Source organism: Stenotrophomonas sp. STEN147 (assembly GCF_056757995.1).
The window spans coordinates 115,344-169,157 of the sequence record NZ_JBRRCG010000008.1 but is presented as its reverse complement, the minus strand read 5'-3'; the positions used below and the strand labels follow the sequence as shown (position 1 = coordinate 169,157).

General features: G+C 66.2%; 44 protein-coding genes, 1 tRNA gene and 1 pseudogene. 15 read left to right on the top strand and 31 right to left on the bottom strand.

Features of this window, described 5'->3' with window-relative positions:
* Positions 1-141: 141 nt before the first annotated feature.
* The 3 genes from ACVOKU_RS10585 to ACVOKU_RS10575 all read right to left on the bottom strand — a co-directional run bounded on the left by ACVOKU_RS10585 (position 142) and on the right by ACVOKU_RS10575 (position 3,340).
* Positions 142-1,860, bottom strand: coding sequence for a thiamine pyrophosphate-dependent enzyme (locus ACVOKU_RS10585; protein WP_128988421.1), 1,719 nt, complete (start codon positions 1,858-1,860; stop codon positions 142-144).
* Between the two features lie 109 nt (positions 1,861-1,969).
* The gene (locus tag ACVOKU_RS10580) at positions 1,970-2,821 is read right to left on the bottom strand and encodes an XAC2610-related protein (RefSeq protein WP_481559875.1); all 852 of its coding nucleotides are present in this window, start codon (positions 2,819-2,821) and stop codon (positions 1,970-1,972) included.
* Between the two features lie 36 nt (positions 2,822-2,857).
* Positions 2,858-3,340, bottom strand: a complete 483-nt coding sequence (locus ACVOKU_RS10575; RefSeq protein ID WP_053517005.1) for a DUF3574 domain-containing protein — start codon at positions 3,338-3,340, stop codon at positions 2,858-2,860.
* 215 nt (positions 3,341-3,555) lie between these two features.
* Between ACVOKU_RS10575 and ACVOKU_RS10570 the strand changes: the two genes are divergently transcribed.
* The 5 genes from ACVOKU_RS10570 to ACVOKU_RS10550 all read left to right on the top strand — a co-directional run bounded on the left by ACVOKU_RS10570 (position 3,556) and on the right by ACVOKU_RS10550 (position 11,721).
* Complete coding sequence (locus tag ACVOKU_RS10570; protein ID WP_164150962.1) at positions 3,556-5,988, top strand: TonB-dependent receptor plug domain-containing protein; 2,433 nt, start codon at positions 3,556-3,558, stop codon at positions 5,986-5,988.
* A 158-nt stretch (positions 5,989-6,146) separates the two neighbouring features.
* On the top strand, positions 6,147-6,905 hold the full coding sequence (otsB, locus tag ACVOKU_RS10565; RefSeq protein WP_053517008.1) for a trehalose-phosphatase: 759 nt from the start codon (positions 6,147-6,149) through the stop codon (positions 6,903-6,905).
* Positions 6,906-6,945: 40 nt separating this feature from the next.
* On the top strand, positions 6,946-8,727 hold the full coding sequence (locus tag ACVOKU_RS10560) for a glycoside hydrolase family 15 protein (RefSeq protein WP_053517094.1): 1,782 nt from the start codon (positions 6,946-6,948) through the stop codon (positions 8,725-8,727).
* Positions 8,724-10,088, top strand: coding sequence for an alpha,alpha-trehalose-phosphate synthase (UDP-forming) (gene otsA, locus ACVOKU_RS10555; protein ID WP_053517011.1), 1,365 nt, complete (start codon positions 8,724-8,726; stop codon positions 10,086-10,088). The genes ACVOKU_RS10560 and otsA overlap by 4 nt, the downstream gene beginning before the upstream one ends.
* Positions 10,089-10,410: 322 nt before the next feature.
* Positions 10,411-11,721 (top strand): OmpA family protein, encoded by a 1,311-nt coding sequence (locus ACVOKU_RS10550; RefSeq protein ID WP_481559874.1) that lies wholly within the window; start codon positions 10,411-10,413, stop codon positions 11,719-11,721.
* Positions 11,722-11,746: 25 nt separating this feature from the next.
* Here the strand turns inward: ACVOKU_RS10550 and ACVOKU_RS10545 are convergent, their stop codons facing one another.
* The 4 genes from ACVOKU_RS10545 to rluD are packed head-to-tail and all read right to left on the bottom strand — an operon-like array spanning position 11,747 to position 14,424.
* Positions 11,747-12,163 carry a thiol-disulfide oxidoreductase DCC family protein gene (locus tag ACVOKU_RS10545; protein ID WP_322523394.1) on the bottom strand — a complete coding sequence of 139 codons (417 nt, stop codon included), beginning with the start codon at positions 12,161-12,163 and terminating at the stop codon, positions 11,747-11,749.
* Entirely contained in the window at positions 12,138-12,644 is a 507-nt protein-coding gene (locus ACVOKU_RS10540) for a DUF4166 domain-containing protein (RefSeq protein ID WP_481559877.1), read from the bottom strand. The genes ACVOKU_RS10545 and ACVOKU_RS10540 overlap by 26 nt, the downstream gene beginning before the upstream one ends.
* Before the next feature lie 20 nt (positions 12,645-12,664).
* Complete coding sequence (gene pgeF / locus ACVOKU_RS10535; protein ID WP_481559873.1) at positions 12,665-13,435, bottom strand: peptidoglycan editing factor PgeF; 771 nt, start codon at positions 13,433-13,435, stop codon at positions 12,665-12,667.
* Positions 13,435-14,424 carry a 23S rRNA pseudouridine(1911/1915/1917) synthase RluD gene (gene rluD / locus ACVOKU_RS10530; RefSeq protein ID WP_481559872.1) on the bottom strand — a complete coding sequence of 330 codons (990 nt, stop codon included), beginning with the start codon at positions 14,422-14,424 and terminating at the stop codon, positions 13,435-13,437. Before rluD ends, pgeF begins: the two co-directional genes overlap by 1 nt.
* Before the next feature lie 113 nt (positions 14,425-14,537).
* Here rluD and ACVOKU_RS10525 point away from each other — a divergent pair, with 113 nt between their 5' ends.
* A complete protein-coding gene (locus tag ACVOKU_RS10525) occupies positions 14,538-15,425 on the top strand; it encodes an outer membrane protein assembly factor BamD (protein ID WP_053517021.1) in 888 nt (295 codons plus the stop codon).
* Between the two features lie 72 nt (positions 15,426-15,497).
* Here ACVOKU_RS10525 and ACVOKU_RS10520 read toward each other — a convergent pair whose 3' ends face one another.
* The 3 genes from ACVOKU_RS10520 to sucC all read right to left on the bottom strand — a co-directional run bounded on the left by ACVOKU_RS10520 (position 15,498) and on the right by sucC (position 19,411).
* The gene (locus ACVOKU_RS10520) at positions 15,498-17,132 is read right to left on the bottom strand and encodes an NAD+ synthase (protein WP_053517022.1); all 1,635 of its coding nucleotides are present in this window, start codon (positions 17,130-17,132) and stop codon (positions 15,498-15,500) included.
* A 209-nt stretch (positions 17,133-17,341) separates the two neighbouring features.
* Positions 17,342-18,217: a succinate--CoA ligase subunit alpha gene (gene sucD / locus ACVOKU_RS10515; RefSeq protein WP_481559871.1), complete on the bottom strand. Its 876-nt coding sequence runs from the start codon at positions 18,215-18,217 to the stop codon at positions 17,342-17,344.
* A gap of 24 nt (positions 18,218-18,241) precedes the next feature.
* Positions 18,242-19,411, bottom strand: coding sequence for an ADP-forming succinate--CoA ligase subunit beta (sucC, locus tag ACVOKU_RS10510; RefSeq protein WP_005418614.1), 1,170 nt, complete (start codon positions 19,409-19,411; stop codon positions 18,242-18,244).
* 330 nt (positions 19,412-19,741) lie between these two features.
* Between sucC and ACVOKU_RS10505 the strand changes: the two genes are divergently transcribed.
* Together ACVOKU_RS10505 and ACVOKU_RS10500 are read left to right on the top strand one after the other, a co-directional pair.
* The gene (locus ACVOKU_RS10505; protein WP_053517024.1) at positions 19,742-21,361 is read left to right on the top strand and encodes a sensor histidine kinase; all 1,620 of its coding nucleotides are present in this window, start codon (positions 19,742-19,744) and stop codon (positions 21,359-21,361) included.
* A gap of 54 nt (positions 21,362-21,415) precedes the next feature.
* Positions 21,416-22,789, top strand: a complete 1,374-nt coding sequence (locus ACVOKU_RS10500; protein WP_481559870.1) for a sigma-54-dependent transcriptional regulator — start codon at positions 21,416-21,418, stop codon at positions 22,787-22,789.
* A 69-nt stretch (positions 22,790-22,858) separates the two neighbouring features.
* Here the strand turns inward: ACVOKU_RS10500 and pilB are convergent, their stop codons facing one another.
* The 3 genes from pilB to ACVOKU_RS10485 all read right to left on the bottom strand — a co-directional run bounded on the left by pilB (position 22,859) and on the right by ACVOKU_RS10485 (position 28,260).
* Positions 22,859-24,586, bottom strand: coding sequence for a type IV-A pilus assembly ATPase PilB (pilB, locus tag ACVOKU_RS10495; protein ID WP_481559869.1), 1,728 nt, complete (start codon positions 24,584-24,586; stop codon positions 22,859-22,861).
* A gap of 11 nt (positions 24,587-24,597) precedes the next feature.
* Positions 24,598-27,645, bottom strand: coding sequence for a fused MFS/spermidine synthase (locus ACVOKU_RS10490; protein ID WP_481559868.1), 3,048 nt, complete (start codon positions 27,643-27,645; stop codon positions 24,598-24,600).
* A 159-nt stretch (positions 27,646-27,804) separates the two neighbouring features.
* Positions 27,805-28,260, bottom strand: a complete 456-nt coding sequence (locus ACVOKU_RS10485) for a pilin (RefSeq protein ID WP_481559867.1) — start codon at positions 28,258-28,260, stop codon at positions 27,805-27,807.
* Positions 28,261-28,622: 362 nt separating this feature from the next.
* Between ACVOKU_RS10485 and ACVOKU_RS10480 the strand changes: the two genes are divergently transcribed.
* From ACVOKU_RS10480 to coaE, 3 genes are read left to right on the top strand one after another with little or no spacing between them, the layout of a single operon-like run.
* Positions 28,623-29,882, top strand: coding sequence for a type II secretion system F family protein (locus tag ACVOKU_RS10480; RefSeq protein ID WP_481559866.1), 1,260 nt, complete (start codon positions 28,623-28,625; stop codon positions 29,880-29,882).
* 6 nt (positions 29,883-29,888) lie between these two features.
* The gene (locus ACVOKU_RS10475) at positions 29,889-30,752 is read left to right on the top strand and encodes a prepilin peptidase (protein ID WP_053517036.1); all 864 of its coding nucleotides are present in this window, start codon (positions 29,889-29,891) and stop codon (positions 30,750-30,752) included.
* Between the two features lie 10 nt (positions 30,753-30,762).
* Complete coding sequence (coaE, locus tag ACVOKU_RS10470) at positions 30,763-31,374, top strand: dephospho-CoA kinase (RefSeq protein WP_481559865.1); 612 nt, start codon at positions 30,763-30,765, stop codon at positions 31,372-31,374.
* Positions 31,375-31,459: 85 nt separating this feature from the next.
* On the opposite strand, the gene ACVOKU_RS10465 is transcribed toward coaE, so the two are convergent.
* The 17 genes and pseudogenes from ACVOKU_RS10465 to ACVOKU_RS10385 form a co-directional block, all read right to left on the bottom strand.
* The gene (locus ACVOKU_RS10465; RefSeq protein WP_065181646.1) at positions 31,460-31,846 is read right to left on the bottom strand and encodes a hypothetical protein; all 387 of its coding nucleotides are present in this window, start codon (positions 31,844-31,846) and stop codon (positions 31,460-31,462) included.
* Between the two features lie 468 nt (positions 31,847-32,314).
* A complete protein-coding gene (locus ACVOKU_RS10460) occupies positions 32,315-34,480 on the bottom strand; it encodes a T6SS phospholipase effector Tle1-like catalytic domain-containing protein (protein WP_481559864.1) in 2,166 nt (721 codons plus the stop codon).
* Entirely contained in the window at positions 34,477-35,103 is a 627-nt protein-coding gene (locus tag ACVOKU_RS10455; RefSeq protein WP_481559863.1) for a DUF3304 domain-containing protein, read from the bottom strand. Before ACVOKU_RS10455 ends, ACVOKU_RS10460 begins: the two co-directional genes overlap by 4 nt.
* Positions 35,104-35,258: 155 nt before the next feature.
* Complete coding sequence (locus ACVOKU_RS10450) at positions 35,259-36,071, bottom strand: DUF4123 domain-containing protein (protein WP_481559862.1); 813 nt, start codon at positions 36,069-36,071, stop codon at positions 35,259-35,261.
* A complete protein-coding gene (locus ACVOKU_RS10445) occupies positions 36,064-38,676 on the bottom strand; it encodes a type VI secretion system Vgr family protein (RefSeq protein WP_481559861.1) in 2,613 nt (870 codons plus the stop codon). The genes ACVOKU_RS10450 and ACVOKU_RS10445 overlap by 8 nt, the downstream gene beginning before the upstream one ends.
* A gap of 120 nt (positions 38,677-38,796) precedes the next feature.
* A complete protein-coding gene (locus ACVOKU_RS10440) occupies positions 38,797-39,180 on the bottom strand; it encodes a hypothetical protein (RefSeq protein ID WP_481559860.1) in 384 nt (127 codons plus the stop codon).
* Between the two features lie 259 nt (positions 39,181-39,439).
* A complete protein-coding gene (locus ACVOKU_RS10435; protein ID WP_065181651.1) occupies positions 39,440-40,807 on the bottom strand; it encodes a sensor histidine kinase in 1,368 nt (455 codons plus the stop codon).
* Positions 40,770-41,447 (bottom strand): response regulator transcription factor, encoded by a 678-nt coding sequence (locus tag ACVOKU_RS10430; protein WP_053517044.1) that lies wholly within the window; start codon positions 41,445-41,447, stop codon positions 40,770-40,772. The genes ACVOKU_RS10435 and ACVOKU_RS10430 overlap by 38 nt, the downstream gene beginning before the upstream one ends.
* A gap of 8 nt (positions 41,448-41,455) precedes the next feature.
* On the bottom strand, positions 41,456-41,929 hold the full coding sequence (locus tag ACVOKU_RS10425; RefSeq protein WP_481559859.1) for a hypothetical protein: 474 nt from the start codon (positions 41,927-41,929) through the stop codon (positions 41,456-41,458).
* Between the two features lie 89 nt (positions 41,930-42,018).
* Complete coding sequence (locus ACVOKU_RS10420) at positions 42,019-42,495, bottom strand: hypothetical protein (RefSeq protein ID WP_481559858.1); 477 nt, start codon at positions 42,493-42,495, stop codon at positions 42,019-42,021.
* Positions 42,496-42,748: 253 nt separating this feature from the next.
* Entirely contained in the window at positions 42,749-43,627 is an 879-nt protein-coding gene (gene rimK, locus ACVOKU_RS10415; protein ID WP_481559857.1) for a 30S ribosomal protein S6--L-glutamate ligase, read from the bottom strand.
* Positions 43,628-43,717: 90 nt separating this feature from the next.
* Positions 43,718-44,875, bottom strand: a complete 1,158-nt coding sequence (locus ACVOKU_RS10410) for a hypothetical protein (RefSeq protein WP_481559856.1) — start codon at positions 44,873-44,875, stop codon at positions 43,718-43,720.
* 26 nt (positions 44,876-44,901) lie between these two features.
* Positions 44,902-45,129 carry a hypothetical protein gene (locus tag ACVOKU_RS10405; RefSeq protein WP_481559855.1) on the bottom strand — a complete coding sequence of 76 codons (228 nt, stop codon included), beginning with the start codon at positions 45,127-45,129 and terminating at the stop codon, positions 44,902-44,904.
* Between the two features lie 207 nt (positions 45,130-45,336).
* Positions 45,337-45,447 (bottom strand): annotated as a pseudogene (locus tag ACVOKU_RS10400) (30S ribosomal protein S6--L-glutamate ligase); the annotation flags it as partial.
* Positions 45,448-45,589: 142 nt separating this feature from the next.
* Positions 45,590-46,036 carry a hypothetical protein gene (locus tag ACVOKU_RS10395; RefSeq protein WP_481559854.1) on the bottom strand — a complete coding sequence of 149 codons (447 nt, stop codon included), beginning with the start codon at positions 46,034-46,036 and terminating at the stop codon, positions 45,590-45,592.
* A 218-nt stretch (positions 46,037-46,254) separates the two neighbouring features.
* Positions 46,255-46,328 (bottom strand) — tRNA-Gly (locus ACVOKU_RS10390).
* A 128-nt stretch (positions 46,329-46,456) separates the two neighbouring features.
* Positions 46,457-48,292 carry an autotransporter outer membrane beta-barrel domain-containing protein gene (locus tag ACVOKU_RS10385; protein ID WP_481559853.1) on the bottom strand — a complete coding sequence of 612 codons (1,836 nt, stop codon included), beginning with the start codon at positions 48,290-48,292 and terminating at the stop codon, positions 46,457-46,459.
* 207 nt (positions 48,293-48,499) lie between these two features.
* Here ACVOKU_RS10385 and thiS point away from each other — a divergent pair, with 207 nt between their 5' ends.
* From thiS to ACVOKU_RS10365, 4 genes are all read left to right on the top strand, one after another.
* Positions 48,500-48,700 carry a sulfur carrier protein ThiS gene (thiS, locus tag ACVOKU_RS10380; RefSeq protein ID WP_053517056.1) on the top strand — a complete coding sequence of 67 codons (201 nt, stop codon included), beginning with the start codon at positions 48,500-48,502 and terminating at the stop codon, positions 48,698-48,700.
* A 117-nt stretch (positions 48,701-48,817) separates the two neighbouring features.
* Complete coding sequence (locus ACVOKU_RS10375) at positions 48,818-49,612, top strand: thiazole synthase (RefSeq protein ID WP_053517058.1); 795 nt, start codon at positions 48,818-48,820, stop codon at positions 49,610-49,612.
* Positions 49,612-50,346 (top strand): tRNA (guanosine(46)-N7)-methyltransferase TrmB, encoded by a 735-nt coding sequence (trmB, locus tag ACVOKU_RS10370; RefSeq protein WP_481559852.1) that lies wholly within the window; start codon positions 49,612-49,614, stop codon positions 50,344-50,346. The genes ACVOKU_RS10375 and trmB overlap by 1 nt, the downstream gene beginning before the upstream one ends.
* A gap of 27 nt (positions 50,347-50,373) precedes the next feature.
* Complete coding sequence (locus ACVOKU_RS10365) at positions 50,374-52,221, top strand: SLC13 family permease (protein WP_053517063.1); 1,848 nt, start codon at positions 50,374-50,376, stop codon at positions 52,219-52,221.
* A gap of 170 nt (positions 52,222-52,391) precedes the next feature.
* Here the strand turns inward: ACVOKU_RS10365 and ACVOKU_RS10360 are convergent.
* A protein-coding gene (locus ACVOKU_RS10360) for an IS3 family transposase (protein ID WP_481559876.1) occupies positions 52,392-53,491 on the bottom strand; the annotation gives its coding sequence in 2 pieces (ribosomal slippage) (positions 52,392-53,275 and positions 53,275-53,491; 1,101 coding nt in all).
* Positions 53,492-53,814: the final 323 nt, after the last annotated feature.

Below are 53,814 nucleotides of genomic sequence, written 5' to 3'. Positions count from 1 at the left end.
TGGATGCCGCGGCCAAGCCTCCAGGGACGGATTCACGGCGTCCCCCGCAACCGGACCCACCCCGCCATCCCACGGAAAGCCAGCTGTTGCTGTTGCCTTGGGCTGAAGCGGGTGCAGGGCGCAGCCCTGCATCGCCCCCCCTCACTTCTTCAGGAAGTTGTCCACCAGCAGATGCTTCACGTCGTCGAAGCGGCCATTCAACACCGCCTTGGCCGCATACAGGGCCGTACCCGCCACCTGTTTGGCCTCGATCTGCGGCGGCATCACCAGCTCCGCCCGGCTGGTATGCACGTCCAGCAATGCCGGACCGCGCTGGGCGAGGAAGTCCTGTACGGCCTCCTCCAGGTCCTCGCTGCGGGTGACCGTGCGGCCATGGAAACCGATCACCTCGGCCAGACGGCCGAAATCCGGATTCTTCAGATCGGTGTAGTTGTCCAGCAGCCCTTCCACCTTCTGCTCCAGCTCCACGAAGTTCAACGAACCGTTGTTGAACACCACCACCTTGATCGGCAGTTTCTCCTGCACGGCGGTCAGCAGATCGCCCAGCAGCATCGCCAGGCCGCCATCGCCCGACAGCGAGATCACCTGCCGGCCCGGGAACGCCTTCTGCAGGCCCAGCGCCTGCGGCATCGCATTGGCCATCGTCCCGTGCAGGAGACTGGTAAGCGTGCGGCGACGGCCATTGACGCGGATATGCCGCAGCACCCACACCATCGGCGAGCCACCGTCGGCGGTGAACAACGCATCGTCACTGGCGTATTTCGACAGCAGCGCGGTCAGGTGCTGCGGATGGATCAGTTCGCCCTCGCCCGGCTGCTCCTCCTGCTCACGCTTGGCCAGCGCCTTGTCGCGACGCTCGATGCACTCGTCGAGGAACGTGCTGTCCTCGCGGGGTGGCAGCATCGGCAGTAGTGCATCCAGCGTCGGTGCGATGTCACCCACCACGCCCAGGTTCACCGGATGGCGGCGACCGAGATGGCTGCCATCGCGATCGACCTGGATGATCGTCGCCTTGTCCGGATAGAACTGCCCCCAGGCAAAATCGGCGCCGAGCAGCAGCAGCGTGTCGCACTCCATCAGGGTGTGGAACCCGGATTCGATGCCGAAGATGCCGGTCATGCCCATGTTGTACGGGTTGTCCGGCTCGACGAAGTCCTTGGCACGCGAGGTGTGCGCGATCGGCGCCTGCAGGCGCCGGGCCAGCTCCAGCAGCTGCGCATGGGCGCCCTGGCAACCGGCACCGGCATAGATGCCGATGCGCTTGCCCTGCCCCAGCAACCCCGCGATGCGCTGCAGTTCGCCATCCGACGGGCGCAGCACCGGCTGGGCGTAGTGCACCGAGAACGGCACATCGTGCTTTACCTCGGCCTGGCTGATGTCGGCCGGCAGGATCACCACCGCCACGCCGCGGCGGCTGATCGCCGCCTGGCAGGCCAGGGCGACCACGCGTCGTGCCTGCGCCGGGCTGTGCACCTGCTCGCAGAACACCGTGCAGCTTCCATAGACCGCCTTGAAATCCACTTCCTGGGGGAATTCCATGCCCAGTTCGCTGGTCACCACCTGGCTGGCGATCAGCACCATCGGTGCGCGGTTGCGGTTGCTTTCAAAGATGCCATTGATGAAATGCAGGCCGCCGGGACCGCAGGAGCCGGCACAGGCCGTCAGCTCGCCGCTCACCAGCGAGTCGGCGCCGGCGGCGAAGGCGGCCACCTCTTCGTGGCGCACATGCACCCATTCGATTTCGCTGCGATGCAGTGCATCGGTGACGTGGTTCAACGTGTCGCCGACGATGCCATAACAGCGGCGGACACCCGCCTGCTGCAGGGTATCGACAACGATCTCGGCAACGCGCTTGCTCATCGGATGCATCCTCGAACGGGGGAACGTCCGAGGCTAGACCCGACGAAGTGATGCCTCCGTGGGCAAGCCACGCATCGCCTCGACAGGCAAAGTACAGAGCGATATCGGGTCAATCGTTGACGTTGATCCAGCCCACCACCGCGCCGCGCTTCGGATTGCGATACCGCACCTTCAGCCAACCGTCCTGTTCATCCAACAGTTCCACGCGGTCGCCCTGCAGCAGGTAACGCTGGGTGCTGGGCGCGCCGGGCCGATCGAACAGGAACAGGCGCGCCGGCACCACGGTGGCCTGCTGGCTGCGCAGCGGGCCGTCGGGCGGTGCGCCCAGGCCATCAGCGATCGCGCTCTCCAGCACACGACCGGTGGGATCAAAGGTGTGCCAGACCGCCGAAGGGCCGTGCTCGTCGGCCGGCACCCACCGCAGTGCGGCGTTCAGGGTATCGCCCAGCATCAAGACGCGCTCGGCGCGATACAGATAGAGTTTCGCGCCTGCAAACCGGTACTGGTCCGTGTACCACATCGGGCCGCTGCGGCAGCTGCTGGTCAACGTGCGCGTGGCGGCATCAATGGTGAGCCCCATCAGGCCGCCGCAGTTGTCACGCCCATGGGTTTCGGCCTGCAGCGCGCGGAAACCACCGCTGGCCGGATCGTAGCGATACACCGCCACCGCTTCATTGACCATGCCGACCGACGCCCGCGCAACCAGTTCCGGGCGGCCATCGAAATCAACATCCTCGGCTGACAATCGGGAATTGCCGTCGACGTCCGGGGCACCCGGCAGGCTCAGCCGCTTGCCAGAGGGCAGCAGCTGCACAGCAATGCTGCCGTCCTCCGCCACCTCGGCCTGCACGCCAATGCCAGGTACCGCCTCGAAGCGCAGCGATGCATCGCTGTCAGCAGCGTGCGCCAGCGGTACCAGCAGGCCCGCCAGCACGCCAATCACGGTGTCCCTGTGTCTCATCGTCTTTCCCTGCGGCGCCAGGGCGGCGCCTCCCGGTCAGAACGATACGTCAACGGCCTGCCGCGACCACAGCACCGACTGGTGCCCGGTCTGCTGCTTCCACGCCAGGCGGATGGCTTCGATGTCGGCACGACGCTGCGGGCTGTCTTCGTGCAGCACCACCAGTACCTTGGTGCGCAGGCGGTTCGGCGCAGCGTCACCCCGGAACAGCCACTGGCCGTAGGCATCGAACACGGTCAGGCCATCGGGGAAGCGCGGGGTCACTTCCTTGTCCAGGAACGTCCGCCACTGCGCCTCGCTGATGGTGTCGGCCTGCGGTCGGTTGCCGGCGCCCTGCTCCTCGCCCACCCCGAAGTACAGCTCGCTGCGCACCCAGCCCTGGCCAGCGGACGGGCGTGCGGCATCCCCCTTCAGTTCAGCGGTCGTGGCCGTAGCGTAGGCGCTGGGCGCCTGCGAGGAGAGGCTGGCGCAGCCACTGGCGGCGAGCAGAACGGCGAAGGCAAGGCCAAGGTGTTTCATCGGTACAGCTCCGGGGAAGGGGGACAGTGCGAGCCGGCAGCGTACAGCGCCACCGGCCCGGCGTGCTGATGCCAACAGGGCATCAGCTCATGCCGGACCGGCAGGGGCTTGCATCGGCACCGGCCATCACGCGAAGATAATATATCGCTTCATCCGGATGGATGTAAGTGAAACTATCTCCCCCCTTCCCCGTCGTCGTTGTTGCTGGAGCCCCCATGTCCGCCCGCCTGCCCGCGTCGCCGCTCGGCCTCGCCATTGCCCTTGCGCTCTCCCCCATCGCCCCGGCCCTGGCCCAGGACGCCACCAACCTCGACACCGTGATCGTCACCGGCACCCGTGCCGCCGACCGCACCGTGCTCGAATCCACCTCGCCGGTGGATGTGCTTACCGCCGAGGACATCCGCAAGGCCGGCGTGGTCAACGGCGAACTCGGCAGTGCGCTGCAGGCGCTGTTGCCGTCGTTCAACTTTCCACGCCAGTCCAATTCCGGTGGCGCCGACCACGTCCGCGCCGCGCAGCTGCGCGGCCTGTCGCCGGATCAGGTACTGGTGCTGATCAACGGCAAGCGCCGCCACCACACCGCCCTGGTCAACACCGACAGCAAGATCGGCAAGGGCACCACGCCGGTCGACTTCAATGCCATCCCTGTCAGCGCGATCAAGCGCATCGAAGTGCTTCGCGACGGTGCCGGCGCGCTGTATGGCTCCGACGCCGTGGCAGGTGTCATCAATGTGATCCTCGACAATGGTGGCGACGGCGGCGAGATCGAAGCCAGCTACGGTGCAAATCACACCGATCTGAAGCCGATCGGCCGCACCCTTACCGATGGGCAGGCCGGCAACATCAGCGCCAAAGTGGGCACCTCGCTGGGTGAGGACGGTGGTTTCCTGCGCGTCGGCCTGGAGTACAAGCACCGCAACGGGACCAACCGCGCCGGCTTCGACCAGATTCCACCGTGGGACCAGACCCCGGACAACCTGGCACTGCAGGGCAAGCGCAACTACGTGCTGGGCGATGGTGAGAGCAAGGACATCAACCTGTGGCTCAACACTGAAATCCCGGTCGGCCAGACCTCCACCTTCTACGCGTTCGGTACCTTCAACCAGCGTGACACCGAAGGCGCGAACTATTTCCGCTACCCGGACGGCGAGGCCAACTGGAAGGAGGTCTATCCGAACGGTTACCGGCCGGTCTCCGAAGGCGAGAACCGCGACGTGCAGGCGGTCGCCGGTGTGCGCGGCCAATGGGGTGAGTGGAGCTACGACGGCAGCCTGGACCATGGCCAGAACGATTTCACCTATCGCCTGCGTGATTCGCTCAACGCCTCATTGGGCCCGGCCAGCCCGACACGCTTCAAGACGGCTGATTATGAGTACGCTCAGACCGTCGGCAACCTGGACCTGAGCCGTGTGTTCACCCAGAGCGACAGCATCAGCCATACGCTGGGCCTGGGCGCGGAAGCGCGCCATGAGCGCTACCAGACCCGCCCCGGCGACCCCGCCAGCTATGCGGCCGGCCCGTTTACCGACCGTCCCACCGGCTCGCAGGCCGGCGGCGGCCTCACGCCGCAGGATGCCGCCACCCTGTCGCGCGATGTGGCCAGCGCCTATGCCAGCCTGTCCAGCCAGTTCGGCGATCACTTCTCCAGCGACCTGGCTGCGCGCTACGAGCACAGCGATGATTTCGGCGGCGAACTGACCGGCAAGCTCGGCCTGCGTTACCAGTTCACCCCGGCCTTCGCCCTGCGTGGCGCGATCTCCAACAACTTCCGCGCCCCGTCGCTGGCACAGATCGGCTATGAGTCGACCTCCACTGGCTACAACGCCGGCGGCCAGCTGGTGCAGGGCCGGCTGCTGTCGGTCAACAATCCGATTGCCCGCGGCCTGGGTGCGCAGGACTTGAAGCCCGAGAAGTCGATCAACACGTCGCTGGGCTTCACCAGCCGCATCGGTGAACACTTCGACCTGTCGCTGGACTTCTTCCAGATCGACATCGATGACCGCATCGCGCTGTCCGAAAGCATCACCGGCGATGCGCTGACCGACTATGTGGCCGCCAACTACGGCGTCAGTGGCCTGCAGAGCGCCAGCTTCTTCGTCAATGCCGCCGATACACGTACCCGTGGCGCCGAACTGGTCAGCAACTGGCGGCAGGCGCTGGGCAACGGCCAGCTGCTGCTGACCGGCACTTACGCCTACACCAAGACCACCCTGAAGAACGTGCTGGCCACCCCTGCACAACTGCAGGCGCTCGATCCGGACTATGTGCTGTTCGGCATCGAAGAGACCAACACGCTGACCGACGCCACCCCGCGCACGCGCGGCAGCGTCTCTGCAGCATGGAGCAATGACCGCTGGTCACTCAGCAGCCGGGTGAACCGCTATGGCAGCGTCACCCGTGTCTTCAACTTCGGTGACGGTTACATTCCGCGCCAGACCTACCAGGCCGAATGGCAGCTGGATGCAGAAGTGGAGTATCGCATCAGCGCCCGATGGAGCGTGGCCATCGGCGGACAGAATCTGACCGACAACTACCCGGATCGATCCAATGAGGACATCCATTACTTCGGCAATCTGCCCTACGACGTGCTTTCGCCGATCGGCAGCAACGGCGCCTACTACTACGGCCGCGTCCGTTACACGTTCTGACCGCGGCTGACGCGTGTCTGCGGTGGTGCGGACCACGGGTCCGCACTGCCCCGCTCCGGTACCGCTCCCTCGTACCGGCAACCGGCAGACAGCGCCGACGCACTGTCGTCGCCTGCTCTCGACCCCACGTACACGCCCACGCTGGCAGGCTGGGCGTCATGGCTGAACCGCTCCCCCTGCGTCCGCCACCTCCATTGCTGGACGATGCCTGCGCGTTGTTCCTCGATGTCGATGGCACCCTGATTGAATTCGCTGCACGACCGGACGCCGTGCAGCTGCTGCCCGATGTGCGTGAGGCCATCGGTCGTATCAGCGACCGCCTGGAAGGTGCCGTAGCACTGGTCAGTGGCCGTCCTCTGGCACAGCTTGACCAGTTGTTCGCGCCTCTGCAGCTGCCTGCGGCCGGCCTGCACGGCCATGAACTGCGTGGCCAGGACGGACGCGTGCTGCGCGACGAACATGACGATGACACCGCCGAATGGCTGCATGCCCTGCATCAGCAGGCGATGCGTTTTGCCCATGGCCATCCCGGGGTACTGGTGGAAGACAAGGGTGTGGGCCTGGCCCTGCACTGGCGCGAGGCGCCGCACGCTGGAAGCGAGGTGCGGGCGTTCGCTGACCGCCATGTGCGCGGTCGCTCCAGCTACCGCCTGCAACCCGGCGATCACGTGGTCGAGTTCGTGCCCGTCGGCACCGACAAGGGCCGCGCGATCCGGCGGATGATGCAGTACCTGCCGTTCCGGGGCCGCCTGCCCGTGTTCCTCGGCGATGACCTGACGGATGAATTCGGATTCGACGCCGCCAACGGCCAGCATGGCTGGAGCGTGCTGATCGGCGAGCGTGAACCCAGCGCCGCCGTGTTCGCGCTGCCTGACATACGCAGCGTGCACGCCTGGCTGCGCGAGAATGCCTATTGACCCGGCCACCCCCACGGCCGCAACCGAGATGTACCGCGTGATGACCCAACCCGATCTTGATCTGGGCGTGGTCGGCAACGGCAGCTTCGGCGCCCTGGTCGACAAACATGCCCGTGTCGTCTGGAGCTGCCTGCCCACCTTTGACGGCGACCCCACCTTCTGTGCGCTGCTGGGCCCGAACCAGCAGACAGGCGGCGACTTCGCCGTCGAGCTGGAGGACTTCGCCGACAGCGAGCAGGAATATCTCACCAACACCGCCATCCTGCGCACGGTGCTGCGCGACACGCATGGAGGTGCGCTGGAGATCCTCGATTTCGCGCCACGCTGGCGGCAGAACGACCGCTTCTACCGGCCGGTCAGCCTGATCCGCCAGGTGCGGCCATTGGCCGGCAGCCCGCGTATCGTCATCCGCGCACGGCCGCTGGCCGACTGGGGCGCACGTGTTCCCGAATCCACGTGGGGCAGCAACCACGTGCGCTGGATCCTGCCCGACCACGTGCTGCGGCTGACCACCGATGTGCCGGTCCGGATGGTCCGTGATGGCCTGCCGTTCGTCCTCAACCACCCTGTGCACCTGATCCTGGGCGTGGATGAATCGCTCAACCGCTCGATCAGCGGCTATGTGCAGGAAGCGTTCCAGCGCACGCGTGACTACTGGCGCGAATGGGTGCGCTATCTGTCGATCCCGCTGGAATGGCAGGACGCGGTGATCCGCAGCGCGATCACTCTCAAGCTGTGCCAGTACGAGGACAGTGGGGCGATCATCGCGGCGATGACCACCTCCATTCCCGAAGCTCCCGGCAGCGTGCGCAACTGGGACTACCGCTACTGCTGGCTGCGCGATGCTGCGTTCGTGGTGCGTTCGCTGAACCGGCTTGGCGCCACCCGTACGATGGAGCAGTTCCTCGGCTACATCTTCAACCTCGCCACCACCGACGGCACGCTGCAGCCGCTGTACGGCATCGGATTCGAGGCCAAGCTGGACGAGGATGAAGTTCCCAGCCTGTCCGGCTACCGCGGGATGGGCCCGGTGCGCCGCGGCAACCTGGCCTGGGTGCAGCGCCAGCACGACGTGTATGGCAGCGTGGTGCTGGCCTCCACCCAGCTGTTCTTCGATCGTCGCCTGCAGGACCCCGGGGATGCCCATACCTTTGCCCGGCTGGAACCGCTGGGCGAACAGGCCTTTGCCCTGCACGACGTCCCCGACGCAGGCCTGTGGGAGTTCCGCGGCCGCACCGAGGTGCACACCTACACCAGCGCGATGTGCTGGGCCGCCTGCGATCGCCTGTGCAAGATCGCCGTGAGGCTCAAGCGCGATGACCGTGCACGCTACTGGCGCGAGCGCGCCGACATCATCCACGCGCGCATCATGCAGCGGTCCTGGAGCGAATCGCTGGGCCACTTCACCGACACCTTCGACGGCCACCGCCTGGACGCGTCGCTGCTGCTGCTGGCCGACATCGGCTTCATCGATGCACTCGACGCACGTTTCATCGCCACCGTCGAGGCCATCGGCCGCGACCTCAAGCATGGCAATTCGCTGTACCGCTACATCGCACCGGACGATTTCGGCGAGCCGGAAACCAGCTTCACCATCTGCACCTTCTGGTACATCGATGCGCTGGCGGCGATCGGGCGCATGGATGAGGCACGCGAGATGTTCGAGACGCTGTTGAAGCAGCGCAACCATCTTGGCCTGCTGTCGGAGGACCTGGCCTTCGACAGCGGCGAGGCGTGGGGCAACTTCCCGCAGACGTATTCGCATGTGGGTCTGATCACGGCAGCGATGCGCCTGTCACGTTCCTGGCAGGAGGCATCATGAGTCGTCTGGTGGTGGTGTCCAACCGCGTTGCCGTGCCCGGCGAGAACCGCGCCGGCGGCCTTGCGGTGGGCCTGCTGGCTGCGCTCAAGGAGCGCGGCGGCATGTGGTTCGGCTGGAGTGGCAAGACCGTGCGCGATGGCAGTGGCGCGCTGCATGAACAGCAGGATGGTGACATCCGCTTCGTCACCATGGACCTGAACAAGCGCGAGGTGGACGGCTACTACAACGGCTTCGCCAACCGCACACTGTGGCCGCTGCTGCATTTCCGCCTGGACCTGGTCGACTATGACCGCGGTACGCGCGAGACGTATCACAAGGTCAATGCGATGTTCGCCGACAAGCTCGCGCCGCTGCTGCGCGAGGACGACATCGTCTGGATCCACGACTACCATCTGATCCCGCTGGGTGCCCTGCTGCGCGAGCGCGGCATCGGCTGCCGCATCGGCTTCTTCCTGCACATCCCGATGCCCTCGGCGGACCTGCTGCAGGCCATGCCCGACCACCTGCGGCTGTTCTCCGCGCTGTATGCCTATGACCTGGTGGGATTCCAGACCCAGCGCGATGCCGACCGCTTCCAGACCTACCTGCGGCTGTTCGGCGGCGGTCGCGTGCTCGACAACGGCGAACTGGAGGCCCCGGGGGGGCGCCGCTTCCGCGCTGCCGCCTTCCCGATCGGCATCGACACCGGGCTGATCGCGCGTCAGGCCAGCACCGCAGCGGCCAAGGCCGCCGTGAAGAACCTGCGGGCCAGCCTGCGGGATCGGCAGCTGGCCATCGGCGTGGACCGCCTGGACTATTCCAAGGGGCTGCCCGAGCGTTTCCTCGGCTTCGAACGTTACCTGCAGCGCCATCCCGACCAGCGCGGCACCCTGACCTACCTGCAGATCGCGCCGGTCTCGCGCGGTGATGTCACCGAGTACCGGCAACTGCGCAGCCAGCTGGAACAGATCGCCGGGCACATCAACGGTGGCCATGCCGAGCCGGACTGGACGCCGCTTCGCTACGTCAACCAGAACTTCACCCATGCCACCCTCACCGGCTTCTACCGTGCGGCGGCCGTCGGTCTGGTCACCCCGCTGCGCGATGGCATGAACCTGGTCGCCAAGGAGTACGTCGCCTCGCAGGACCCGGAGGATCCGGGCGTGCTGGTGCTGTCCCTTCTGGCCGGCGCCGCCGATGAACTGAAGCAGGCGCTGCTGGTCAACCCGCACGATCTGGACGGCGTGGCCGATGCCATCGCCACGGCCGCCACCATGTCGCTGCGCAAACGCCAGGAGCGTTGGCACGCCATGATGGAGCACCTGCGCACCTACGACATCAACCATTGGCGGCGCAGCTACCTGGACGCCCTCGAAGGCTGAATCAGGCGGATTCTGTACGCCGAAACTTGACGCTTTTGGCTCGAAAGTAATTGCGCATGCAACCATCCCGCCGCTGTGGCGTGTTCTCCACAGCCGCTGTCGCAAGTGGCACTCAGGCAGGCGAACGTCCTGCTGCCCCAAGGCTTCCAGCCAGCTGCGTGGCGTCCTCGCGACGCCATCGCAGAAAACGAAAGAAAATGAACCGGCGATATTTCATTTCGCATTGACGCGACCTCCCCACAGTGGCGCCCCCAGAGCTCCTGCAATCGACAGAAGCCGCACCGTGCACGACTGCGTGCACATCACTCCGGGGATCCACTGCATGCACGCGTACGACCGTTTCATCGAAGAAGCCAGCCACCGCCTGGGACTGGGCCATCGCACCCGTTGGGTGGTTGATGTGATTGCCGGCTGGATAGCCTCCCACCCGCGGGGACTGGACGGACTGGAGCAGACCTTCGAGCAGGCGGGCCTGGGGGTTCACTTCCGATCCTGGCGGCGTCCCGGGCAGCCGCCGCTGCCGGTGCTGGCCAGCGACCTGCAGCGTGCGCTGGGTGATCCGGTCATGGACCGGCTGGCCCGGCGCAGCAGACTGTCATCGGGGGCGTTCCGGGTCGTGGCCTGCGATCTGCTGCCGGGGCTGATCGCATTGACGTCCCAGCCCATCGAGCCGGCCCCTTCGGAGCCGCGCCAGCTGCGCAACCGCCCGCAGCGGCAGCGACCGCAGATGGCCGGCACCCTGCTCACCCCGCGGGTGCAGGGCATGGCCCTGCGCAGCCTGCTGTGGATGATGGCCGCCGTGGTCGTGCTCGGCGCGACCGCATGGCTGCAGCTGAAGGCACGCACGCCGCTGTGGACGCCACAGGCGATCGTCCGCGAACACGACGCGCGGCTGTTCCTGCACCAGCGCGGCGCGCAGGTCTCGGTCCATGGCAGCCTGCCCAGCGACGCCCTGCGCCGCCGCCTGTGGAGCGCATTGATTGCGGTGCATGGCGAAGGGCACGTCAGTGGTCATATCGAGATCGATCCGCAGGCCCAGTCGCCGCGCTGGTTCGAGCGCCTGATCCGCACCCTGCCCTGCCTGCAGGGCGACGGACTGCGCCTGGAGTTCGCCGGCAACCAGTTGGATATCGACTCCACCGCCCTGAGCGAAGAGCGGCGCCTGGCGATCTCGCGGCAGCTCCGCCAGGATTTCCCCGCCCTGCGGATGAGTGGGCTGTGGGGTCCGGGCCGGGCCGCATTGTCGCGGCTGCCGGCCGATGCCGGCGCCGCGCAGCAGATCGCTGCGCTGAACCTGACCCGGCTGGAGTTCCATCCTGGTTCCAGCGAACTGCGCGGCAGCTCCAGCGAAACGCTGCAGGTGGTGGCCGACGCATTGCGCAGTGCTGCGCCGGGCACACGGGTGGAAGTGGCCGCGCACACCGACAGCCAGGGTGCGTCCGAGGCCAACCAGCAGCTCAGCCAGCAGCGTGCGGACGTGGTGGTGACGGCGTTGCAGGCGCATGGCGTGCCGGCACCGATGCTGGTCGCGGTGGGGTACGGCGAAGAGCATCCGGTAGCCGACAACCGCAGCGAGGACGGCCGCGCGCGGAACCAGCGCATCGCCTACCGGCTGCTTGCAGCTCCGCACTGACAGCGTGCGCAGGCCGCCCGGCGCATCAGTCCAGGAAACGCCCGGCCTGCTGCGCTGTCGGCAGCGTGCAGCGGTCGTGGCGACCGAACCAGCGGTATCGGTTGCGGGCCAGCCTGCGATAGGCGGCATCGCGCCAGCTGCGCGGCAACAGGCGCAGCACGCCCGCAAGCCGCCATGCGCCTCCCAGCCCGGTCAGCACGCGCAGGATCGCGTCCGTGTCGGTCCAGGCGCCCTGCTCGTCCAGCAGCAGAAAGGAGCGCGGGTCCTGCGGATCCAGCCCATGGCTGCGCAGCAGCAGGCTGCCATGCGTACCCTGCATCGCTGCGAAGCGATAGCGCCCGTGGCGGTCCACGCGCAGCAGGAAACGCACCCAGCGGCTGCACAGCGCACAGACGCCATCGAACACGATCACCGCGTCACTGCGGGTCGAGCCAGCCTTCATAACGGATCAGGGCTCCAATCCAGGGCAATGTCACATCAACCCGGAAAGTGTAGCGCTCTGCGGCCCAGGCCTCGCGGCAGCGCACGCCGTCGAACCAGCGCGTCGGCAGCGGCAGCAGGCCGAACGCGCGGACGCTGCGCACCGACCAGTCGATGCCGCCGTCGCGCGCCCGCAGCTCGAATCCGAAGTGCACCGCCCCGAGCTGCTCATGCAGACGGCCTTCCTGTGCCCACAGCCGCGACACCATCGGCCGGCGCCCGAAACGTCGCGCCCACTGCTCGCCTTGCCCGCAGGCGCTGAACACCACCTCGACCGGCAAGGCGTGCCCTTCCTTCGGCAGCTGCGCCAACGCGGCCAGCATGGGCACCAGCCAATGGCGGCCTCGTGCGATCCGCGCCTGCCCGGTACGGCGGCACGGCAGCGGCGCCGCATGCAACGCCTGCACCGGTGCTGCCAGGGTGGCGAAGGCCGGCCCCAGCACCTGCGCGAACAGCGGCACGGTCAGGGAGCGATCCAGGCCAGCGTTGCCATGCGGCCGGTGCGGCGGTCGCGACGGTGCGAATACAGGTCCGGATCGGCAATGGTGGAGATCGTGCCGCCAGACACCTGGGCCGGGTCCACGCCCACGGACTGCAGGCGCTGGCGCGCCAGTGCGAACAGATCGACCTTCCAGTGCCCCGCGCGGGTGGCCACGAAGGAGGCGGCCGCCGCCGGTTCGTGGCCGACAAAGGCCTGATACACCTCTTCGCCGATCTCATAGTCGGCAGGCCCTGCCGCCGGGCCCAGCCAGACCCGCAGCTGCGACGGCGCGGTGCGCATCGCGGCTACCGTGTGTTCCAGCATGCCATCGGCCAGGCCGCGCCAGCCCGCATGGGCGGCGCCCACTTCGCTGCCGTCGGCGGCGGCAAACACCACCGGAAGGCAGTCCGCGGTCAGGATGGCCAGCACCACCCCCGGCACCGACGTCACCGCAGCATCGGCCACCGGCTCGCTGGCCCCGGCCACTGGCGGGCCATCAAAGCGCAGCACGGTGGTGCCATGCACCTGGCGCAGCCAGTGCGGCGCGGAGGGCAGCGCCAGTCCCTGCTGCAGCAGTTGCCGGTTGTGTTCGACGTTGGCCGGCGCATCACCATCGGCTGCGTGCCGGTTGCCCAGATTGAACTGGGCAAAGGGTGCCGGCGAAATGCCTGCGCCATGCCGGCGTGTGGTCAGCGCCTGCACGCCCGGCGGCGCCGGCCAGTCAGCCTGCAGCAACGGCAGCGCGGTCGCCATCACCAGCGATCCCGCTCGCGCTCGGCAAAGGCCTCGCTGTCTTCGCGCAGCACCTTCATCAGGTGCAGCATGTCGTCCGGTACCGGCGCCGAATTGCGCACCGGCTCGCCGGTGATGGGATGCACGAACTCCAGCGTCTCGGCGTGCAGGGCCTGGCGCTTGAAGCCACGCAGTGCGGCCACCAGTTCGTCGCTGGCGCCCTTGGGCAGCTTCAGCGCACCGCCATACAGCGGGTCGCCGATGATGGGGTGGCGCAGGTGCGCCATATGCACGCGGATCTGGTGGGTGCGGCCGGTTTCCAGGCGGCACTCCAGCGCGGTGTGCGCCCGGAAGCGCTCGCGCAGGCGGTAATGGGTGATCGCGTCCTTGCCGTCTTCGCGCACCGCCATCTTCAGGCGGTCGCGCGGATGACGGTCGATCGGCGCATCGGCGGTGCCGCCGGCCACCAGAGCGCCCATCACGATGGCCAGATACTGGCGGTGCACATCACGCGCGGCCAGCTGTTCGACCAGGGCCGTCTGCGCCTCCAGGGTGCGGGCGACCACCATCACGCCGCTGGTGTCCTTGTCGAGGCGATGCACGATGCCGGCGCGCGGCAGAACCGCCACCGACGGGTCGCGGTACAGCAGCGCATTGACCAGGGTGCCGCTGTGGTTGCCGGCACCCGGGTGGACCACCAGGCCGACCGGCTTGTTGATCACCAGCAGGTGCTCGTCCTCGAACAGCACGTCCAGCGGGATGTCCTCCGGCTGGGCATCGGTCTGGGTCTCCAGCACCACGTTCAGGGTCACCACCTCGCCACCGCGCAGCGGATCGCGCGGCCGCGCCTGGGCGCCATCGAGCAGGACGTCGCCGGCCTTGATCCATTCGGTCAGGCGTGAACGGGAGTAGTCGGGGAACAGTTCGGCCACGACGGCGTCGAAACGCCGGCCGGCGGCGGTGTCGGGGACGATGGCCTGGCGGGCCGATTCGGAGGGTTGTTCAGACATGGCAGGGGGCTATCTTTGAAATTTTGGGGTCCCGGCGGTCGGTTTCAGTCGCAGGACAGGACACTAGGCTATCATCGACCCTTCGTATTCCAGACGCGTCCCGCCTTGACCCCATGATCCGACGCTCCGCCATGCTCTCCGCGCCCGTCCGCCTCACCGCCCTGCTGCTGGTGCTGGTCATCGCCGCCACCGGCTGCCATCGCGGCGCCAAGAAGGGTGATCGCCCCGACGAGGGGACGCCGGTCGAACAGCTGTACGAGAAGAGCCACACGCTGATGAAGGGGGGCAACTGGAGCGGCGCCGAAGCCAGCTTCCGTCGCCTGGTGGCCCAGTACCCCTACGGCCCGTATACCGAACAGGCGATGATCGAAACCGCCTACGCGCAGTACAAGGCCGGCAAGCACGACGATGCGGTGTCGAGCATCGACCGCTTCATCCGGACCTATCCGACCCATCGCAACATCGCCTACCTGTATTACCTGCGCGGCCTGGCCAACTCCAACCGCAATACGGTTTTCCTGCGTCGCGTATGGTCCCTGGACCCCAGCCGCCGCGATCTGTCCACGCCGCACCAGGCGTATTCGGACTTCAACATCGTCGTTGACCGCTACCCGAACAGCCGCTACGCCGCCGACGCGCGCCAGCGGATGATCGAGCTGCGTGACGTATTCGCCCAGCACGAGCTGGACAACGCGCTGTACTACATGCGCCGTGGCGCCTGGGTGTCGGCCGCCGGCCGCGCCAACTACCTGCTGGAAACCTATCCGCAGAGCGCCTTCCAGTACGACGCCGTGGCGGTCCTGGCCGACTCCTACACCCACCTGGGCAACAAGACCCTGGCCGACGATGCCCGGCGCGTGCTGGAGCTGAACCAGCCCGATCACCCGTGGCTGGCAGGCAACTGGCCGAAGTACCCCTGGATGATCCGCAAGCTCAACCCGTTCGCAGGCGAGAAGTCCGCCAGTACCGGCCAGCGCAACGCGCGACTGGAAAAGAAGTAAGAAAAGGGCCCCGCAAGGGGCCCTTCCTTTTTGTGGGGCCCGCCATGGCCGGGCCCTGCGGAGGCGCGGGCCTCAGCCCTTGTAGCCGTTGCTGATCGGATAGCGGCGTTCGCGGCCGAAGGCGCGACGGGAGACCTTCGGCCCCGGTGCGGCCTGGTGCCGCTTCCACTCGCTGATGCGCACCAGCCGCAGCACGCGGTCGACCACGGCCGCATCGTAACCGGCTGCAACGATCTCGGCGCGCGACTGCTCCTGGTCGACGTAGCGGTACAGGATGCCGTCCAGCACGTCGTAGGCCGGCAGCGAATCCTGGTCCAGCTGGTTCTCGCGCAGTTCGGCCGACGGCGGGCGGCTGATCACGGCCGGCGGAATCACCGGCGCGCCCCCCACGGTATTGCGCCACTTCGACAGACCGAATACTTCGGTCTTGTACAGGTCCTTCAACGGCGCGTAGCCGCCACACATGTCACCGTAGATGGTGGCGTAGCCGACCGCATACTCGCTCTTGTTGCCGGTGGTGAGCAGCAGGCCACCGAACTTGTTGGCCAGCGCCATCAGGATCACGCCGCGGCTGCGCGACTGCAGGTTCTCCTCGGTCACATCCGGGGTTGTGCCCTCGAACAGCGGCGCCAGCGATTCCATCAGGCCCTTGAACGCCGGCTCGATCGACACCGCTTCCAGCTTCACTCCCAACGCCTGGCACTGCTCTGCAGCCAGATCGTTGGACAGGCCTGCGGTATAGCGTGACGGCAGGCGCACGGCAGTCACGTTCTCGGCCCCCATCGCATCCACCGCCAGGGCCAGCACCAGGGCCGAATCGATGCCGCCGGACAGGCCCAGCCACACCTTCGTGAAACCATTCTTGCGGCAGTAATCCTGGATGCCACGGGTCACCGCGCGCCAGGCCAGGGCGTCCATGCTCTCGTCGCCATCGTCCATCCAGACGTGCGGCATGAAGCGACGGCTGGCGCCGTCGTACTCCACCACCAGCCACTGGTCGACAAACGCAGCGGCAGCCGGGTGCACCGTACCGTCGCCATCGGCCACCACCGAAGCGCCGTCGAATACCAGTGCGTCCTGGCCACCGACAACATTGAGATACGCGATCGCCGCACCGCTCTCGCGGGTGCGCGCGGCCAGCACGGCATCGCGCTGGGCGTGCTTGCCGCGCTCGTAGGGCGAGGCATTGGGCACCACCACCAGCTGCGCGCCAGCACGCACGGTATCGGCCAGCGGCTCAGCGAACCACAGGTCCTCGCAGATCAGCAGGCCCACCGGAATGCCGTCGACGTCGAACACGCAGCTGCCGCCATCAGGATCGACGTCGAAGTAGCGGCGCTCGTCGAACACCGCGTAGTTGGGCAGCTCGCGCTTGCGATAGGTCTGTTCGACCCGGCCATCGCGCAGCACGCTGGCGGCGTTGTACACCACCGCGCCCGCCGCCTGCGGCCAGCCGACCACGGCGGTAATGCCGCGGCAGGCAGCTGCAATGCGCGCGATCGCCTGCTCGCATTCGTACAGGAACCCCGGACGCAGCAGCAGGTCTTCCGGCGGATAGCCGCTGACCGCCAGCTCGGGGAACATCACCAGCCCGGCGCCATGCTCGTCGCGCGCCTGGCCGATCATCTCGATGATGCGCTCGGTATTGCCGGCGACATCGCCGACCGGAAAATCGAACTGCGCCATCGCGATGCGGATCGAAGCCATGGAAGGTCCAGCCTGTGGTTGCAATGGCCCATTGTAACGCCGCACCGTGTGCCTGCCGGGCGGACCCTGCAGGTAGCGCCGGGCCATGCCCGGCGGATGACTGCGCGACGCCCAGACGCAGAAAAGCCGCCCGAAGGCGGCTTTTCCAAAGCAAGCCGAGCATGGGCTCGGCTCTACAGAATCGTGCCGGCCAGAGGCCGGCGACGATCTTACTTCACCAGCTTGGCGATGGCAGCGCCCAGGTCGCCCGGCGAACGCACGGTGACGACACCCGCCGCTTCCATGGCGGCGAACTTGCCTTCCGCCGTACCCTTGCCGCCGGAGGCGATCGCACCGGCATGGCCCATGCGCTTGCCGGCCGGCGCCGAAGCACCGGCGATGAAACCGACGACCGGCTTCTTCACGTGGTTCTTGATGTATTCCGCACCGGCTTCCTCGGCGTCGCCACCGATCTCGCCGACCATGATGATGCCTTCGGTCTGCGGGTCTTCGTTGAACAGCTTCAGGCAGTCAACGAAGTTCAGGCCGTTGATCGGGTCGCCGCCGATGCCGATGCAGGTGGACTGGCCCAGGCCGACTTCGGTGGTCTGCTTGACCGCTTCATAGGTCAGCGTGCCCGAACGCGACACAATGCCGATCTTGCCGGGCTTGTGGATGTGGCCCGGCATGATGCCGATCTTGCACTCACCCGGGGTGATGACACCCGGGCAGTTCGGGCCGATCAGCACGGTGTCCGGGTGCGAAGCCTTCAGCACGTTGTCCACGCGCAGCATGTCCAGCACCGGGATGCCTTCGGTGATGCAGACGATGACCTTGATGCCGGCAGCTGCGGCTTCCAGGATCGCGTCGGCCGCGAACGGCGGCGGCACGTAGATGACCGAAGCATCGGCGCCGGTGCTCTGCACGGCGTCGGCAACGGTGTTGAAGACCGGCAGGTCGATGTGGGTGGTGCCACCCTTGCCCGGGGTCACGCCGCCAACAACCTGGGTGCCGTACTCGATCATCTGAGTCGCGTGGAAGGTGCCCTGCTGGCCGGTGAAGCCCTGCACGATCACCTTGGTGTTCTTGTTAATCAAAACAGACATGGGAATTTCCTTCGGTGTCGTGGATCAGGCGGCGTTCTTGACCGCTTCAACGACTTTCTTGGCGCCGTCGTTGATGTTGTCAGCCGGGATGATGGCCATGCCGCTGTCACGCAGCAGCTGCTTGCCTTCTTCCACGTTGGTGCCTTCCAGGCGCACCACGACCGGCACCTTGACGCCCACTTCCTTCACGGCGGCGATGATGCCCTCGGCGATCATGTCGCAGCGGACGATGCCGCCGAAGATGTTGACGAAGATGCCTTCCACCTTGTCCGAGGACAGGATCAGCTTGAACGCTTCGATGACGCGCTGCTTGTTGGCACCGCCGCCCACGTCCAGGAAGTTCGCCGGCTCGCCGCCGTTGAGCTTGATGACGTCCATGGTCGCCATGGCCAGGCCGGCGCCGTTCACCATGCAGCCGATGTTGCCGTCCATGGTGACGTAGTTGATGTCCAGCTCCGAAGCGGTCACTTCGGTTTCATCTTCCTGGGACTTGTCGCGCATCGCGACCAGTTCCTTGTGGCGGAAGTTGGCGTTGTCGTCGCTGTTGAACTTGCCGTCCAGCGCGTACAGGTTGCCGTCGTCCAGGATCGCCAGCGGGTTGATCTCAACCAGCGCCAGGTCCTTTTCGTTGAAGATGCGGTACAGGTTCACCATGATGTTGGCGAACTGGCCGGCCTGCTTGGCGGTCAGGCCCATCTTGAAGCCGATGTCACGGCCGTGGTAACCCTGCACCCCCTCGACGAAGTCCACATTCAGGGTGTGGATCTTGTCCGGGGTCTCGGCAGCCACCTGCTCGATTTCCATGCCGCCTTCCGAGGAGGCGATGTAGCTGATGGTGCGGGTGCCGCGATCCACCAGGACCGACAGGTACAGTTCCTTGACGATCTCACCGGCGGTGGTCACCAGCACCAGGTTGATCGGCAGCTCGACGCCGGCGGTCTGGTAGGTGGCCATCTTGGTGCCGAGCATCTTGGCCGCTGCGGCCTTCACGTCATCGACGGTCTTGCAGAACTTGACGCCGCCAGCCTTGCCGCGGCCGCCAGCGTGGATCTGCGCCTTGACCATCCAGGGGCCCTGGCCCAGCGACTGGGCGACTTCAACCGCCTCGTCCGGAGTAGCCGCGACCTTGCCGGCCGGGACCGGGATGCCGTATTCGGCAAGCAGTTGTTTTGCCTGGTATTCGTGGAAATTCATGCGTCACCGTGGGAATAGGAACGACCGCACGCAATTCCTCAGGGCCTCCGGGGGAGGCACCGGCACGGACCGCGGCGGGCCCACTATTGTGGCCGAGCCGGCGCCGGGGCGCAAAGAAGTCTGTACGGAGTACCGGATCCGGGCGGATTTCCGCCGTCATTCAGGCAGTTGCGGATCGCCGGCAGCCGCCCGGCCACCCTCGCCACAGGCCGATTGCGCGACGCGGACCCGCGGCCGGGCATCGCCACGACCGTATACTGGGCATCTGCGTCCGCTCGGGCATGCCCGTCGCACAACCCAGATCCAGGCAGCCAGAAGGGGAGTTCCGGCGTGTCACCCAGTGCTTCATTGATCGACCGCATCGAATCGATTCCGCGGCGCGAGCTGTACTTCTTCGCCCTGTACCGGGTGCTGATCGCAGCCGTCATCGCCGCCCTGCTGTACAGCCCGTTGTCGATGATGGTCGGCGAGGCCCACCACCCGCGGCTGGCCTACACCGTCGGCGCGGCCTACCTGGCGTTGTCGCTGCTGGCCCTGGCGATCGGCCGCAACGAACGCTGGCTGCGACCGATCGTGGTCACCGGCGTGCTGGTGGACATCATCGCCGCCATCCTGCTGGCCCACGCCCTGCCCGGCGCCAGTGCCGGCATCTCGATGTCGCTGCTGTTCAACATCGCTGCGGCCGCCACCCTGCTGCCGCTCAGCTGGGGCCTTGGGCTGGCCCTGGCGGCGAGCCTGGCAACGGTGGGCGAATACCTGTGGAAGCTGCTGGAGGGCGGCGACCCGACCCGCACCCTGGCCGAGCTGGCGATGTTCACCACCAGTTACCTGGCCCTGGCCTTCATCAGCTACCAGGTCGGCAGCCGCGCCCGCCGCAACCAGCAGCTGGCCAACCAGCGCGGTGACGAGGTGGCCAATCTGTTCCAGATCAACGAACTGATCATCCGCCGCATGCGCACCGGCGTGCTGGTGGTGGATGCCGACAGCCGCATCACGCTGGCCAACGAGGCTGCCTCGATGCTGCTCGGCGACAGCGACGGTGCGGGCGGAACCGGCCGCCTCGATCTGGCCAGCGTTGCACCCGAGCTGGCCCGTCGCCTGCAGCGCTGGCGCAACGGCTGGACCCAGGACGAACTGCCGCTGCAGCTCAACCCGGACCAGCCCGAAGTGCAACCGCGCTTCGCGCGCCTGCTGGCCGGCAGCGAACTGGCCCTGGTCTTCCTGGATGATTCCAGCGTGGTGTCGCGGCGCGCCGAGTCGCTCACCCTGTCGGCGATGGGCCGCTTCTCGGCCAGCCTGGCCCATGAGATCCGCAATCCACTGGCGGCGATCAACTATGCCGTGCAGCTGCTGGAAGAAGGTACCGGCTTCAACGAAAGCGACCGCCGCCTGCTGCAGATCATCCGCCAGCAGTGCCAGCGCACCAACGGCATCGTCGAGAGCGTGCTGGGCCTGGCCCGGCGCGAACGTGCCACGCCGGAGAACGTGGATCTGGTCGCCTTCGTGCGCCGCTTCGTGCTGGAGTACAAGCAGGGCCAGACGCTGGAAACCGACAGCATCGAACCGATCGTCAGCGACACCTCGGTGCCGGCGCAGGTCGACACCCGCCACCTCTACCAGGTGCTGACCGTGCTGGTGCACAACGCCCTGAAGTACGGCCGCATCGGCCAGCAGCCGGCCCGCGTGCGGCTGCGTGTGGCCCGGCACGAACGCAGCGCGGTGATCGATGTGATGGACCGTGGCCCCGGCATTCCCGAAAGCGTGGCGGCGCAGCTGTTCCGGCCGTTCTTCACCACCTCCGAGCACGGCACCGGCCTGGGCTTGTACATCGCCCGCGAATTGTGCAGGGCCAACCAGGCACGGCTGGATTACATCCCGGTGCCGGCAGGCGGCTCGTGTTTCCGCTTGGTCCTGCCAGGTCCGCACACCCTGCTGCCCGATGGATCCTGATTCTGTGCGTCAAACATTTGTCGCTTTCAGCCCCCTCGTTTATCTTTTCCGCCCATGAACGAAACCCGCAGCGCCCTCGTCGTCGACGACGAACGCGACATCCGCGAACTGCTGGTGCTGACGCTCGGCCGCATGGGGCTGCGCATCAGTACTGCAGCCAACCTCGCCGAAGCGCGCGAGCTGCTGGCCAGCAATCCCTATGACCTGTGCATCACCGACATGCGCCTGCCGGATGGCAACGGCATCGAGCTGGTCAGCGAGATCGCCCAGCATTACCCGCGCACGCCGGTGGCGATGATCACCGCTTTCGGCAGCATGGATCTGGCAGTGGAAGCCCTGAAGGCAGGCGCCTTCGACTTCGTCAGCAAGCCGGTGGACATCGCCGTGCTGCGCGGGCTGGTCAAGCACGCGCTGGAATTGAACAACAGCGAGCGGACCGTACCGGGCCCCGTCGCCGAACAGGGCGCGCGGCTGCTCGGCAACTCGCCGGCGATGGACGTGTTGCGTGCCACCATCGGCAAAGTGGCGCGCAGCCAGGCCCCGGTCTACATCCTCGGCGAATCCGGCGTCGGCAAGGAGCTGGTCGCGCGGACCATCCACACCCAGGGGGCACGTGCTGCCGGGCCGTTCGTGCCGGTCAACTGCGGCGCGATTCCCGGCGAACTGATGGAGAGCGAGTTCTTCGGCCACCGCAAGGGCAGCTTCAGCGGCGCCCACGCCGACAAGCCCGGCCTGTTCCAGGCCGCCCATGGCGGCACCCTGTTCCTGGATGAGGTCGCCGAGCTGCCGCTGCAGATGCAGGTGAAGCTGTTGCGCGCGATCCAGGAGAAGTCGGTGCGCGCGGTGGGTGCGGCCAGCGAGGAACCGGTCGATGTACGCATCCTGTCGGCCACCCACAAGGATCTGGCCGAGCTGGTCGAGGACGGCCGCTTCCGCCACGACCTGTACTACCGCATCAATGTGATCGAACTGAAGGTGCCACCGCTGCGCGAACGCCGCCAGGATCTGCCGGAGCTGGCCGCTGCCGTGCTGGCACGGCTGGCCCGCAGCCACGGCCGCACCACGCCGCTGCTGGCGCCCTCGGCGCTGGAGGCACTGGCGCAGTACGCCTTCCCCGGCAACGTGCGCGAACTGGAGAACATCCTCGAGCGCGCGCTGGCCCTGGCCGAGGAAGACCGCATCGGTGTCGACGATCTGCGCCTGCCGCAGCACGCCCCCCGCATGCCCGGCAACGGCACGGCCGCCGAAGCCGTGGTCGATCTGCAGCCGGGCAGTGCCGCCCTGCCCTCGTACATCGAACAGCTCGAACGCAGCGCCATCCAGCGCGCGCTGGAAGAAAACCGCTGGAACAAGACCCGTACCGCCGCGCAGCTGGGCATCACCTTCCGCGCGCTGCGCTACAAGTTGAAGAAGCTGGGCATGGAGTAAGGGCCGCAAGGCCCAGCGGTCGGGTCCCTTTCCGCAGGAAAGGGATCTGACCCCGCCAGCACAACCGCGTCAATCCTTGGTAACGCGGTTGATCTCGGCCAGGCTGGTCACGCCCGCCGCGACCTTCCTCAATGCCGACTGCCGCAGGTCATTGACCCGGATCGCCTGCGCGGCTTCGGCAATCTGCAGCGCATTGCCACCGGCCAGCACGATCGTGGCGATCTCGTCGGTCATCGGCATCACCTGGTAGATGCCGGTGCGGCCCTTGTAACCCTCGGTGCATTCTTCACAGCCCACCGCCTCATGCAGCTGGATGCCCTCGTCCAGCTGGGCCTGGGTGAAGCCCTCGGCCAGCAATGCATGCTCCGGCAGCTGCGCCGGGCGCTTGCAGTTCGGGCACAGCCGTCGCGCCAGACGCTGGGCGATCACAAGGGTCACCGAGCTGGTGATGTTGTACGGCGCGATGCCCATGTTCATCAGGCGCGCGATGGTCTGCGGCGCGTCGTTGGTATGCAGGGTGGACAGCACCATGTGGCCGGTCTGCGCGGCCTTGATGGCGATCTCGGCGGTCTCCAGGTCACGGATTTCGCCGACCATGATGATGTCCGGATCCTGGCGCAGGAACGAGCGCAACGCAGCGGCGAACGTCATGCCGCGCTTGTTGTTCTGCTGCACCTGGTTGACGCCGGGCAGCCGGATTTCCACCGGGTCTTCCGCCGTGGAGATGTTGCGCGTCTCGTCGTTGAGAATGCCCAGCGCGGTATACAGCGACACCGTCTTGCCCGAACCGGTCGGCCCGGTCACCAGCACCATGCCATACGGCTTGTGGATCGCCTCCAGGAACAGCTTCTGCTGGTCGGGCTCATAGCCGAGCTTGTCGATGCCCAGCTTGGCGGCACTGCCGTCGAGGATACGCAGCACGACTTTCTCGCCGAACAGGGTCGGCAACGTGCTCACACGGAAATCGATCTGCTTGGACTTGGACAGGTTGAGCTTGATGCGGCCATCCTGCGGCACGCGCTTCTCGGCGATGTCCAGCTGTGCCATCACCTTCAGGCGCGCGGCGATGCGCTGGTTCAACTTCACCGGCGCGCGCGCGACCATCTTCAACAGCCCGTCGATGCGCAGGCGCACGCGGTAATCGTCTTCGTACGGCTCGAAATGGATGTCCGACGCGCCCTTGCGGATCGCATCGACCAGCACCTTGTTGACGAACTTCACCACCGGGGTGTCGTCGCCCTTGGCATCGATGCCGGAGTCGCCGCCCGCGCCATCCTCATCGCCCAGGCCCACGTCGAGGTTGGCCATCCCCTCATCGTCACCGCCCAGCGCGTCACCCAGCGTGTCGTGGCTGGCGTGCCACTGTTCCAGAGTGCGGCGGATCTGGTCCTCGTCGACCAGGATCGGCTCCACCACCAGGTTGGTGTGGAACTTGATCTCGTCCAGTGCGTGGGTCGGGTTGCTGGTGCCGACGAACAGCTTGCCGCCACGCTTGAACAGCGGCAGTACGTTGTGCTTGCGCAGCAGTTCCTCGCTGACCAGGCTCATCGCGTTCTGGCTGGCATCGAAGGTCGAGACGTCGAACAGCGGCATGCCGAACTCAACCGCATTGGCCGCGGCCAGCTGTGCTGCCCCCACCACCTTGTTCTGCGCGAACCACTGCGGCAGCGGCTGCCGCGCGGCGGCGGCCCGGGTCATGGCGTCGCGGGCGGTGGCCTCGTCCAGTGCACCATCCTGGACCAGGCGGCGCGCCAGCCCGGTGATGCCGACAAGGTTGGGGGATGAAACAACGCTCATGGGAGTCCTCGTTACTCGTGCCCTGACGGCCGGAATTCAGTTTCAGAAACGGGTTGCCGGCCCATAGCGGCCAGGTAGCTCAGCAAACGCAGCGGTCCGTTTCCTCGCGCATCGGGCGCGAGCGCCTTCCAGTACTGGTCCGTCAGTTGCCGCGACGCCGTGGTATCCCCCAGCTGCCGCGCAGCGTGCTGCATTGCACCGAACAGATAATAGCCGGTGGCCGGGTCGGCCAGCAGCGTCGGCGCATGCTCGCTGCCCAACAATCGCCGGCCTTCCGTGAGTACAGCGTGGTGGTCGTCGGTGGCCGCGGCGGCAACCAGGGCGAGGCTGGCGGACACGACGGGATCTACCGGGGTGCAGTCCATCCAGTCGCGCTGCGCCCAGAGGGCCGCCCGCTGCGCTGCCGGCAGGAACGGGATCGTTTCTCCGGCCAGCACGAACAGCAGTCGGGTGGTTTCCATCGGAGATCCGTCCAGTTCGCAGCGCGCTGCCAACCCACGCAGCGCCTGCGCACTCATCCAATCGGCATCCGCCGCATCCGTGGGCGCCTCGCCCTGCAGGAAAGCTGCCACGGCCCGTGCGGTCGGACGTTTGTCATCCCGGCTGGACGCCGGTTGTGGCAGACCCGCCGCAGCACCCGTCACCTGCCCCGTTGGCGGCGCACTGACGATCCGCCAGGGGGCCGTCATCACCTGCTGGAAATCACGGGTGAACGCCCCCTGGAAACGTGCTACCGGAGCATTCAACTTCAAGGTCGGGAAGTAATCGGAATTGCGCGCGGCCGGATACAGAGGAACGAAGGCGCGCAGCGCTGCGTCATCCATGGACAGGGCGTTCTCCAGATCGGCCACCGAATGCACGCCGATCCGCGCCAGTTCCCCGCGCAGCTGCGGCTGCTGGAACAGGCTGCCCTTCATCGGCGGCAACGTGCCCTTCGGCGTCGCCACCAGGATCAGGTCGCCACGATTGGCCAGGTAAGCGCGCACATCGGAGAACTGTTCCAGCAGCCCCGCCAGTACCGAGCTGACCAGTTCGGGGGTGATCTCATACAGCTGCAGCCACTGCACGAACACGCCACCTTCGTTGAGCTGCTGCGGCACGAACGCATAGAACTCATCGCTGAACAGCGCCGCCGTTCCGCCCACCCACGGATTGGACGGCTCGGAAATGATCAGGTCGTACTTGCGCGGGCTGGCGGCGAAATAGGACTTCGCATCGTCGATCACCACGTGCGAGCGCGGATCGTTGAAGGCGCGCTCGACACGCTCGCCGAACAGGCGCGCGCCCTCCACCATGGCCGGCTCGATCTCCACCGTTTCCACCCGCCCGACGCGCTGGTCGCCCAACAGCGTGTGCGTGCTGAGCCCGGATCCGAAACCGATCACACCGACGCGCTGGTAATCATCGCGCAGCGCCAACGGCAGAGCCGCCAGCAGGATCATGGTCGATTCGTCGCTGGTGGGTGCCTGTGCCATCGACACGGCCATGCCTGCATCCACTTTGCCGTTGGTGGCGATGGCACGCATGCGGCCGATCGGCTGAGTGCTCTCATACACCGCCACGGTGGCGGTCTGCCCATCGCGCGAGAACAGCATCGTGGCGGTATCCGCCAGACGGGCCGTGCCATGGCGATACACCGACGAATTCAGCACCAGCGGATCGAAGCGGACCAGCACGACGGCCGCCACTACGCCAGCGACACCCAGCGCGCCAGCCTGCCACAGTGGCGAGCGCAGACGACCCGGGGCCGCAAGCCGAAGGCGCTGCAGCAGCACCAGACCCAGCACGATGTCGACCACCGCCGCGACCAGCAGCGCGTACTTCAGCCCCAGCAGCGGCATCAGCAGATGGATGGCCGCCAGCACACCGACGATCGCGCCGAGCGTATTGAACGCATAGGCCTGGCCGATCGCGCGCTCGCCCTGCCCGGCGCGCAGCAGCGCCAGTGTCAGCAGCGGCAGCGTCATGCCAGCGAAGAACGCCGCCGGGAACATCACCAGGCCGGCAATGGCGGCACTGGCCAGGTTGTAAAGCAGGTAGCCATCCGCACTGCGCACGATGACCCGCATCAGCCAGCCGACCCAATCGAAGGCCTGCGCATAGACGAACATCGAGGCCAGCGCGGCCAGCCCCATCCACACCTGTACCCAGCCGGCCACGCGCAGGGGCGACGGCATCCGGTCGGCGCGGCGGCGAAGCCACAGGCCACCGAAGGCGATGCCGAGGATGAACGCCGCCAGCATCAGCTCGAACGAATGCAGCGTGGTGCCGAGTGCGAGCGACAGCATGCGCACCCAGGTGATTTCGTAGACGAAGGATGACGCGCCGGTCGCCGCCGCGACCAGCAGCACCAGCCGCACCGGCACTGCGGTCTCCGGTCGTACGCCGCCGGCGGCCGGCGCGGCGGAGGTCACTACCGCAGGCGCGCTGCCGTCGCGGGCCAGCGGATAGACCAGGATGGCCACCACGATGTTGAGCAGGCCGGCACTGAGGACGGTGCCCGGCAGTCCTACCGCCGGCAGCAGCGCGTAGGTGGCCACCAGGGCACCGGCGGCCGCGCCCAGGCTGTTGGAGAAATAGAGCCCGGCCAGCACCTCACCCTGCGATCCGGGCTGCAGGCGCATGTAACCCGCACTCATCAGCGGGAAGGTCGCGCCCAGCAGGATGCATTGCGGCAGCACCAGGGCCGTGGCCAGCGCCCAGCGCAGCGCCGTGGACGAGGTGCCCTCCATGCCCGGCATGAGGTGGGTGTACGCCCAGCCGGTCACGCCCTGGAACAACCCGTCGAAACCGATGCCCAGCACCCCGATCACCAGTTCGATGATCGCGTAGGCCAGCAGCGGCCGGCGCAGCAGCGCGCTGCGGCGGCTGACCAGCCACGCCCCCAGCGCCATGCCGCCCATGAACAGGATCAGCACCAGCGATTGCGCGTGCGAGGAATGCCCCAGGAACAGCCCCAGGTACTGCGTCCAGATGGACTGGTAGATCAGCCCGGCGAAGCCGGAGAGCACGAAGATCAGAAGCAGCCATGGGCCATGGCTGAATGAAGGACGGCGCATTGCGAACTCCCCAGTCGCACGGTCGATTTCAACAGAAGAACAAACTTCGCGGACTCAATGCAAGCGTGTCGCCAGACGGGATCCGGTCAACCCGGAGCGCTGAAACGAAAACGGGGAGCCTGGGCTCCCCGTTCTCATACTGCGATCAGCAAGCGCTGATTACTCGCCGCCGCCGTCACCACCGGCAGCAGGAGCGCCCTGGCACGAACCCGGGCGGTACTTCGAAGCGATGGAACCTTCGCAGGTCCACTTCGGGATGACGCCGTTCTCAACGTTGCTGTCGTCGGCCTTCAGCGTGATGGTATCGCCATTGATGTCGTCAGCAATGTTACGCGCGGTCGCGGTGATGGTCTTGGTGCCCGCATCCCATTCCAGCTTGTCCACATACTGGGTCTGCTGGAAATCCGGCTCCCAGGTGGCCGGCGGCAGGGCATTGTTGCTGGCCACGTATTCCGACACGTCGGTACGCAGCGAAGAAGCCGCAAGGATCACTTCCGAGACCTTGGCCTTCTTGGTGTAGTTCGAGTAAGCCGGCAGCGCGATGGCGGCCAGGATGGCGATGATCGCAACGACGATCATCAGTTCGATCAGGGTGAAGCCCTTCTGGTTCTTCATGGTGGTACGTCCCCAAGTAGTGGTGGTTGATTTTCCGGGTGCGGCAACCGGCCGGCCAGATGACCGGATGAGCAGGCTGCCCGTCCCCGCGGGTGGATCAACGCAGGTTGCGTGCCAATCTCCCATGGCCACGCCTCCCCCGATTTCCCCGCGCCAATGATGGCAGCTATTTCGCGGATGGGAACCCCCCCTGCGCCGAATCTGCGATGGACGCGGCAATGTGACGCAGCGCGTCACCTTCGGCCTCGACGCGTCGAAAACCCTGCACGCCGTCACGCCGGCAGGCTCCCCGGACGGGCCTGAACCGGCTACCATCGCCGCTCAGGATGCCCGCCTGGGGATGGCGGGCCTGGGGAGCCAACATGTCTGTGAGTCGCAGTGCGATCAAGAAGGAGCCCGTGGCCCGTGCCACGATGGAGCTGCAGCCGTTTGTCTGGGAGGGGACCGACAAGCGGGGCATAAAGATGAAGGGCGAGCAGCTGGCGAAAAACGCCAACCTGCTGCGCGCCGAACTGCGCAGGCAGGGCATCAGCCCGGGCCAGGTCAAGCCCAAACCGAAGCCGCTGTTCGGTGCGGCCGGCAAGCCGGTCTCGCCGAAGGACATCGCCTTCTTCAGCCGGCAGATGGCCACGATGATGAAGTCCGGCGTACCGATCGTGTCGGCGCTGGAGATCATCGGCAGCGGGCACAAGAACCCGCGCATGAAGAAGATGGTGGACACGATCCGCACCGACATCGAGGGCGGCTCGTCGCTGTACGAGGCCATCAGCAAGCATCCGGTGCAGTTCGATGAGCTCTACCGCAACCTGGTAAGGGCCGGCGAAAGCGCCGGTGTGCTGGAGACCGTGCTGGACACCATCGCCTCCTACAAGGAAAACCTGGAGGCGCTGAAGGGCAAGATCAAGAAGGCGCTGTTCTACCCGGCCATGGTGCTGGTGGTGGCGTTCCTGGTCAGCACGATCCTGCTGGTCTGGGTGGTCCCGCAGTTCGAGGAAGTCTTCCAGAGCTTCGGTGCCGACCTGCCGGCATTCACCCAGATGGTGGTGAACCTGTCGCGGTTCATGGTGTCGTGGTGGTGGCTGATGGCCATCGTCGCCATCGGCGCGGTGGTGGCGATCGCCATGACCTACCGGCGATCGGAGAAGATGCAGCACACCGTCGACCGGCTGATCCTGAAGGTGCCGGTGATCGGACAGATCATGCACAACAGTGCGATCGCCCGCTTCTCCCGCACCACAGCGGTGACCTTCAAGGCCGGCGTGCCGCTGGTGGAGGCTCTGGGCATCGTCGCCGGCGCCACCGGCAACAAGGTCTACGGCGAGGCGGTGCTGCGCATGCGCGACGACGTTTCGGTCGGCTATCCGGTCAACATGGCGATGAAGCAGCTGAACCTGTTCCCGCACATGGTGATCCAGATGACCGGCATCGGCGAGGAGGCCGGCGCCCTTGACACCATGCTGTTCAAGGTCGCCGAATACTACGAGCAGGAGGTCAACAACGCCGTGGATGCCTTGAGCAGCCTGCTGGAACCGATGATCATGGTGTTCATTGGTACCATTGTCGGCGGCCTGGTCATTGCGATGTACCTGCCGATCTTCAAACTGGGCGCCGTCGTCGGATAAAAATACATGGCTTTTCTCGACCAGCACCCCGGCCTCGGCTACCCCGCCGCGGCCGGACTGGGACTGCTGCTGGGCAGTTTCCTCAATGTTGTCATCCTGCGCCTGCCCAAGCGGCTGGAATGGCAGTGGAAGCGCGATGCGCGCGAAGTGCTGGAGGAACCGGACTTCTACGAGCCGCCGCCGCCGGGCATCGTGGTCGAGCCGTCGCACTGCCCGCATTGCAAGCACAAGCTGTCCTGGTACGAGAACATCCCGCTGTTCAGCTGGCTGATCCAGGGGGGCAAATGCCGCCACTGCAAGGCGCCGATCTCGCTGCAGTACCCGCTGGTGGAAGCGATGACCGCCCTGCTGGTGCTGGCCTGCGTGTGGCAGTTCGGCTTCGGCTGGCAGGGCTTCGGCGCCATCGTGCTGACCTGTTTCCTGATCGCGCTGTCCGGCATCGACCTGCGCACCCAGCTGCTGCCCGACCAGCTGACCCTGCCCCTGATGTGGCTGGGCCTGATCGGCAGCATCGACAATCTGTACATGCCCGCCAAGCCGGCCCTGGTCGGCGCGGCCGTGGGCTATCTGTCGCTGTGGACGGTCTGGTGGCTGTTCAAGCAGCTGACCGGCAAGGAGGGCATGGGCCATGGTGACTTCAAGCTGCTGGCGGCGCTCGGCGCCTGGTGCGGCCTGAAGGGCATCCTGCCGATCATCCTGCTGTCCTCGGTGATCGGCGCCATCGTCGGTTCGATCTGGCTCTACAGCCGGGGACGCGATCGCGCCACGCCGATTCCGTTCGGCCCGTACCTGGCCATCGCCGGCTGGTTGTTCTTCATGTGGGGCGAACCGCTGGTGGAGCGCTACCTGGCCCTGAGCGGCCTGCGCTGAGGGCGCCGCCGTGAGCCGCTACGTGGTCGGCCTGACCGGCGGCATCGCGGCCGGCAAGAGCGAAGTGACGCGGCGCTTCGAAGCGCTGGGCATCGTGGTGGCCGACGCCGATCTGGCCGCCCGCGCGGTGGTAGCCACCGGCAGCCCGGCACTGGCCCGCATTGCCGACCGGTTCGGCACGGACATGCTGCTGGCCGATGGCAGCCTGGACCGGGCGCGCCTGCGCACCCATGTCTTCGCTGACCCGGCCGAACGGACGGCACTGGAAGCCATCACCCACCCCGCCATCCGCCTGTTGATGCAGCAGCAGTGCACGCAGGCGCCGAGCCCTTACGCCATTGCTGCGATTCCGCTGCTGACCGAGGTGGGCGGCCTCCAGGCCTATCCATGGCTGGACCGGATACTGCTGGTGGATGCACCCGAAGCCGTACAGCACGCCCGGCTGATGCAGCGCGATGGCATCGACGCCGCCCTGGCCGACCGGATGATCGCCGCCCAGGCCAGCCGCGCGCAGCGCCTGGCACTGGCCGATGACGTGGTGGTCAACGATGGGCAGCCGGACGACCTGCAGGCGCAGGTGGAGGCGCTGCACCAGCGCTATCTGGCACTGGCCGCGGGCTGACCCGCCGGGCACGTGCCCGGCTTCCTGGCTGCGCTGCGCGGTGAGCCGAGCGCGAGCCCGGCTCTGCCAGGATCATCAGCGTGACCTACTCCACCTGCTGGCGGGCGTGGCGGACCAGTTCACGGGCGCCCAGCAACAGGCCATCGACCACATCCGGACTGAGCTGCTGATGGACGCCCCCCTGCTCACGCGCGGCTGCGGCGGCGTGCAGCACCTGAACCAGCACGTCCAGACCCGCCAACGTACGACCGAGTCCTGCCTGGGTTGCGACCTGTACCGGACTGAGACCCTCTACGTCCAGCCGTCTGCCATCAGCGCCGTCGCGACCATCCATGCGGGCCAGCAAGGCGGGAAGCAGGTCCTGGGGGTCATCCAGCAGGGCTTCGAGCCGCTCGGCAGCATCGGCAGGAAGCCGGTCGGCAGATTCGCCGATCAGGGCGCAGAGATGGGGAAACAGCGGACGTGCGGACATGGTGAGGCTCCTCGCAGACGGCAGGCCACCTGCAGATGCAAGGTGGCGGACGGTGCGGGTTGGCGTACCGGAGACCAACATTCAGCAAAGAAGCTCCAGCGGATTCTGATGAATCCCCACGCACCGCCCGCCGTTGACTAGGCATGCGGTGCATTTTCCACGATGGACCTTCGCCCACCGATGGATTGCTGAATGTCGGTCTTTTTCAGGACGCCAATCCCGGCCGGGGCACCCGCCCCGGCCCCGCCATCACGCCATCCAGCGAAGCGCTTTTCTGTAAGGGAATTGCCAAGCTACGGGTGGCTGTAGCGATTCGCGCAGTGGTGCACGCCGGGGGCGCGGCACGCATCACGCACTTGTCGTGATGGGCCTTGCTGATGAAGTGATAGCGCCGCATCGTGCGCGCCGGTTGCGACAACCCGCGCGACGCGGAGCATCCGTCAGGCCGAGCACGCGCTGCCTGACCTTCTAGGCCGCCGCATCTTCCACAGCACTCCCCCTGCGCAATGCCGCTTCCGCAACGGCCACACCGGGCGGGTTGAGATAGCAGGTGCGCCAGCGCAGGTAGCCCCACTGCCAGTAGTACTCGCGCCCCGTCAGCTGCAGGGCGTCGTCATAATTCTCGGGGTGCTTGCGCCATGCCGTCAGTTCCTCCAGCTCCTGCACCGACATCGCCAACGGCACCCGCGGCTGGAACAGTTGCCCAGCCCGTTGCATGCGCTCCCGCTCCTGCCGGTGGGCTCGCTCCATCGCGTCCAACTCCTGCATCCGCTGCCGATAGGTATCACGTTCGCGCTGCTGCACGTGCAGCCACTCGTCATCGTCCAGGCCGAACGGCTTGAACCAGGCCCGCGAGTCGTGCACGTAACCATCCAGAAACGTTGCCACGGGTTCTGGCGGCACCTGCCGCGATGCCCATATCTGCTCGATATGACCATCCAGCCATTGCTGCTCCTTCTGGCCGCGCAGCGTCGCCTGCACGAAGTCCGTTGCCGGAATGCTCTTGTAGGGCGGCAACGCGAGCATGCCGTGGTGCGGCGTGCTTACCGGTGCATTACGGATGCGCTGTGTCGCGTTGTTGTTGCGCATCCCCCTCACTTCCATTGCCAGCTCGGTGTTTCCGCCGCGCAGATCCGCACGGTCCTGTGCCGACGCCCGCTGGAAGGCAGGCAGGCTGGCAAAATCATCCAGATGCTGGCGCCGCCACAACAGGTACTGGCGATAGTGCGCGTACATCAGCGCCGCCGTGCGATTGGCCTTGGACGCGGGATTCGTGCCCGGCAGGAATGGCGCCATCGTCTGCAGATAGGCGTTGTAGTGCTGGCGCAAGGCGGGAGAGACCTCGAACTGGCGCTGCAACTCCACGCGTGCCTTTGCGATAGGCAACAGTGGCACACCTGCCGCCAAGGCGTGCCTGTACATGTCGCACAGCGGAATCTGCGAGAGCTTGTCTGCGTCATTCGGCGAACGCCCCTGTTCGCCCGGTGCATACCCACCACCTACGTCCGAATGCACCCCAGGGTAGATGATCTGTTCGCAGTTCGTGCCATCCACCAGGTCCACCGGGAATGAACCGCGTACTTCATGTGCGGCCACCATGTGCACGCAGCGGCGTACATCAGCGGGAATGCGCAGGTCTTCGGCTGCCGCCCAGCCGCCGTGGCCGTCGAACACCGATTCAAAGAAGCTCTGCGCGGCACCCACCGAAGCGACCGTATCGAACAGGCCCATGAAATCGATCTGCACAGGAATGCCACACAGGCGCAGGGGACCCCGCCCCGGATCGCAGGCATCACCCAGCCAGTTGCAGAATACGCGTGCCTCTGCCGCGCCCCGCGAGAAGCCGAAGATCGACAGGCGGATGCGGTCCACGCGTGGATTCTGGGCCTGGAACGGGGCCACCTTCTTCGCGAGAAACGCGCGGCGTTCCTGCAATACTGCCCGGCGCGATGAGTGATCGGCGCGGGCCAAGTGGGTGCCACGCACGCGCTGCAAGGCACCGACCATGTTCCAGAAGCCGCCGCTGAGCGAGTTGCGCAGATCGAGCTCCTTCTCGCCTTGGTTCACGGCCAGATAGTTGGACAGCGGCATTCGTGCTGCCTGAGCCAGGCGCTCCACGTCCTGCAGGCTCAGGCGGAGATCGGCACTCATCTTCCGCGCGACGGGAACGGTGGAGTCGAAGCCCATTGCTTTGGTGACGGTAATACCTGTGAAATGATCGAGGAGGTGGTCCTGGACCTGCATCAGCATCCAGTTCACCCGGCCCTCGCCACCCCAGCCTGCTGCCGCCCCGGCTCGGGCGTGCCAGCCGGTGCCGGTGTCGCCGATTTCTTTCAGCGCCTCAGTGCCTACGCCCTGAATATAGCTGGCAAATCGCACGGCCCGCTTACCTTGGCTACGACTTTGATCACGATCAAATACGTCAAAAAGTCGTGCAATGTTCGATTCCGTTTGATTACTCAGACGGCGAGAATTCAGCCTGTGATTTCGCGTTCCGTCGAAGAAGCAACCGATGAAGAGGTCGCTTCCACAGTCGGAAACAGGTCCCGCGACCGCACCAGCACCGCGAGCCGCCTCGCGTGGATTCAAAGACAATGGATCCCGAGAAACAGGAAAAGGCGTCGACACCCTCATTCAATCACCTGTTCGGAGCCCGTCTCCGCAAGGAACCGTGAAATTCGGGCCTCGTCACGCTCTCGCCCGGCAAATTGAATGTCATATGCGAATCCAGGATAGCCCGGAGTATATGGTGTAGCCACCACTCGAACCTGGTCATCCGGGAAGTACATGAAATAGATGAAGCCATCCAGGAAGGGCTTGTAGGGCGCCACAAGGACCTCCCTTTCAACGTAGCTTGTGGGATCTTTCAAGAACATGCTGCTGGTGCGGTAGGCCACGGTGACCTTGAGCCCCCGATGCCAGAGGCGGGGCAAGGTCACGCAGCAGGTGGCTGCATTGCCACTCGACCGTGGCTCCATCCCCCCTGCCCACGCATCATCGATGTACACCGTGCCCAGCCCGTCATCCGAGTAGTTGGCCACACCGATCTTCAGGTGCATCTCCGGAGGAGCTTCGGTGATGTCGTGCCCAGTATCAGGCTCAATGATGATCGGCTTCGTAGGATCCGGAGGCGGCGGCCCGATCCTGAACTCCATGAACTTGAGCACGACACCTCCCAGGGCCAGCATTGCAAGGCCGATCAGCGCAAGCCTCGTCAACAACTTCCTCACGACCTTCATTTGATCAGGGGGTGTCATTCAATTGTGTCCCAGGTTATGGGCGCACAGCGGGGTATGATCCGCTCGCAGTCCGCACCATCCACCAGACTCGCCGGGAATGAGCCGCACTTCATGCGCGCCCAGGGTTGGCACGGAACGGCGCACAATCGCCGCCCTCCATCCTGATCGAGGGCTCATGCGTCCTCTCCAGCAGAGCGCGCATCCCACGCGGTAACGGCCCTGACCGTCATCCGGTGCGCCAGCGCCAGGTGGTCGATACCGCGCCGCGCCAAGCGCGCAAGCACGACTTCCGCACAACGATGTACATGTGAAGGCATCATGTTGTCCGGTCGCAGTGATGGCCGCTGCAGCACGAAGCGGGCGATGGCATCGGCCTGGCTCTGCCGGCGTAGTGCCGCTTCCTGTACGGCGGTGAACATCAAGGGGCTGGCATCGATAGCGAACAGTGCCCCCCCGGCGCCTGCCACGCGCATCCAGCCTCCTGTACGGGTGGGCAGATACCAGTCCTGCAGTCCGGCCAGCACGCGTCTGCGTTGATTCCCATCCAACGCCTCAAGCAGGATGGCTGCCGCTCTCCCGTCAGCCCAACGCAGCAGCCAGGGCTCTCCCACGCTGGACTCGCCTTCCCAGATCCGTCGCAGGTGGTGAATCAGCGCCCCCGGATCGGCCGTAGTACGCAGGACAGACAGCATTGGCGCACCACGGCTCAGGGCCAACAGCGCCTGCCAGCAACGCTCGCGTGCACGGGCATCATCGGGAAGGGTGAGCAGGCAGGGCGACAAGCGGTCCAGGCCCTCGCCCGCGTAGCGATGCTTGAACAGTGGCTGGATGCTGGCTGACAGCGCGTGCAGCGATTCGCAGGCAGTCGGCGCGAATGCCCTGTCCACTAGAACATGTGCAGGCAGGGCGTTTGCCGTCTCTTCGTCAGTGCCCTGCCACGGCAGCCCGGTGTGCTGCCATGGGTCAATCCAGGCAGGCTCAACCATTCTTCAAGGACCATGGCAATCCGGCCTGCATCGCCTTCTGCAGGCACTCCACACAGATCGTCTGCGGGAACTGCGGCAGGGGAAACAGTTCCTGCGCCGGACCGACGAAGGTCCGCCGGCCCGCCCTGAAGGTCAGCGTACCCGGGCACGTCACCCGCAGATGTCCATCAGTCAGCGTGATCGCGGCACCCTCCGCAGTGGCGATGTGCAGGGCGCGACCGGCCGCCAGCTGCACCTCGCCCTGGCCGCTTGTCGCCCGCAGACGGGCCCGTGACTGCAGAAGCACCGCGTCGGCCTGGGCCTGCAGGTCAAGCTGTTGTTCGCCGGCCACTACGCTCAAACCCGTCTGATCCGCGCGGTGCGCCGCACCGGCCAATACACCGATGGCCTGGCGTCCCTGCCAGCGGGCATGGCCGACGACGATGGCCGCGGAGCTGCCGCCACTGGCCAACAGCGTGCAGTCCCGAACTCCCATCTGAAACGCCTGACCGGCCACCTGGCAGATGCCAGTCGGTGCCGACAGGCCCAGCACGGGCGACCGTGTGGCGGGGACCTGCTCACCGGCGGTGCTGATGCTCCGCGACGCTGCCACGCTGTCGGCCAGAACCTGCAACACCGATGAGCCGCTGGCCTGCCGGACACAACCGCGCAGTCGTATCGTCTGGTGCCGCCGCGCTGCGTCATCAAACGTCTGTCCCAGCACCAGGGTCTGCCGCAGCAGCGCAACCGGTGCCATCCGCAGACCCGCGGGATCACTGGAAGTTCGCGCCGTGCTGTCCAGCCACAGACCTGCCGTGGCACGTACCGATCCCCATGCGTCGCTACGCAGCTCGTATCCGTTTCCGCGCAGGCTGCCGCGAAAGTTGTGCTGCTGGTGACGCAACTGGCCCAAACTGAGGGAACTGTGGCGCTGGGTGGTACCCAGCCTGACCTGCAGCTGGTTGTCGCTGTCATCGAATTCGAGGCTGCTGCCCCCCTGGCCGTCCCAGCTCTGCGAACTGATGCCCCAGATTGCACCCGCGTTGCGCTGGGCGCATTCGCCGGCGCCAGCGGCATGCCAACGTGGCGCCTGACCTCCGGCCAGATTGTTCTGGGCGCTGGTGGCCGCATCACTGGCCAGTGCCAAGGCATCCGGACGCGATTCCCCGCGACCGTTGTAGAGCGCACCGACCACGAGGGGCCTGCGGATGTCTCCGTTGATGAAGTCCACCACTACCTCCTGACCCACGCGCGGCAGGAACTGGCTGCCAACGCCAGGACCGGCGAAGCGCTGGGCGACACGCAGCCATCCACTTTCCGCCCTGCCATCGGTGGCGAAGCCAAACCGCACACGGATGCGTCCTGCGCTGTCCATGTGCAACGGTGCGCCGTCATCGCCGCCCACTACGGTGGCCAACTGTGGTCCAGGCGCGGTGGGACGATAGTCCGGGTCCTCCAACCGACGTCGCCACCGCTGCTCAAGCGGGATGGCCTGGAACCGGTTTGCGTACCCCAGTGCCTGCGCGCGTGCTGCGGGCACGGTATCGGGCAGCGTGCAGGCCGGCAGGTCCTGCTGCAGTTCGGCCACCGACGGCAGCAAATTGACTCCGGCATGGTTCACTGCCGTAAGCAACAGCGCGGGCGCCGCTCTCTGACCCGGCACCGGCAGCACCTCGAATGCCTCGCCCGGCTCGAAGTCCGGCTCGGTCCCCTCGCCCGTCCAGCGCCGTTGGTCGCACAGTGCCGCTTCAGCCTCCCGCATCACCTCGGCCAGTGCTTCACGTGTGGTCTGCCACGCCGCGTGGCGTGCTGGCGAGTAGTCTTCCAAAGGACCATCCGCCGCGTCACGCACGGGCAGGCTTGCCGATATCACACGGAACGCATCGTCATTGTCCGTCACGCGTGTCATTCGGGTTGGCACCACCCTGCGGGACTCATGCAGGAACGCGATGCCCGGGCTGTCCACCACCCGCTGCGTCCGGTGCACCCGCCGAAGACCCGGGAGGACGCTGCATTGCGTACTGTCGCCAATGATCATCAGCGTATGTCCACCCGGCGCCTCAGGCAGTGCTCGAATGCACCAGCCCAGTCCTTCCTCAGCCATCAGCTGCTGCAGGAACGCCATGTCCGACTGGCGATACTGCACGCGATACCCCCGGCACCGCCGGTCCAGCGTACTCGGGCTGCCAGCGTGCCAGCACCAGTGTGCAAGGGGTGCGTGTTCCGAAAGCACGGTATCGATGATGCTGGCGACGTCCTCATCCTGGAATACTCGACTGTGGCGACTGTCGTGCAGCCAGGCTGTCCAGTCCGCCAGATGGACGCGGTAACGCACCAGACTGCCAACACAGGCCACACGTTCAACGCTGCGGATCAGTCCGACGCGGACGACCTCTCCTCCATCCGGAAGGCGGGTGGTGATGCTTGCGGGCCGCGTCAACCAGTCGTCCAGATCCTGTTCGTGTTCGTCACCCAACAGGTCGATCTGGCAGCGCAACTCCCCAGACAACGACTCGTGCCCATGCCATCGCTCGACAATCAGCCGCGTGGTGGTCGGCCCGCAGAACCGATGGACACGCGAAGACGCTTCGCATGCGGCAGTGAATGATGATGATCGATGATGCATGACAGCTCCCTCGGCAGGCATGACCTGCGATGACGTTTGCTGCGCCTGGCGCTGGCCGGGAGCTGACCTGCCGGGCACGCGCACGGCGTTGCAGAATCGTCGTGGCAGTGCCCCCGACCATCACTGCAATGTGGCTGTCCCCCTGATTCTCTCGGCCTGCAGCTGCTGCTGCACGTGACACGTCAGTTCCCGCGCGGCCAGAATCAGGCCTTCCATCGCGCCCGGTGGCAGCACGTTCTGCTGGCCACCCCGCGTGCGCGCGATGTGGGCGGCGTACATCATCCGGGTCAGGGTGCCGAGACCTTCGACGGCGCGCCTGAGATCGGCAGGCTGCGCTGCGTCGGCGCTGACGCCGCCGGCGTCGACTGGCGTCTGCTGGGCCGGCATCTGGCCGTCGCAGCGGGACAGTACGTCCTCGACGCGCTGGGCGACGTCCGGAGACAACTGGCTGATCGAATCACCGACCAGTTGATGCAGGTTGGGGTAACGGATGCGATGCGACATGGCGATGCTCCTGGCAGCCGGCAGAGTGCGCGGACTGGCATCTTGGCCATCTGCACGTCCGGCAATCAGGAGGTAAAAGCGTCAACTGCCCTATAACTATCCGGAACCGTGAGATCGGACACGCCGCGGACGCGGCAGGGCGTGCGCGCGCCGGGTGTCTGGCCATGCAGAACAGATGCGTTCATGCCGTTAGCGACAGCGACGCCCTGGAAGAGGCGTCCCTGCAGGGCCGGGCCCTGCTCCGCAGGCAAAGGATCTGCTACAGCGGCCTGGGCGAGAACGTCAGCGTTGCGATCACGCCTCGCTCGCCCCCCGGGCGCACGCTGACCTGCCAGCCGTACAGGTCGCAGAGGCGGCTGACGATCGACAGGCCGATGCCGCCGCCCTGCGAGTGGCCCGCGTGCGTACCGCGGTAACCGCGCTGGAACAGCTTGGCCGCATCTTCCTCGCTCAGGCCCGGACCACTGTCGGTGACCGAGACCGAGTTGGCCCCTACGTGCACGCGGACTTCGCCATCCTGCGAGTACTTCACCGCGTTGCCGATGAGGTTACCCAGGGCCACCGAAAGCGCGGCCTCGGGCGCGTCGATCACCAGGTTGCGCTCGCCCTCCAGCGCCAGTTCCAGCGGCTTGCCACCCAGCTGCGCGCGGTGCGCGTCCAGCAGTTGCTCGGCCACGCGGGCAACATTGCTGGTGCCCTGCCCCCGCTCGTTCCGCGACAGCAGCAGCAAAGCACCGATCAGATCACTGCACTGCTGCTCGGCACGCTGGATGCGCTGCAGGCGCTGCAGCACCTTTTCATCCAGGCCGGGACGGGTCAGCAGCAGCTCGGTGGCGCCGCGGATCACCGCCAGCGGCGTGCGCAGTTCGTGGCTGACATCCGCATTGAACTCACGGTCGCGCTGCACCACTTCGGTCAATCGCGAGGAGTAGTCGTCCAGCGCCTGGGCCAGCTGGCCCACTTCGTCGTCGGGGAAGCGCGGCGCCAGCGGTTCAGGCTCGCTGGTGCCGCCCCGGTAGGCGCGCAGGCGGGCCGCCAGGTCCGATACCGGCTTCATCACCTTCGAGGCCGACCACCAGCCCAGCACCAGCGACAGCAGGCTGAACACCAGCACCGACAGTACGAGGGCGCGGTTGAGCTGCTTGCCACCGCGCATGCTGTCGGTCATGTCATAGGCGAGGAAGAACCAAGCGTCGGGCGTTTTTCGCACGGCCAGCTTGTAGGAATAGGGCTCTCCGTGTTCATCGCCACTGACGCTGTGGATGCCATCGGCAAAGCCCGCCCATTGCGCGCGCTCTTCGCGCACCCGGTCGAACTTGTCCTTGGAATACGCGTACGCCCGGATCTGCAGCACCGGCGCATCCGGGTTGTGCCCGGGATGCTCGTAATAGCGCCGCGCATACTCGTCGATGTTGCGGTTCATCAGCTCCTCCACCAGCTGGTTCTCCACGCGCAGGCGTGCCCAGTTGGTAGCGAACGCGAACAGTGTTGTCAGGCAGAAGCCCAACAACACGAATGACACGATGATTCGACTGCGCAGGCGGCGCCGATACGGCGTGCGCCGGCGCTCCCCCTTGGTTGCCACGGGATCAGCTTTCCGGGGTGGCGATGCGGTATCCGATGCCATGGCGGGTCTGGATCAGCGGCACTTCGAACGGCTTGTCGACCACGGCACGCAGACCGTGGATATGGACGCGCAGCGAATCCGAGTCGGGCAGTTCCTCGCCCCACACGCGGGTTTCCAGTTCCTGGCGGGTGACCACGGCCGGCGCCGCTTCCATCAGCGCCTGCAGGATTTTCAGTGCGGTCGGGTTGAGCTGCAGCAGCTTGCCCTGGCGGCGCACTTCCAGTGTGTCCAGGTTGTACTCCAGGTCGCCGGTTTCCAGCACGCGGGTCTGCACCCCCTTGCCACGGCGGGACAGAGCGTTCAAACGCACTTCCACTTCCTGCAGCGCGAACGGCTTGATCAGGTAGTCGTCCGCACCGGAATCAAAACCCGCCAGCTTGTTGTCCAGCGAGTCGCGAGCGGTCAGCATCAGCACCGGGGTCTGCTTGCGCGCTTCGTTGCGAAGCTTGCGGCAGACCTCGATTCCGTCCATTCCCGGCAGGTTGAGATCCAGCACGATCGCGTCGAACTCGTGCACTACGGCCAGATGCAGTCCGGTCACGCCATCGGCGGCGAAGTCCACGGTGTGGCCCCGGTCCTCGAGGTAGTCGCCCAGATTGGCCGCAATGTCGCTGTTGTCTTCGATTACCAGGATTCTCACTGTCACCTCTAGTTGACGAATTTTCCGACGCGCTGGGCCTGGCCCATATCACGCTGTGCCTTGTCCTTCTGCCGGGCGCGCTCGGCGACAGTCATGCACTGCGTCGTGTGCCGGTTCGAACCCGTGGCTTTCTCACGTTGGCATATTAGACGACTATCTTCACGTGACTGTGTCAAAACCGTGTTCACGACCTGCTGGTCGTTGATGACATCGGTTCGTACCCGTTCAGGCATCAGATCCAGGTTCGGGTACTGCTCCACAGCAGCCCGCAGGCGCACCAGCGCTTCGCGGACCCGGCTGCGGTCGGCGACTGTCAGCTCGCTGTAGGTCTCGCCGTCGTTGAGTTCGACATCGATGCGCTGGAGCTGTTGCTGCAGCGGCTTGCCGGAGGCAAAGACCTCGTCGCCCTGTTTGGACGCAGAGGCGGTGGCGGCCAGGGCCAAGCCGGAAAACAGGAGCGCGGGCAAAAGGAGGGACTTCATGGCAAACGGATCCTTGTCTGAGTTGAGAGCCGACTGTATTCGCACCACCTTCACGCCAGCAAGTGCCACGCGTGGGGGCGGCGGACGGCCTACCGGTTGCTGGCAGGGTTGAGATTGTTGAACGTGCGCTGGTCATTGATCAGCGCCTTGCCCTTTTCTTCGATGCGGCGACGTTCGGCGACAGTCAGGCAACGGCCCTTGGGCATGTTGCTGCCGGTGGTGCGCTGGTAGGTACAGACCTGGCGGCTGTCGTCGTGCGCGCGGGCGAGCAGCTGGTTGACCCGCTCCTGGTCGTTGAACACCTGCGCCTGCACCTGCGGCGGCAGCTCATCGACCCGCTGCCGGTCCCCCATGCGCTGGGTGATGCGGGCCAGCGCCTGCTGGATCTGGCTGCGGTCATCGGCGCTCAGTTCGGCGTACTCCGGCGCCTGCAGCGCCTGCTCGACCTGTTGGACCTGGCCGGCAACCGGAGCCTGGCGATCCATCTGCAGGGCGCTCTTCTCTGTCTTGGCGACAGCAGCGCCCGACAGGCACAGCAACAACGCGATCATCGTGACGCGATACATCGCCTACCTCCCGGTCCATCGGAACGAAGGCCCAACTCTACGAGCGCATCCAGGCCGCCACAAGTGGCGCGTGGCCTACGGATGCCCATAAAAAAGGCCCAGGCGGTGCACCCGCCTGGGCCTGAAGTCGTATCCCGATACCGATCCTGCTGAGAGGCAGAGCTGCGGTTCGCTGAAGCCTACGCCCGCACCGATTAAAGGCATGTTAAAGCAGCGTCTCGCCGCCCAAAGAGAATCTCAAATGACTGAAAAATCAGGATTTTTTCAGCTTCTCGACATGCTCGATGATGCGCATGGCCACGTCCACCCCGCAGGCTGCCTCGATGCCTTCCAGGCCCGGGGTCGAGTTGACCTCCAGCACCAGCGGGCCCCGCTGCGAGCGGATCAGGTCGACGCCGCAGACCGACAACCCCAGAGCCTTGGCCGAGCGCACCGCGACCTGCTGTTCGGCGCGACTGGCCTTGGCCGCCACGGCGGTGCCGCCGGCGTGCAGGTTGGAGCGGAAGTCGCCTTCGGGCGCCTGCCGCTGCATCGAGGCCACCACCTGGTCGCCGACCACGAAACAGCGCATATCGGCCCCCTTGGCCTCACCGATGAACTCCTGCATGAGGAAGTTGGCATACAGGCCACGCAGCGCCTCGACGATCCCGCGCGAGGCACTGGCCTTTTCGGTCAGGATCACGCCGCGCCCTTGCGTTCCCTCGTTGAGCTTCACCACATGCGGCGGCGGCCCGAGCATCGACAGCAGATCGACGGTGTCATCGGGGTTGTCACCGAACACCGTGACCGGCATGTCGATGCCTTTGGCCGCCAGCAGCTGATGCGCGCGCAGCTTGTCGCGCGAGCGCAGGATCGCGTCGGACGGATTGGGCGTACGCGCGCCCATCAGCTCGAACTGGCGCAGGACCGCGGTGCCATATCGCGTGATCGATGCACCGATGCGCGGAATGACCATGTCCACACCGGTCATCGGCCGCCCTTTGTAGTGCATCGAGAATCCGTCGGCAGCGATGCGCATGTAGCAGCGCAGCGGATCGAGGATGCGCACCGTGTGGCCGCGCGCACGCCCCGCCTCGACCAGCCGGCGGGTGGAATACAGGGAGCTGTTGCGGGACAGGATGGCGAGCTTCATCGCGGCGGGATCGGTCGGCAGGCGCGCAGCATAGCGCGGCCGTGTGGCCGGCGGATGATCGCCTCGGAGGCGCGCAGAGGGGACCGCCGATCAGCGACGTGGTACGTGCAGCGTGAAGCGTCCGTTACGTGCACGCACGATCAGCATTGTCTCCCGCCACTCCAACGCCAGTTCCAGGCAGGTGTGGGCGGTAGGTTGGCGATTCGGCGTACTGCCATCCCACGTCTCCGTGTAGGCCTCGCACTGCACGTCACCATCATCGCTCACGGCCAGCACGTCCACCCACACGGGTTCACGGGACGTCCCCACCCTTGCCCATGCGCTCGTGCTTACGGCTCGCCATCGACCTTCCCGGTGGACCAGCCAGACGCTGCCCTGCAGACGCATATCTGCGCCCAACAACACACCCCGCACTACCAGGCACTGGTTGCCGGGACTGACCATCATCTGCTTCAAGCTGCAGACATGCCGTTCGCTGTCGACACCGTCCAGCTGCAGCGCATAGGGCCGTATCCTGCAGAACAGCTCAGGATCAACCGTCAGGCGCAGATCGTCCGGCAGCAGCAGCGTGGCCAGCAGAATGCGGCCGTCTGGCAGCACGTGGCGCAGCTCCGCCTGCGGCGGGTCGACCAGCGCCGGATGATCGGGCGCCAGCCACAGACCGTGGTAGGGCTGCAGTTGCGTCCGCTCGCCAGGCAGGCTGCACACCCAGTCGGCGGCAGCGCGATCATCGTGCTGATGCCGGCGCTCATTCAGCGCCTGGTGGAACTCATGTGGCAGAAGAGCTGACAGCCGCCCCAGCACCTTGTGCTGCTCGTCATAAACCATCACAACCCGGCAAGAGTGGATCCAGGCCTGCGCAATACGCAACGATGTGCCTTCCAGATCAAACCACCCGGCGCTGCAGCTCTGCCCCCCCGAAACATCAATATCATCGACGATGGCACCGTCACGCAGCATCTGCATGCTGGATACGGGCCCTCCCATACCAAGCTCTCCGCAATTCAGCAACACATCGTCGGCGGGCGGCTCCGTGGCAAAGGGCTGCAGCGGCTCGGAGCGCAGCGCCGCGCCTCCGGCTTCAGCACCCATTAGCGGAAAACGCTGCAGCACGCTGCCGACGACGCCGCCGGCCGCCAGTGCAGCCACCACGCCCAGCGGCGACCACCACACGATGCACACCGCCGCCAACGTCAGCAACGGCAGCCATTTGATGATGAGCCGCAACCCGGTACGAACCAGGGCCATGCAGGTTGGCCTCAGGGTGCCGGCAGCTATCGAAGACCGGCTCTCTTGGCCAGCACGAATGCCAGAAGCCCGAATGCGACCGCTGCGCCCCCCAGAAGATGTGGGGGAAAAAAGCCAAGAAAGATGTTCGCGCCCGCCAGAAACGCCGCGATGGCGGCAAGAAACGCAAACACAATCACGCCGACAGGCCGAACCGGTACAACAGGATCGGGGCCACGGCCAGCTTCCTGCTTCGACTGCTCATTGTGTTCCATCACATGACTCCGTGTGTGTGCATCCGCAAACTACGGGAAGCAGGAGGTGATTGCTATCTTCTCCTTCACCGTATGCCGCCGACGCGATTCTGGCCGGCTTCCGGTGTCCGATGGACACGGGCGGTTCCGGTCAAAAGCGACAGAAACCGCCTTCACCTGGAAACCGCGGGATCATCCGGAAGTTCATCGCACGGTATTCAGCGTTCAGCAGCGCAGCGGACCGAGGATGCGCACCGTGTGGCCGCGCGCACGCCCCGCCTCGACCAGCCGGCGGGTGGAATACAGGGAGCTGTTGCGGTACAGGATGGCGAGCTTCATCGCGGCGGGATCGGTCGGCAGGCGCGCAGCATAGCGCGGCCGTGTGGCGGGCGGATGATGCCCCGCGGTTGCCGGGACAGGGGGCCACAGTCCAGCCAGCAACAGCCCGACAGCGATGCCGTCGGACTGCGGCTGCCGCGTGCTATCGGCCCGTATTGATCCGTGCAACGACCTCCCGCACCCGCTTGGTGTAGGCCGCCAAAAGCTCTCTGGACTGCTCCGGCGTGACCGCCTTGCCGACGTGGCCAGGCTGTGCGGCATAGTCCCGCTGGAAATCGCACATTTCCACGGACAGCGCACTGCTGACGTCGTCCTGCGCAATGGACGGCGCACCGGTACTGCCATCCGCATTGACGTTGATCATGAACGCGCGGTCGCCCGTGTAGCCGCCGAAGCTGTTCTTCGCGTTGACCATCCCGCAGACAATCGTACCGTCGAACATCGCAAACGCCTGACGGATGACGATCTTTGCCGAGTCAGGATCCTTCAGCGCCCGACGGACCCCCGCCTCCGCGATGGTCCGATCAGCCTCGACCTTCTGCTTTCTTGCGTCTTCTTCGGTCGGCGTGCACGCCGCCGCAATACCCATCAACGCAACCGCAAGAACCCGATTCCGCATATCCCCCCCCTGCCACTGGCTTGAATGTTGCCGCACTGTACCGGCTTATCGCCCCGCCAGACCATCGGCGAGCACGGGAAGCGCCCACGCTTCACCAACTCACAGAGTCGGCAGGCAAAGAAAGATGCAAGAGGGGAAACATCCAGGTCCGCGGCCGATCCGGAAAACACACGCATCATTGCGGAAGATGGAGCGGGCGATGGGAATCGAACCCACGTCAGTAGCTTGGGAAGCTACAGCTCTACCATTGAGCTACGCCCGCGTCGCGCGGTGAAAGTCTATGCGGTCGGGCCGGTGTTGCGCAATGGTGGCCACCGCATGCGCCGGGCATGGCCCGGCGCTGCCATGCAGCCTTCCCAGGCCCTTGCGGGGCCTGGGAAGGTGTGTTCATCAGAAACTGCCGCTGAAGCTGGCAAACAGCGTCGCGTCACGTGCACGCTTCTGCGCGGTGGAGGTGCTCAGGCCGATGTTGCTCTGCAGCCCGAACAGCTCCGTGCGGGCGCCCAGCACCACGGTGGCGTAGTCCTTGTCGAACTTCAGGCCCGGCACGCGGTAGCTGCCCAGCTCCGGCAGGGACTGCAGCCAGGCGCTGGCCTGCTTGGTGTCTTCGAACTCGTGGTCGTAGGTAGCCTGCACGTAGGGCTTGAAGGTGCCGCCATCGAAGCGCGCCTGCCAGCCGATGCGACCGACAGTGGAGTCCAGCTCCTGGTTGTTGTAACCCAGCGCAGTGGCCAGCGTGCCGGCGTCGGCACTCTCGGTATAGCCGTCGATCTTCACCTTCTGCCAGATCACGGCAGCCACCGGACCGTGGCGGAAGCCGCCCTCGGTGCCGAACTCGTACCCCGCGTTGATGGCGGCGGTGAGGTTGCTGCCATCTGCGGAACCGCCATGCTCACGGGTGGCCGGACCCAGCTGCACCTTGCGGGTCACGTCGTAGTCGAGCCAGCTGTAGCTGACCTGCCCGTTGACCCAGGCACGCTCGCCGTACCAGCCAGCGAACAGGCCCAGCGTGGTGTCGGACTGGGTGAAGTCGCCGCGGCTGTTGCCGAAATCGGCATCCATGCGGCCATAGCCACCGAAGCCGCCCAAGACCATGCCGTCACGCGACCAGTCGACACCGAACAGGCCGGCCGGCGCCAGGCCGTCGTAGAGATCGGCGTGGTCATAACGCTGCATGTCGCCGCGCACACCGCCCCACCACGACAGGCCGTCAGCCGGACGACCGCCCAGATGCATGCCGACCTGGTCGGCGCGCGAACGGCCGACAGTCTGCGCCGAATGGCTGAGGACCTGCTGCAGGCGTGGACCTTCCAGCACGGATACCGCGTACTGGCCCAGCAGTGCATGGCCTGCCGTGGTCGGGTGCACGCCGTCGGCGAACAGGTAGGTCTTCGCGGCATCCGGGCTGACGTAGGACGTCGGGTTGCAGCCGATGATGCTCTGCGTCGAATTGGCCGGATCGATGGTGCAGGCCGTGCTGGTGACGTTGGTGAAACCGTACATGGCCGGATTGGCGGCCACTTCACTGAGCACCGTGAAGGTATCCAGCGGGATGAATTCGATGCCCGCCTGCTTCAGCCCGCCATACAGGGCGTTGTTGTAGCCGGCCGACAGCGCGGTGGCGGCGGCGGCATTGGGGCCACGGAAGGACGGCGTCAGGCCGACGTTGGGCAGGTTCGGCACCAGCACGTACTGGGCGCCGGCCTGCTTCAGCGCGCCGACCAGGGCGATCTGGTCGGTGACGGCCGCGCCGATGATGGCCTGCGCCTGTGCCGGCGCCGCAGCGGCCGCGAACAGGTCGTTGGCGCCACCCCAGACGGTGTACAGGGCGTTGGCATCGGCCTTGCCGCCATTTGCCGCCAGGTAGCGGGCAAGTTGCGTCTTCAGCGACGGAATGGGCCCCAGGGCACCACTGACCTCCACCGACACGCGCGCACCGCCGACGGCGTAGTTGTCGCCGTTCTGGCCGTTGCCGTTGGGCGTTCCGTTCAGGCCGTAGTAGTTGGCGACCTGCTGCGACCAGACCCAGCCCGGATTGGTGGTGAACTGGCCGGTGACCGGCTGTGCTGCCGGGGGCAGCAGCGGCCGGAAATAGCCCGCGTCGGTCAGGCTGTCGCCGAAGAACACCGCGTGCGAGTAAGGGGATTCGCCTGCCATGGCCGGAACCGCAGCCAGTGCGATCGCGGCCGCCATCAGGGAGCGGATCGGGCGTTTGCTGAGCAGCATGTAAAGAACTCCTGTGGGGACGTCATTGAGGACCCGGCGTGCGTACGCCGGCGCACGGTGAATGGTTTCACCGCACCGACGATTGCTCACGCTGCGCCGCCGCATGAATTGCCGCGCAGCCCGCCAATCGCAGGCTGCGCCGATGCGGGCGCCGTGCGGAGGAACGGATGGTTTCCGTCCTGACGGGCCATACGCGACAATGCCGCCATGAACATCCAGCTCAACGGCGAACCCCGCACCCTGCACGCTTCGGCAACCCTCCACGACCTGCTCGAGGCCGAGCAACTGCTGCAGCGCCGGGTGGCGGTCGAGGTCAATGGCGAGATCGTCAGCCGCAGCCGCCATGGCGAGCATCGCCTTGCCGAAGGTGACGTGGTGGAGATCGTGCACGCCCTGGGTGGGGGTTGAGGCACGACGCCCACGCTGCGCGCTCGCCGGGCATGGCCCGGCGCTGCCCCTGCACCTGCCTCCCGGCGGCATCGAAGTGACGACCCCATCTTCAGGCGGATAAGCGATAATCGCGCCATGAACGTTCATGTCTCCCCCGATTCGCTGGTGATCGCCGGCAAGACCTACGGCTCGCGGCTGCTCACCGGCACCGGCAAGTTCAAGGATCTGGAAGAAACCCGCCTGGCCACCGAGGCCGCCGGCGCCCAGATCGTCACCGTGGCCATCCGCCGCACCAACATCGGGCAGAACCCCGGCGAGCCGAACCTGCTGGACGTGCTGCCGCCGGAGCGCTTCACCATCCTGCCCAACACCGCCGGCTGCTACACCGCCGAAGACGCGGTGCGCACGTGCCGCCTGGCCCGTGAACTGCTGGACGGCCACAACCTGACCAAGCTGGAAGTGCTGGGCGACCAGAAGACCCTGTACCCGGACGTGATGCAGACCCTCAAGGCCGCCGAACAGCTGGTCAAGGATGGCTTCGAGGTCATGGTCTACACCTCCGACGACCCGATCCTGGCCAAGCGCCTGGAAGAGATCGGCTGCGCTGCGGTGATGCCGCTGGCCGCGCCGATCGGTTCGGGCCTGGGCATCCAGAACAAGTACAACCTGCTGCAGATCATCGAGGACGCCCGGGTGCCGATCATCGTCGATGCCGGCGTCGGTACGGCATCGGACGCGGCGATCGCGATGGAGCTGGGCTGCGATGGCGTGCTCATGAACACGGCCATTGCCGGCGCGCGCAGCCCGGTGCTGATGGCCAGTGCGATGCGCAAGGCGGTCGAGGCCGGCCGTGAGGCGTTCCTGGCCGGGCGCATCCCGCGCAAGCGCTACGCCAGCGCGTCGTCGCCGGTGGATGGGTTGATCGGCTGATGACCAATCCTTTCGACAGCGCTGGGTCCAAGGCCCCGCCCAAGCCGTTCACCGTCAGCGAGGGGCGCCGCGAGGTGCGCAGTTTCGTGCTGCGCCAGGGTCGCTTCACGCCTGCCCAGCAGCGCGCGTTCGACGAACGCTGGCCGCGCTTCGGCCTGGATTACAGCGGCCAGCCGCGCGACCTGGACGCCACCTTCGGTCGCCCGGCGCACAAGGTGCTGGAGATCGGCTTCGGCAACGGCGCTGCACTGCGCTTTGCTGCCCAGCATGACCCGTCGCGCGACTACATCGGCATCGAAGTGCACGCGCCCGGTGTCGGCCGCCTGCTGAACGCCCTGGCCGACGACAACGCCGACCACGTGCGCCTGTACCACCATGACGCGGTGGAAGTACTGCAGAACGAGATCGCCGATGGCGCGCTGGATGAAGTGCGCATCTACTTCCCGGACCCGTGGCACAAGAAGCGCCACAACAAGCGCCGCCTGCTGCAGCCGGCCTTCGCAGCGCTGCTGGTGCGCAAGCTGCGTGCGGGCGGCCGCCTGCACTGCGCCACCGACTGGGAAGACTACGCCGAACAGATGTGGGACGTGCTCGATGCGACCGCCGGCCTGGTCAACCGGGCCGGTCCGCGGGGCAGCGTGCCGCGCCCGGAATGGCGGCCGCAGACCCACTTCGAGACCCGCGGCCAGAAGCTCGGCCATGGCGTCTGGGACCTGTTGTACGACCGCACCTGACGATCGCCCGAGGACGCCGCGCCCCACATGGATACCGCGCTGACGCTGACCAACGACATGAAGCTCGTACTCGGGCTGGTCGGCTTCACGATGGCGATGTTCCTGTTCGAGCGGATCCGCGCCGACGTCGTCGCGCTGGTGGTGCTGGTGGTACTGGGTGTCACCGGCCTGATCGCCCCGGAGGAAATCTTCGGCGGCTTCTCCGGCAACGCGGTGATGAGCATCATCGCCACCACCATCCTCGGTGCGGGCCTTGACCGCACCGGCGCACTGAACCGGCTCGCGGCCTGGCTGCTGCGGCGCGGACATGGCATCGAGCAGCGCCTGCTGATGATGACCACGGCCATCGCCGGCCTGAACTCGTCCTTCATGCAGAACCCGTCGGTGATGGCGCTGTACCTGCCGGTCGCCTCGCGGTTGGCGGCACGCACCGGGCTGACCATGCAGCGGCTGCTGCTGCCGATCTCGGCGGCGATCGTGATGGGCGGTGCGCTGACCATGGTCGGCAACTCGCCGCTGATCCTGCTGAACGACCTGCTGGCCTCGGCCAACAACAACCTGCCCTCCGGCCTGGCCAGCATCGAGCCGCTGCGCATGTTCGCGCCGCTGCCGATCGGCGTGGCGCTGCTGATCGCCTCGCTGCTGTACTTCCGCTATTACGGTGACCGCAAGCTGATCGAGGAAGAGACCCTGGTCAACGATGGGGTCACCCCGGCCCGTACCGAGAGCTACTTCGCCAAAACCTACGGCATCGAAGGCGATGTGTTCGAACTGGTGGTCACCGCCGAAAGCCCGCTGGTCGGCATGACCCTGGGCGAGGCCGAGAGCCTGCACGACGCGCCGCTGCTGCTGGCGCTGAAGACCGGCAACGATACGCGGCTTGCGCCACCGGCGGAAATGCGCATCTGGGTGGGCAGCGTGCTGGGCGCGATGGGTCCGCGCGAGCAGATCGGCGATTTCGCCCAGAACCAGTTCCTGCGCATGTCCTCGCGGCTGAAGCATCTGGGCGACCTGTTCAATCCCAGCCGCGCGGGCATTTCCGAGGCGGTGGTGCCGCCGACCTCGAACGTGATCGGCAAAAGTGCGGCCGACCTGCGCCTGCGCAAGGAGCGCGGCATCAGCCTGCTGGCGATCAACCGCGACAAACAGGTGATCCGCGAGGACGTGCGCGACGTGCAGCTGCGCGCTGGCGACATGCTGGTCTTCCACAGCATCTGGACCGACCTGGCGCAGGCCGCCAAGAGCCGTGACTTTGTGGTGGTCACCGACTACCCGACCGGCGAGCAGCGCCCGCACAAGTTCAAGATCGCCATGGCGATCTTCGCGCTGACGATCCTGATCGCGCTGACCAGCAAGCTGCCGGTGGCGCTGACCCTGATGACCGGCGTGGCCGGCATGTTGCTGACGGGCGTGCTGCGGATGGACGAGGCCTATGCCTCGATCAACTGGAAAACCGTGTTCATGATGGCCGGACTGATCCCGCTCGGCTGGGCGATGGACTCCAGCGGCGCGGCGGCCTGGGTCGCCGGCCACACCATCGACAAGCTCCCCACCGGCATACCGGTGTGGGTGCTGGAGCTGGCCCTGGCGCTGCTGACAACGGTGTTCTCGCTGGTGATCAGCCATGTCGGCGCAACCATCGTGATGGTGCCCATCGCGGTGAATCTGGCGCTGGCGGCGGGTGGCAACCCCACCGCGTTCGCACTGATCGTGGCGCTGTCGGCCTCCAACAATCTGATGACGGCCTCCAATCCGGTCATCTCGATGATCACCGGCCCGGCCAACTACACCCCGCGCGAGATGTGGCGGGTCGGCGGACCGTTGTCGCTGATCTACACCTGTGTGGTGGTGCTGATGATCAACCTGATGTTCTGAGGGTCGGGTTCATCGGCAGGGCTGCGCCCTGCACCCCAGTAGTGCCGGCCGCTGGCCGGCAACCTCAACGGCAAAAGCGTGCATTTCGTGGGATGGCGGGGTGGGTCCGGTTGCGGGGGACGCCGTAAACCTGTGGTGGTCAAGTATTTCTGGACACTCGCCAGGGGGGGTTAGGCCACCTGCGCTTCGTGGGGCGCAGGTGGCACAAGGCCGTTGGCGTTATGAAGCCGACGGTGGTTGTACCAGTCCACAAACTTCTCGATGTCCGCTGCGGCCTCCTGTCGGGAAGGGTATTTGGAGTACAGCCACTCCCCTTTAAGGGTGGCAAAAACCCGCTCCACCACAGCGTTGTCCCAGCAGTTGCCTTTCCGGCTCATGCTCTGGGTAATGCCGTGGTCGCGCAGGATTTCGGCAATGGCGTGGCTGGTGTACTGCCGCCCTTGATCAGAGTGAAACAGCAGCCCGGCGTTGGGACAGCGCTGTTTCAGCGCTCCGCGCAGGGCTCTGACTGCCAACCATGCGTCGGCTTCGTGCGAATGGGCCCAGCCCACGATCCGGCGAGCAAACAGGTCCACCACAATGGCTAGATAGAGCCAGCCCTGCTGGGTGGGGATATAGGTGATGTCACCGGCCCATACCTGATTGGGGGCCTGCGGATTGAACTGACGGTCCAGGATGTTGGGAATGGTCAACGCCTGCGGTCCAAGGCTGTGGTACTTGTGCCGCCGATGTTGCCGCGCTCTTACCCCCGCCCGGCGCATCAAGGTTCGGGCCCGGTAACGCCCCACCTGCAGCCCACTGTCTGCCAGTGCCTTGGCCATCCTTCGCGAGCCGCAGCTGCCCCGGTGGGCCGCATGAATACGGCGCACCAAGGCGACCTGGTCCAGCAGGGTATGGTCAATCCGTGCCTGCCGCTGCAGCCAGGCGTAGTAGCTGCTACGGGGGTAATCCATCAGCTGGCACAGCAAGCGGATCGGAGCGGCCTTCCCCAATTCTTCGATCACTTGTTCCGGTGATCGCTGTCCCGAATGAAGAAGGCAATGGATTTTTTTAGTAGATCACGCTCCTCCTTTAGCCTGCGATTCTGTGCCTCCAACTCGGCAATGCGGGCTTGAGCATCGATAGGAGGGGCCTCCGCCTGCGGATCGTGCTTTCGACGCCATTGCTCGATCCAACGCCTCAACGCCGTCGGGCCGACATCCATCAACTGGCAGACATCTCTCACTGTCTGCCCTTCCACAACGACAAGGCGGACAGCTTCGTCCCTCATCCCTTGCGTGATCTGCTTTGCCACGGGTCACCTCGGTGCTCGAAATTGATCCTGTCGAGTGTCCAAGTTGATTAGACCACCGCTACCCGTCCATGGGGGCTTGGTCGCGGCATCCATGCCGCTCACACCCCCGCAACCGGACCCACCCCGCCTTCGACAGATTTCTGCGATCTGCCAGAACGGCGTCGTGCACCGCTTTGGTAGGTGTCGACCTTGGTCGACACGGTAGATCCACGCCATGCGTGGATGCCTTTGTAGAGTCGAGCCATGCTCGACTGCTCCTGGCTTGATGGGTCAGAGCCGTTCTCCTACGGAAAACGGAG

What these genes read in the sequence shown, in the direction of transcription:
- otsB (WP_053517008.1), top strand. Translation starts at nt 6,147, where the DNA reads ATGGCTGAACCGCTCCCCCTGCGTCCGCCACCTCCATTGCTGGACGAT.
- ACVOKU_RS10405 (WP_481559855.1), bottom strand. Translation starts at nt 45,129, where the DNA reads ATGGAACACAATGAGCAGTCGAAGCAGGAAGCTGGCCGTGGCCCCGAT.
- ACVOKU_RS10450 (WP_481559862.1), bottom strand. Translation starts at nt 36,071, where the DNA reads ATGGTTGAGCCTGCCTGGATTGACCCATGGCAGCACACCGGGCTGCCG.
- ACVOKU_RS10465 (WP_065181646.1), bottom strand. Translation starts at nt 31,846, where the DNA reads ATGTCCGCACGTCCGCTGTTTCCCCATCTCTGCGCCCTGATCGGCGAA.
- ACVOKU_RS10445 (WP_481559861.1), bottom strand. Translation starts at nt 38,676, where the DNA reads ATGCATCATCGATCATCATCATTCACTGCCGCATGCGAAGCGTCTTCG.
- otsA (WP_053517011.1), top strand. Translation starts at nt 8,724, where the DNA reads ATGAGTCGTCTGGTGGTGGTGTCCAACCGCGTTGCCGTGCCCGGCGAG.
- ACVOKU_RS10455 (WP_481559863.1), bottom strand. Translation starts at nt 35,103, where the DNA reads ATGACACCCCCTGATCAAATGAAGGTCGTGAGGAAGTTGTTGACGAGG.
- ACVOKU_RS10520 (WP_053517022.1), bottom strand. Translation starts at nt 17,132, where the DNA reads ATGGCTTCGATCCGCATCGCGATGGCGCAGTTCGATTTTCCGGTCGGC.
- ACVOKU_RS10525 (WP_053517021.1), top strand. Translation starts at nt 14,538, where the DNA reads ATGATCCGACGCTCCGCCATGCTCTCCGCGCCCGTCCGCCTCACCGCC.
- ACVOKU_RS10385 (WP_481559853.1), bottom strand. Translation starts at nt 48,292, where the DNA reads ATGCTGCTCAGCAAACGCCCGATCCGCTCCCTGATGGCGGCCGCGATC.
- ACVOKU_RS10375 (WP_053517058.1), top strand. Translation starts at nt 48,818, where the DNA reads ATGAACGTTCATGTCTCCCCCGATTCGCTGGTGATCGCCGGCAAGACC.
- ACVOKU_RS10435 (WP_065181651.1), bottom strand. Translation starts at nt 40,807, where the DNA reads ATGGCATCGGATACCGCATCGCCACCCCGGAAAGCTGATCCCGTGGCA.
- thiS (WP_053517056.1), top strand. Translation starts at nt 48,500, where the DNA reads ATGAACATCCAGCTCAACGGCGAACCCCGCACCCTGCACGCTTCGGCA.
- ACVOKU_RS10490 (WP_481559868.1), bottom strand. Translation starts at nt 27,645, where the DNA reads ATGCGCCGTCCTTCATTCAGCCATGGCCCATGGCTGCTTCTGATCTTC.
- ACVOKU_RS10545 (WP_322523394.1), bottom strand. Translation starts at nt 12,163, where the DNA reads ATGAAGGCTGGCTCGACCCGCAGTGACGCGGTGATCGTGTTCGATGGC.
- pgeF (WP_481559873.1), bottom strand. Translation starts at nt 13,435, where the DNA reads ATGGCGACCGCGCTGCCGTTGCTGCAGGCTGACTGGCCGGCGCCGCCG.
- ACVOKU_RS10395 (WP_481559854.1), bottom strand. Translation starts at nt 46,036, where the DNA reads ATGGGTATTGCGGCGGCGTGCACGCCGACCGAAGAAGACGCAAGAAAG.
- ACVOKU_RS10410 (WP_481559856.1), bottom strand. Translation starts at nt 44,875, where the DNA reads ATGGCCCTGGTTCGTACCGGGTTGCGGCTCATCATCAAATGGCTGCCG.
- ACVOKU_RS10425 (WP_481559859.1), bottom strand. Translation starts at nt 41,929, where the DNA reads ATGAAGTCCCTCCTTTTGCCCGCGCTCCTGTTTTCCGGCTTGGCCCTG.
- ACVOKU_RS10365 (WP_053517063.1), top strand. Translation starts at nt 50,374, where the DNA reads ATGGATACCGCGCTGACGCTGACCAACGACATGAAGCTCGTACTCGGG.
- ACVOKU_RS10440 (WP_481559860.1), bottom strand. Translation starts at nt 39,180, where the DNA reads ATGTCGCATCGCATCCGTTACCCCAACCTGCATCAACTGGTCGGTGAT.
- ACVOKU_RS10580 (WP_481559875.1), bottom strand. Translation starts at nt 2,821, where the DNA reads ATGAGACACAGGGACACCGTGATTGGCGTGCTGGCGGGCCTGCTGGTA.
- trmB (WP_481559852.1), top strand. Translation starts at nt 49,612, where the DNA reads ATGACCAATCCTTTCGACAGCGCTGGGTCCAAGGCCCCGCCCAAGCCG.
- ACVOKU_RS10485 (WP_481559867.1), bottom strand. Translation starts at nt 28,260, where the DNA reads ATGAAGAACCAGAAGGGCTTCACCCTGATCGAACTGATGATCGTCGTT.
- ACVOKU_RS10570 (WP_164150962.1), top strand. Translation starts at nt 3,556, where the DNA reads ATGTCCGCCCGCCTGCCCGCGTCGCCGCTCGGCCTCGCCATTGCCCTT.
- rimK (WP_481559857.1), bottom strand. Translation starts at nt 43,627, where the DNA reads ATGAAGCTCGCCATCCTGTCCCGCAACAGCTCCCTGTATTCCACCCGC.
- pilB (WP_481559869.1), bottom strand. Translation starts at nt 24,586, where the DNA reads ATGAGCGTTGTTTCATCCCCCAACCTTGTCGGCATCACCGGGCTGGCG.
- ACVOKU_RS10460 (WP_481559864.1), bottom strand. Translation starts at nt 34,480, where the DNA reads ATGAGGGTGTCGACGCCTTTTCCTGTTTCTCGGGATCCATTGTCTTTG.
- sucD (WP_481559871.1), bottom strand. Translation starts at nt 18,217, where the DNA reads ATGTCTGTTTTGATTAACAAGAACACCAAGGTGATCGTGCAGGGCTTC.
- ACVOKU_RS10480 (WP_481559866.1), top strand. Translation starts at nt 28,623, where the DNA reads ATGTCTGTGAGTCGCAGTGCGATCAAGAAGGAGCCCGTGGCCCGTGCC.
- ACVOKU_RS10560 (WP_053517094.1), top strand. Translation starts at nt 6,946, where the DNA reads ATGACCCAACCCGATCTTGATCTGGGCGTGGTCGGCAACGGCAGCTTC.
- sucC (WP_005418614.1), bottom strand. Translation starts at nt 19,411, where the DNA reads ATGAATTTCCACGAATACCAGGCAAAACAACTGCTTGCCGAATACGGC.
- rluD (WP_481559872.1), bottom strand. Translation starts at nt 14,424, where the DNA reads ATGTCTGAACAACCCTCCGAATCGGCCCGCCAGGCCATCGTCCCCGAC.
- ACVOKU_RS10420 (WP_481559858.1), bottom strand. Translation starts at nt 42,495, where the DNA reads ATGTATCGCGTCACGATGATCGCGTTGTTGCTGTGCCTGTCGGGCGCT.
- ACVOKU_RS10585 (WP_128988421.1), bottom strand. Translation starts at nt 1,860, where the DNA reads ATGAGCAAGCGCGTTGCCGAGATCGTTGTCGATACCCTGCAGCAGGCG.
- ACVOKU_RS10475 (WP_053517036.1), top strand. Translation starts at nt 29,889, where the DNA reads ATGGCTTTTCTCGACCAGCACCCCGGCCTCGGCTACCCCGCCGCGGCC.
- ACVOKU_RS10550 (WP_481559874.1), top strand. Translation starts at nt 10,411, where the DNA reads ATGCACGCGTACGACCGTTTCATCGAAGAAGCCAGCCACCGCCTGGGA.
- ACVOKU_RS10575 (WP_053517005.1), bottom strand. Translation starts at nt 3,340, where the DNA reads ATGAAACACCTTGGCCTTGCCTTCGCCGTTCTGCTCGCCGCCAGTGGC.
- ACVOKU_RS10500 (WP_481559870.1), top strand. Translation starts at nt 21,416, where the DNA reads ATGAACGAAACCCGCAGCGCCCTCGTCGTCGACGACGAACGCGACATC.